The sequence below is a fragment of the Aquimarina sp. genome (genome assembly GCF_977115655.1).
Genome location: NZ_CDSBKO010000007.1, coordinates 57,672 through 115,342 on the forward strand (window position 1 = coordinate 57,672; position 57,671 = coordinate 115,342).

Consider the following 57,671-nt stretch of genomic DNA (forward strand, 5'->3'; position numbering starts at 1 on the left):
ATTTCCTGTAATAGCACAAGCAGAAGTGAAAACAATTTTGAAATCTTCAGGAGAGAAATACAAGAAACTTAGAGAAGCAGGGATAGATCATAGAGATGAGTTACCAAAAGTTAAGGCTAATGTTATTAACGAAACAGAGGGAGTAACTGAAGCCAAAACAGAAGTAAAACAAGAAGATATAAACAGCTTGTTAAGTAGTTTGGGCGCATTTGATACTTCTACACAAACTGCAGATGATCTTAAGCAAGTAAATGGTATCGGACCTGTAATGGAAAAGAAACTAAATGAACTTGGGATATTCACTTTTGATCAAGTAAGTAAAATGACCAAAACTGAGTACGATTTATTAGATAATATTACTGGATCTTTTCCTGGTAGAGCACAACGTGATGATTGGGCAGGACAGGCAGAAAAACTTAAAAATAACTAGAAGTATGGCATCAAAAGTTATACATGCATTATATATCGATGACGACATCCTGATGGATGCTGTTAAGAAAGTTCGTGCAGAGCATTATCATATCGAAGAGGTATACACTCCTTTTCCGGTTCATGGACTAGATAAAGCAATGGGATTACCTCATACAAGATTGGCAATTACAGCATTTATGTATGGATGTGTTGGTTTGACAGTAGCAATTACAATGATGAATTACATTATGATTGAAGACTGGCCACAAGACATAGGTGGTAAGCCAAGTTTTAGCTATTTAGAGAATATGCCAGCTTTTGTTCCGATTATGTTTGAACTTACTGTGTTTTTTGCAGCGCATTTAATGGTTATTACTTTTTATATGAGAAGTAAATTATGGCCGTTTAAAAAAGCTGAAAACCCGGATATAAGAACTACTGATGATCATTTTTTGATGGCAATTGATGCTGGTAACCACGATGTAGAACATCTTACTAACTTTTTGGGAGATACTGGTGCAGTAGAAATAAAAATAATAGATAAGGAAGAAGATAACCATTAGTAATAATGAAGAATACTATAAAAATATTAGCAGTGGCAGTAGTGATGATTTGCTTTGTTTCTTGTAAAAAAGATTCAAGACCTAATTATCAGTATATGCCTAATATGTATGAACCGGTAAGTTATGAAACTTATGGTGAATATGGTGTTTTTCCTGGAGGACAGGAAGCTATGTTGCCAGCCAAAGGTTCAATACCAAGAGGATGGATGCCTTATGATTATGAAAATTCAAATGTTGGTTATAAAAAGGCTAAAGATACTTTAAAAAACCCTGTTCGTTATACCAAAGAAAACGAAGAAAAAGGGAAAGAGTTGTATAATATTTATTGTGCAATCTGCCATGGAGAAAAAGGGGATGGAAAAGGAACTTTGGTTAAAAGAGAAAAAATTCTTGGAGTTCCAAGTTATGATGATGTTGGAAGAGCAATTACAGAAGGAAGCATCTACCATGTAATGTACTACGGTATTAACTCTATGGGATCCTATGCTTCTCAAACTAATGAGCAGGAACGTTGGCAAATCGTTCAATATGTAGAGAAGCTAAAAGCGGATCTGGAAGGGAAAACCCAACGAATAGATACAGATGTTGTTGTTACAGAAGTAAAAGAAGAAGTACATCACGAGCCAACCGAAGAACACAATAACGCACATTAGTGAATTAGTATAATAGTAAAGAATAACGATATTATATAAAGATATGTATACGCTATCAAATAGATTAAGATTATTTTCTGTCATCCTTATGGTTGTGGGTCTTGTAGGTCTTGTAATAGGATTTTCACAAAGACCGGGATCTATAGAGGAGGTAAAAGAAATGATGGCATCACACGACGCTCATGGAGGTGGTCATGGTGACTCACAAGCAAAAGAGAATCACGGTGGTGACCAGGGACATGGAGAAAACACCCACGGGCAAGATGCACATGGAGGCGATGCACATTATGAACATGTGCTACACCAATTACAAAATAAACCCTGGGCTTCATTATATGCCGCAGCGTTTTTCTTTTTTATGATAGCTTTGGGGGTTTTGGCATTCTATGCAATACAATTTGCTGCTCAGGCAGGATGGTCTCCGGTTCTTTTTAGGGTAATGGAAGCTATAACCGCATATTTGGTACCAGGAGGTTTAATACTTTTTGTAATATTAGCACTATCAGGATTTCATATAAATCATTTATTTGTATGGGCTGATCCAGAGGTTGTAGCCAATGATAAACTTCTTCAAGGTAAAGCAAGTTGGTTAAATGGCACCTGGTTTGTTATAAGAGCCGCATTCTTTTTAGGAGGATGGATCTTATATCGTCACTTTGCTGTAAAATATTCCAGATTACAAGATGAAGATACCACAGGAAATAAATGGTATAAGAAAAGCTTTAAAATATCAGCAGGATTTTTAGTATTCTTTATATACACAGAATCTATGATGTCCTGGGATTGGATTATGAGCTTTGATCCACACTGGTTTAGTACCTTGTTTGGATGGTATGTATTTGCCAGTCTGTTTGTTTCAGGGATAACGACAATAGCTTTGATAACCATTTATCTGAAATCTAAAGGATATTTAGAATTTGTAAATAATAGCCATATACATGACTTAGCTAAATTTATGTTTGGGATAAGTATATTTTGGACATACCTTTGGTTCTCTCAGTTTATGCTAATATGGTATTCTAATATCCCAGAAGAAGTAACTTATTTTATTACTCGTATAGAGGATTATAAACTTCCGTTTTTTGGAATGTTGGTGATGAATTTTATTTTCCCATTATTAGTTTTAATGAACAGTGATTTCAAACGGGTAAATTGGTTTGTTGTAATGGCAGGAATTGTAATTCTTTGTGGTCACTACATAGATGTATTTAATATGATAATGCCTGCAACCGTTGGTGAATCCTGGTTTATTGGTATTAGCGAAATAAGCGCAGTATTGTTGTTCTTAGGATTGTTCTTGTTTGTTGTATTCAGAGCACTTACTAAAGCACCGCTATTGGCAAAAGGAAATCCATATTTAGAAGAAAGTAAACACTTTCATTATTAACAGTTGAATCGTAAAAAAGAAGATAGATAAAAATGACTGTATTCTTAACCATAGTAGTTATAGCACTTTTTGGAATCACATTGTGGCAAATGTCAAAAATTTTGAAATTGTCCCAAAAAAGTGACACTAATACTCAAGTAGCTAATGACAAGGATAATAGCTTACAAGGTAAGTTAATGTTAGCATTTGTAATATTCTTATATTTATTAACCGCATATTGCTTTATTCAATATCATACTTTCTTTTTGCCAGAATCTGCTTCTGAGCATGGGGTAGATTACGATCAATTAATGTTGATCTCTATGGTGCTGATTTTTATTGTGCAGTTTATTACACAAGGACTATTGCATTTCTTTGCTTATAAGTATAGAGGAAAAAAAGAAAACAAAGCATTGTTCTTTGCAGATAATGATAAGCTAGAATTTATTTGGACCATTATTCCGGTAATTGTACTTGCAGGATTAATTATTTATGGATTATTTACCTGGACAGATATCATGGATATTGATGAAGAGGAAGGAGATCCGTTAATTATTGAATTATATGCTTATCAATTTGACTGGAGAGCAAGATATTCTGGAGAGGACAACGTATTAGGCAAAGCTAATGTTCGTTTTATAGAAGGAGTTAATACATTGGGACTTGATGTTTCTGACAGTTATGGAAAAGACGATAAAATAACCAACGAATTACATTTGCCTGTAAACCGAAAGGTTATCTTTAAAATGAGATCTCAGGACATATTGCATTCTGCTTATATGCCATTCTTTAGAGCCCAAATGAATGTAGTTCCCGGTATGATTACCGAGTTTGCTTATACGCCTACACTTACTTCTGAAGAAATGAAAAACAGCGAGTTTATGGTAGAAAAAGTAGCTACAATAAATAAGATAAGAAGAGAGAAAAGTAAAAAATTAGTAGCCTCAGGTGAAGAAGCTTTAGAAGAGTATACATTTGATTATTATCTTTTGTGTAATAAAATTTGTGGAGTTTCTCATTACAATATGCAAATGAAGATAATAGTAGAATCTGAAGAAGATTATGAAGCTTGGTTAAAAGGGCAAACTACTTTTGAAGAGCAATTATCTGCACAAGCAAGCAACTAAGAAGAAGAAAATTAATATACTATATTAAAAAAGAAATAGCGTTATGTCAGCAACTCAAGGAGATAACCACGATCACGATCACGACGATCACGGGCATCATAAAGAAACCTTTATTACCAAGTACATTTTTAGCCAGGATCATAAAATGATCTCTAAACAGTATTTGATTACTGGTTTGATAATGGGTATCATAGGTATTGCTATGTCATTATTGTTTAGGATGCAATTAGCATGGCCAGACCACCAATTTACTATCTATGAAATACTTTTGGGTAAATTTGGAGAAAACGGTGTAATGGATCCAAGTATATATTTAGCTTTGGTTACCATACACGGTACAATAATGGTGTTTTTTGTATTAACGGCAGGTTTAAGCGGAACTTTCAGTAACCTTCTTATTCCATTACAGATAGGAGCCCGTGATATGGCTTCAGGATTCTTAAACATGGTATCTTATTGGTTATTCTTTTTAAGTAGTATAATCATGGTGTTGTCTTTGTTTGCAGAGGCAGGACCAGCATCTGCGGGATGGACTATTTATCCGCCATTAAGCGCATTGCCACAAGCAATTGGTGGTTCTGGGACAGGAATGACTTTATGGTTGGTCTCTATGGCTATATTTATTGCATCTTCTTTGTTAGGGTCATTAAATTATGTGGTTACTGTAATAAATCTGCGTACCAAAGGAATGTCGATGACTCGTTTGCCATTAACAATCTGGGCGTTTTTTGTTACCGCAATTATTGGGATAGTATCATTTCCCGTATTGTTGTCAGCAGCTTTACTATTAATAATGGATAGAAGTTTTGGTACTTCATTTTATTTAAGTGATATATATATACAAGGAGAGGTCTTGCATAACCAAGGAGGTTCTCCAGTACTTTTTGAACACCTGTTCTGGTTCTTAGGGCATCCAGAGGTATATATTGTACTTCTGCCAGCATTAGGGATCACTTCAGAAATTATTGCAACAAATGCTCGTAAACCTATATTTGGATACAGAGCGATGGTAGCTTCTATTTTGGCAATAGCATTTTTATCGACAATAGTATGGGGACACCACATGTTTATATCAGGAATGAATCCGTTTTTGGGATCAGTATTTACATTTACAACACTATTGATCGCAATCCCATCTGCAGTAAAATCATTTAATTATATAACAACATTATGGAAAGGTAATTTGCAGCTTAACCCTGCAATGTTATTCTCTATAGGGTTAGTTTCTACTTTTATTACAGGAGGACTTACAGGAATTATTCTTGGGGACAGTACTTTGGATATCAACGTACATGATACCTATTTTGTAGTAGCACACTTTCACTTGGTAATGGGTATATCTGCATTATATGGTTTATTTGCAGGAGTATACCATTGGTTTCCTAAAATGTATGGTAAAATGATGAACAAAAATCTTGGGTATGTACATTTTTGGGTAACTGCAGTTGGAGCATACGGGGTATTTTTTCCAATGCATTTTATAGGTATGGCAGGATTACCACGTCGTTATTATACCAACTCTAATTTTCCGTATTTTGATGATTTAACAGATACTAACGTTTTGATTACTATTTTTGCACTTATTACAGCAGCAGCACAATTAGTGTTCTTATACAATTTTATAAGCTCTATTTTCTTCGGAAAGAAAGCTGTCCAAAACCCATGGAAATCCAATACATTAGAGTGGACTACACCAGTAGAACACATGCATGGTAACTGGCCGGGAGAAATTCCTAGTGTATATAGATGGCCTTATGACTACAGTAAGACTAATGAAAATGGAGAATACGTTATTGCAGGACAAGATTTTGCTCCTCAGATAATTCCTCTACAAGATGGTGAAGAAGAAATGCATCATTAAAGACACAGATACTTAAAACAACAAACAAAAGCCTTTTCATAATAACGAAAAGGCTTTTTCTTTTGCTATAAATACTGCTTATATCAAAGCATAGGCAGCTCTTTATTATTATATTTGTTTTACTCTTTGATTTTATATAGTATAAAGATCAAAGGGATCATTTTTTCTAAATACTATTACTAATGAACGAAAACCTTAATCCAACAAACGAAAATTTTTCTGGTGAAGATCTGGATATAGAAAGAGCATTAAGACCCCTCGCCTTTGAAGACTTTGCCGGGCAGGATCAGGTATTAGAAAACTTGAAAATTTTTGTTCAAGCGGCTAATTTAAGAGACGAAGCTTTGGATCATACCCTTTTTCATGGTCCTCCCGGATTGGGTAAAACCACATTAGCGCATATTTTGGCAAATGAACTAAAGGTAGGTATCAAAGTTACTTCTGGGCCTGTATTGGATAAACCGGGGGATTTGGCAGGCTTATTAACTAACCTAGACGATAGGGATGTTTTGTTTATAGACGAAATCCATCGATTAAGCCCTATAGTCGAAGAATATTTGTATTCTGCTATGGAAGATTATAAAATAGATATTATGATCGAGAGTGGCCCAAATGCCCGTACAGTACAGATTAATTTGAACCCATTTACTTTGGTAGGAGCAACTACCAGATCAGGATTATTAACAGCACCAATGAGAGCTCGTTTTGGAATCCAGTCCAGACTACAATATTATACTACAGAACTACTATCTACCATTGTACAGCGTAGTGCATATATACTTAATGTACCAATCTCTATGGAAGCTGCTATTGAGATAGCAGGCAGAAGCAGGGGAACACCAAGAATAGCCAATGCTCTATTGCGTAGAGTACGTGATTTTGCCCAAATTAAGGGTAACGGAAAGATAGATATCGAAATTTCTAAATTTGCATTAAAAGCATTAAATGTAGATGCACATGGTCTGGACGAGATGGATAATAAGATTTTATTAACCATGATAGATAAGTTTAAAGGAGGGCCAGTTGGATTAACAACAATAGCAACAGCCGTTAGCGAAAGCCCGGAGACTATAGAAGAGGTATATGAACCCTTTTTAATACAACAAGGATTCATTATGCGAACCCCAAGAGGGAGAGAGGTAACAGAAGCCGCATACAAACACTTAGGCAGAATAAAAGGAGGCATTCAAGGAGGTTTGTTTTAAAATAACTCTCCTTTCTATAAAAAACCTTATTTATGTACAATAACCTATCTACAGTTTCCTTTTTTAAAGTGCTTAAAAATGCAGGTCGTATACTTAAAAACCCACTCCCTTTTCATCATGAAAACTTTCAAAAATACGGGGATGTTTTTAAAGTGAAAATTGGACCGGGTAAATCGGTTATTTTTACTCGCGATGGTGGTTTTGCAAAACACATGTTACAAAAGCAGCATAAAAAATATGCAAAGTCTGATCTGCAAACAAAAGACCTGGCAAAATATATTGGCGAAGGTTTATTGACTTCTAACGGAGAAAAATGGTTACGACAAAGACGATTGATCCAACCAGCATTTCATAAAAAAAAGCTGGAATCGTTAATAGATATTATAAAAGAAGTGATTCAAGAAGAGTCTGATAAAATCACTGTGGATAAGGTAATAGATGTTTTTCCTTTAATGAGCGATCTTGCTTTTAATGTAGTAGCAAAATCGCTTTTTAGTTACACAGATACGGGTAATACCATTTCTAGATTGCAATATATTACAGAAACTGCCCAAAAATCTTTAATTAAAGAAATACGACAACCGTATAAAAGGTGGTGGTTTTATCTTAGCGGAAAAATCAAGAATACCCATAAATTAACCCAAGAAGCAAGAGATATTCTTAATACAATTATAGAAGAAAGAAAAAAATCGGATAAAGAGTATAACGATTTATTAGATATGTTGTTGGCTGCAAGGTATGACGATGGGAGTATGATGGATAACGAACAGCTAATAGATGAAATACTTATCCTTTTTGTAGCAGGGCACGAAACTACCTCTAATGCATTAACTTTTACACTAATGCTGCTGGCATTGCATCCGGAAATACAAGACAGAGTGTATGCAGAGGTTTTTGATGATAAAGACGGATTATCCCTAATAAACGAAATTGCTGAATACACATATACCAAACAATGTATAGAAGAGGCAATGCGATTATACCCTCCGGTTTATTTTTCGGATAGAGTGGTTATAGAAGACGATGTGTATAATAATCTTAAACTCAAAAAAGGAAATACCATTTTGATTTCTTTTTTTGAAATTCACAGGCACAAAGATTTTTGGAGCAATCCGGATCAATTTAACCCGGACAGATTTGGTATAGATGTAGATAAAAAACAATATTCAGACCATTATTTTCCGTTTGGTGCAGGTCCAAGAATGTGTATAGGAAACAATTTTGCAATGTATGAAATGGTTCTTACAATAAGTAATATGGTAAAAAAATATAAAGTCAATACTATTCACAAAACGGTAGAGATAAAACCGTTGATTACCTTAAAACCCCAAAAAGCAAACCTTATTTTATGCGTTAGATAATTATATTACTGCACGGGATCATAAGAGTACACCCATTCTGTATCGTTGCCAATTTTTAAGGTTTCAATCATTAAAAACCCGTTTTTTTCGTAAAATGATTTTAATCTTTCTTCTTCGATTGTTAGCCAATATTTTTGATCCGGATCAAGTTTTTTTAACCGGGATAGCCATTCAGAACCCAAATTTTGATTTCTCCGGTCTGGATTTACCCATAAATAACCAATATAAAGATGCCCTTTTTCAAACCAGTCTTCTGCTTTTTCTTTAAAATCTGTCATATCTGGCGGACAAATAGAAAAAACAATACCTCCTGCAATAATATGCTCTTCTTCTTCTTCTAAAACATAAATTTTTGCATACCCCTTATATTCTATCCAATAAGGTATAATAGATTCTTGCCACTCTATTGGCAGGATTTCAAAAAAACTTTGGGGAAAATTATTTTTGTGTTTGAATATCATTTTCAGTCAGGTTAATATGGTAAAAAATTAAAGAAGCCCCCAGGACCAAAGCTTATCAGAATCTTCGTGCCATCTGTCGCCAATATCTGTGCGGTAATAGCAATTATTTACAATAATGTTGCTAATTCTGTTATTCATCATACGTTGTGCATCCTTCATTGTTAACCCGGTACCGGTAATTAATAAAGCAGCACCGATGCTACCGGTTATTAACCATTCATCATTTATCATTTTTAAATGCATTGGATGGATTCCTTCTGTCATTTTTTTCTTAAAAACAATTACAGCATCTTTAGAAAAAAGTTGAAAAGTCTTTTTATCATCATAAGGAAAAGGAGGAACAACAATCAATGTGCCTACCTGAAACCCTTTTTTTACTTGCATTTTAAAATTTAGTCCGGTTGCAATTTTATATAATAATTCACCAATAGGCTCTATAATACCGGCTCTTTGAATGCATATTTGAGGATATCCAAAACGAGAAGTGAACTCTAGTGGATAAATTCCATTACCATTTACAATACAATTAATATCGATGTGACCGGTAAAATTGTTTTTAGCAAGGGTAGATTCAAACTTTTTTAAGGTAGCTTCAAATACAGGAGAATCTGTTGTCCAAAACATGCTAGTACCCATTTCTCCGGTAGATACGCCTAATTCTTTAGGAAATAGTTTTTTATGTTCAAAAGTGACATTTATTGGATATATAAATTGATTTCCATTAAAAAAAGCCGCAACAGAAATTTCTACTCCTTTTACTTTTTTCTGAAGCTGAAAATTTCCAAAATTGTTCCCCCATGATTTTTCATAAGCTTTTAAGATTCTAATAACATCTTCCCCTTTATCATCATTTCCTACAAACAGAAGCTGTTTTAGATCCTGTGTTTCTCCCGAAGGTTTAATAACATAGCTATCCGGGCGTGATTGTACAAAATGTATTGCGTCCTTAAAATTATTGAACTCATAATAGGGGAGGGTTTTTATTTTATGTTTTTTAAGCTGGTCTTGACCAAAATTTCTGTCCAGCTCTAGCATGTCGGTATATTCTGTGCCTCCTATAACTGGTTTTCCCAATGCTTTTAATTCAGAACAAATTTTTCCAAAACCGGTATAATCAAAAATAATAATATCTGCCCAATCTATATGTTTTTTCCAGTCGTTAACTTTTTTAACAAATCCAAAACCAATTTCTCTGGAAGATTTGTCTTCAATATACATTTTAACAGAATTATCCTCTAAAGAAGTAGTATAAGCGAGATCTAATGATTCTCCCCATTTTGAAACAAAGAGAAATTTTTTTTGAGTTTTTAAACTTTTTTTCAACAATAATAAATATTATACAAGTAAGAAAGATTGCAAAATAAAAGCAAACAATCTTTGTATTGAATTAAACAAAAATAAAATCGAAGGGGTGTGTCCTTTGAAGAAGTTAAACTAAAAACCCGGCTCCTAACTCTGTAGGATACTTCTGAAAGCAACTTCTGGTTTTTCAGATATCCGAATCCATTTAAAGGATGTGTTATATTTTATAAAGACATATCAAAAAAGATAATTGTACTACTACAAATGAAGCTATTTTTTCTAAATGTTTTTTATTTTTAAGATTTTTTTTTCAAAAAAGTAACTAGAAAATAAAACAATTAACAACTTTAATAATATTGCTGTTTTGCATTTACTATTTTTACAGGGATTATTACTCTTGTATGAAGAAAACCAACCGTATTATTGGGTTAAGTTTTATCTATAACTTGTATAGGTATTGTAAGATAAAGAAATAGATGTAATTGATTTTAAAAAGTAAATATACACAATCCATTAAGGAAGAAGCAAAACGACTTGGTTTTTTGTCATGCGGTATTTCCAAAGCAGAATTTTTGGAGAAAGAAGCCCCAAGGCTGGAAAAATGGCTCCATCAAAACAGGAATGGACAGATGGGCTATATGGAAAATCATTTTGATAAACGACTAGATCCAACAAAGCTAGTTGAAGGTTCTAAAAGTGTAGTATCCTTACTTCTCAATTATTATCCTCTAGAAAAACAAAAAGACCGGGATGCCCCAAAAATATCCAAATATGCTTATGGTACCGATTATCATTTTGTAATTAAAGATAAGTTGAAACAGTTGCTTGATTTTATAAACGAAGAAATCGGCGAAGTACATGGCAGGGCATTTGTAGATTCGGCACCGGTAATGGATAAAGCATGGGCAGCAAAAAGCGGGTTGGGATGGATTGGTAAAAACAGTAATCTGCTCACACAAAAGGTAGGCTCTTTTTATTTTATTGCAGAGTTAATTCTGGATTTAGACTTAGAATACGATACTCCTGTAACAGATCATTGTGGTACCTGTACCGCTTGTATTGATGCTTGCCCTACACAGGCTATTGTAGAGCCTCATGTAGTAGATGGTAGTAAATGTATCTCTTATTTTACTATAGAACTTAAAGAAGAGATTCCGGATAGTTATAAAGGACAGTTCGATAACTGGATGTTTGGTTGTGATGTCTGTCAGGATGTTTGTCCCTGGAACCGTTTTTCAAAATCTCATAACGAACCACTTTTTGATCCAAAACCAGATTTGCTGCAAATGACTAAAAAAGATTGGGAGGAGATTACCCAGGAAGTATTTTCTAAGGTTTTTCAAAAATCTGCGGTAAAAAGAACCAAGTTTTCCGGGTTAACCAGAAATATCCGGTTCTTAAAGGATTGATATAACAAAATCAAATTACTTTTTTAAGTCCAAACTACCTAAATATTTTCCCAAATAAAATAAAATCAAAAAAAACAGTAAGTTGTTAAAAAACAATATCTTATAGGTGTTCTGCACCCTGCTAGATATCGATGTTTTTACAAAGTTATCTCCTGCAACGTGCAGGAGATAACTAGATAGTAGTATTCAATAAATTGTGTCTTTCTGCAGACCTGGCTGGTATAAGATCTAAAACAGTATTTGGTAGTGCTTAATGATAATTGAGGTTAAAGCTATAGTGTAAAGTTTTTTACAAAAGTAGTTTGAATAATAGGTTTTGATTTGTAGGTATCTGTAGCAATTACATCCCACTGGTTCATGTAGCCTAGTTGTAGGTTGGTGCCAGAATTAAATTTATAGCCAACCCCAAGATAAAACCAATTTCTCGAAAAATTTTTTGGTATAAGATTATCTGTTTGCGGTAGCCAGATCTCATCAAAAGCCTGTAAGAATAACACTTTTTTATTTCCGAAAGTTTTTAATGGTAGTACCATGGTTAACCGATAACGAAAACGGTTTGCAAAATCCACACCATCTTTGTTAAAATTGTCGTTGTTATCTTTTGTAAATACATCAAACCAACGATGTTCTTGTCGAAACCGATGAAGAATATCCACGGTACTTATTTTATGTTTTAGCAGTACTTGCTCCCAAATATTGTTTTCGTATGTGGTGATCTTTAGATTAGTACCAGAGGGGGTTATGCGATTGCTCAAAAATGAATACCCAAGACTTATCTCAACATTATTGTTTAGATGATAATCTATAGATGGTCGTTCTATAAAAGTATTTTGCTCGGATAAAAAAGCCCCTAAACGTTCATGAATTTCATTGCTAAAACTCCATTTTTTATTAATGTTTACCCTGTTAGAAAGGGTAAACCAAGTACTGTTTGGATCGTGTTGAATGGTTTCTTGTGCTTGGATTGGCATTGCAATCCATAATAAAATCAATATGCTATACAGGTTTTTCATTTTTATAAATATTTTAAGCAACCGGTATTAGAAACAATCGAAGCCTAGATAAATCAGGGTCCATTTCTAAAAGGAAACAGTAAATTGTTAATCTGTGATTAATTTGTGGTGCACTTTGGTTTTATGGTACAATCACTTCTTTGTTTTTTCTGGATGCCAAAGGGTGTTTGGATAACGGAACATGTTTTTCAAGACCTATAATTTTAACTTCACCATTATTATTTTCATAGTCATGTTTAAAATGCTCCAGATTTTCCATTACAGAGTGATCTACTAATTTGGTGTTTTTTAAATCAATAGTAACGCTAAAACCATACGGGATTTCTTCTAGTTTACGTTTTATACCTAAATAATTAGTAAAAACAGCAGCTTTATTGATTTCAACTAAGTAGTTGTTTCCTTGAAAAGAGACTACTGTGGGAGCTTTAAAAAACGAAGAAACAGGAGTACCGTTAAAAATATGGATAATCATTTTTAGAACCATTCCTGCTGCAATGCCTATCAAAAGATCTTCAACGAGAGTAAAGAAAATAGTAACCAAAAATATGGCAAGTTGCTCTTTTCCGATTTTAAATGTATGTACAAATTCTTTAGGGTGTGCAAGTTTAATCCCTACAGTAATTAGCATAGCAGCAAGAGCAGCATTAGGAATCATCTCCAGAATAGGGGATGCCAACACTAAGAATAATAAAATAAAAAAACCATGAAAAAAGTTTGCCCAACGGGTTTTTGCGCCATTGTTAACATTAGAAGAACTTCTTGCAACTTCAGATATCATAGGGATTCCACCAAAAATAGCAACAAAAGCATTACCAAGTCCTACAGCAATCAGATCTTTGTTCATATCTGATTTTCTTTTAAAAGGATCCAGCATATCAATCGCTTTTACCGTTAATAAAGACTCCAGAGTTCCTACCAAAGCAAACATAATTACATATTTTATAAAAGTACCTGTTTGTGAAAGTCCCGAAAAACTAACATTTATATTTAGGTTTTCTATAAAGCCCCCTATTTTTACCAAAGCATAATCAGGTTCTGTTTCTTTAAAATGCATAAATAACTCGGCAGGAATGGCGAATAGTAAGACGACTAAAGGAGCAGGGATCATTTTAATGTTTTTGGACTTGATATATGGCCAGCCCATCATGATTATTAAACTAATTATACCAATCATTGCTGCCTTAGGGTCAAGATTCATGACAAATTTTGGGATATTTAGTAACAGTTTTATAGGTCCCATTCCTTTGGCTAACAATGGATCATCATTTAGTAAAACAGGAATTTGTTTTGCGATAATGATAATCCCGATAGCCGTCAACATACCATGAATGGCAGATAGGGGAAAGAAATCGGCTAATTTGCCTAATTTTAATATCCCAAAAAGGACTTGTACAATACCTGCAACAACCATGGCACCAAGAGCAAGTTTCCAACCAGAAACAATGTCTCCATGCCCAAATTCGGCAACTGCACCTGCAACAATAACGATCAAACCAGCAGCAGGTCCTTTTATAGTTAGTCTGGATCCCATAATAAAGCTAACCAAAACACCGCCTGCAATAGCAGTTAAAAGCCCCATTACCGGAGGAAAATCAGAAGCCTTAGCTATACCCAGACTTAATGGTAACGCTAATAAAAAGACAATAAATCCGGAAATAGCATCTGTTTTAAAATTTTCTCTGAATCCCTGCCATCCATCGGCAGGGATTTTAATATTTTGTTTTGTATTCATTTTGTTAAAATCTAGTTTGTTTTAATATTAAGTTATGAGGACCGTCTGGCAACGGTAATTTCAGGATCATTAACAGGTCCCATAAAAATCCGGGCATACATTCTCATTAAACTAATGCCGGTAAGTATAAAGTTGAAAGAGATTAAGGATGCGAGTAAAAGCTGTTCTTTTTCAATATGCATAAATAACAAGTCTTCTCCCAAAAAAGTAGTGGTAACAGGAAACCCCATTAATCCTAAGGAGCATAACAGATACCAAAAAGCAGTGTTTTTTCTTTTAAAAGCTAGTCCGTAAAAATCATTTAAATCAAATTTTTCCTTTTTAGATAGTTTGTAGAGTATATAAAAACCTATAACTCCGCAAAGTAGTATTCCGGATAAATAGAAAGTAGTATCCCAGGTATTAAAAGTATCGTTAAAAGATATCGCCAGTAAAACCCAAACATGGTTAAAAGACAACATTGTCCAGGCCAATAACGGGTTTTTACGTTCTGAAAATGTACGAATAACCATAAGCAGGGCTAACCCGGCAATGGTAACAGGTAAAATACGATGCAGGATACTTGTAAAACCAATTTGGTTTGTTACAAAAAAGAAAGGAATAGGCAATATTGCCAAACTTACATGTACTACTGTTTTTGGTTGAAAATAGGTTAATGGTTTACCTAAACGTTTTACAGGGCTCCAAAAAACTTTGTAAAGAAACTGATCTAATTTCCACTCATTTAGCCCTATTAGATATAAGGTGACCTCCTTTTTTATACGCCAGTTACTTTTTTGTTTTTCCTCATAAGGCACAAAATTGTAAAACTGTTCCCTAATGTAATATGTTACCATAGATGGGCTAATCAATAATTGATAGCTTCTTAAAAAAGCATTGCTTACTAAATGAATTAACGCAATGGTTTCTAAGCCCAGGGCAACTTCTATAAAAATGATTCCGATTTGGGCAACAGAGGAATATGCTATCTGGGCCTTGGCAGAATATTGTACTTGAGAAGAAATTGTAGCCACGATAGCGGTTATAATTCCCAGCACAACGACAATAACTTTTATAATAAAGATTTGTTGCCAAAAAGAAGCCGTACGCAGTAATAAAAATACCCCGATATGAGCTGCAATCGAGCCATAAAAAATAGCACTGGATGGTGTTGGACCTTCCATAGCCCTGGGCAGCCAGGATGAAAATGGAAATTGAGCAGATTTTACACTTGCTGCCAAAAGTATAGCAAGAGATATAATGATCCCTGTACGGGGATGTAAAGTTAAATGTTCTGCTACTAGTTGCGAGTTGTTTAACTGTTCAAAAGTAATGTTTTCATGCCATAAATGATGGCTTAACCACATGGTTATTAAAATACCCACATCTGCAATTCGATATATAGAAAACACTTTTAATCCATTGCGTACAGGTAAATAACGATGGCGATAGTATGTAATCAATAAAAAGGAGGATACACCCAGAATTTCCCAACCAATAAACAGAGTTTCAAAATTTCCTGCTAGAACTATAATTTGGATAGAAATAAAGAACAGTAAAAAGGTGGTAAAAAAACACTTGTATCCTGGTTCCTTGTGTAGATATACTCTGCTATAAAGTGCAATTAGATACGATAAGACCCCCGAAAACAGAAGGTAAACAGCAGATACTTTATCAAAATAAAAATCAATAAAGAAGTTATAATCGCCATAATTGTACAAGGATATCTCTTTAATGTTTAGAGAATCCACATCTTTCCATAGCCAAACTAAAACAAAGGCAGTGGTAAACAAGACATACGATCCCATTGCAATAAGAATAGTGGTACTAATCCATTTTTCTTTGGTTTCGGGAAAGAGAAGGCTAATTACTAATCCTGAAAATGGAATTAATAAAAATATAGGCAATAGGTTTTCCATTTTTAGTTTATATTAAGTTGATAAACAGGTAAATTGGAAGAATTATTCTCAAAAACAGATTCCAGATCAGTAATCGATTTGATCGGGTGAGCCATTTTTTCTAATTTTTTTAATTCCCCTTTAAACAGGTAATAAATTGTTTTTGTTTCTGGGTGTATTATAGCCAGTTTAACCCACTCTTTATAGTACCACCCGGATAGTTTTTTATCTTTTTCAATAATTTGTAAAACAATTTCCGGATAGTGTTCTACGATCATCATTAATCGCAAAGGAGCGTGTACATCTATCATTTGAGACGGTAACCCCGGGCGCAAATCTCCCTTTATTCCGTTGGCGACCCCAAAAAGACCTATAACATTATGGGGTAATTTTGACCCAGCACCTAATTTTTCATTATCTACTCTGGAGAAGTAATATTCTAAATTAATCCCTCCGCAAACAGGAGTTGCAGCTTGCAAAATTCCTTTAAGCTGAACCCCGTATACATCCTGCTCATAATCATAGGAGTTTAAAAAAGCACGTTGATCCAAAAAAATGTTTTTGGTCAAAGATCTGCGCCCTACAATACATAAAGTGTTATTAGAATGGTTTAGTTCTGGTCTGGGCTCAAAAAGTGCGGTAGATCTGTTTTTTACATCTTTGTGCACTTTGACAGCATCTCGTTTTATATTGGTAAGTAAAAACTGTCTGGCACGTTCCTTGGCATTATAGGATAAAGCTTTTTCAAATTTCGGGACATGTAATGCATGCGTTTCTTTATGCTTTTGCGAAAGAGACTCAACATCATAAAATTTTATTTCATCACGAGTAGTATCATGTAACCCGCCTATAAAACAGGTGGTTTCTGGTATCTGTATATTTTTACCCTTTAAAGCTGCTCTTACATCTTCTCGGTTTGCCATTTCTGCAACGGCACGACTATTAACAGAACCTGCCCTGCCAGAACAAGCACCACAATTATATCCTGCATAATAGGGATTGTTGGTACTACTGCCTCCATGACCAATCAAGTAGATCAACGAAGCAAAGTTGGTGGTCAAACCAGTGCTTTTTAATAAACCAGATACTATTTCTGCCATTTCTTCAACAGTGTACCCTATCTTATAACCATTTTCTGTGTCATTGTTTTTGTTTTCGATAATAAGTCTGGAAGCATGTTCCATGTGTTCAAAAGCAGATGAGTGCGCTGGCGAAACCTGAGGCTTAAAAAGATTGAAAAATAGTTTTACCGCAGACCAAAACCCAATAGTTTGAGATAATAACCATCCGGTAAAGAGCCTGTGCGATCCTTTGTGAAAGTGAATGTCTTTACCGTTTTTTGTAGTTCTTCCTTCTTCCTTAATTAAGTGTTTTGGGCTAAGGGAGCCAGGGCAAACCTGAGTGTAAAACTTACCAGAGTCGGGTTGATACATTGCTACCATACCAAAATGCCCCGGTGTGCCAAATGTTTCACAATCTGGCACAGCTTGTTCTAAATGTCGTCGTATAGACTCCTCTCTGTCGTCAATACAAAAAAATGCTTGAAAACTTGGGGTAATCGATTTTGTGTCTGTTTTGGATAGCACCAGTCCTTGCAGAACCTGGCTGTGATAGCTCCACTCCAGGGCTTCTTGCCATATAGTGACTACTTTCCAGTAGGGATCAACCTTTATATGCTTAAATAAGGATGTTGGATTATCTAATTTGATTTCGCCACTTAAAGGAAATTTGTCAAGCCCTATATTTTGATCCAAAGCTTCTATTTCCAAAAGTAATTCAAGAAAAATAAAATCATGAAGAGTCACTTTTCGTGGATCGAGTAACGTATGGGGTTGTACTTCAATAGTAGCTACCATTCCAGACCAACCGGGATGTGCAAATTGTTGATCAAACAAATACTGCTCATAAAAAGCCAAATCTCCCACAATATATGCCAATAAGCTTGTGATGGTAGTTTTAGGGTCGTTTAGAAAAGCAATAACTTTATCGGATCGAAAAACAGAAACCATACTATTTTGTTGTAAAGCACGAACAGCACCCAATAATGTCTTATCAGGGTATGGGAATCGTTTTTCTGAAACTCCCTGATCCAGATAGGCCCCTGTTAATTTGAATAATTTGGGATGTACCAACATATTCAAATCAATCTTAAAATGGTTTTTCCAGAAGGCTCGTAATTTTCCTATTTCAGGATGTACGGTATTATACAGGCTTTGATCAAAAACTAAAGATTCCCAATAAACAAATGTGTTTTCATCTTTATGTTTATGGATCATGTCTTTTAAAATCTCAGGATTAATAATGCCATCATTATACAGTTTGCGATATTCATGTAATGAAAGAGCTGTTTTATATCCAAAAGTTGCGTTTGCTTTTTGCAAAGCTTCAAAAAAGGAGAATTCTTGAAAAGCGTGCAAGGTGTTATGGTGCACAAAGTCTTTTAGTGGAGCTTGTGCGGGCAAATAATGCTTTAGACTATGAAGAACGAGCTGTTCATCAAAGTCAATGCTTTGTTGCTTCATTAATATTTTTTTTAAGTAAAATAAAAAGTAAATGTTGCCGGGGTAAACTTTGGCAAATAAGTAAAACTAGAGTGCGTTTTTAGGAAAGATGATCTTTTCGGGAACAATACAGGTCATAAAGAGGAACCCTGTGCGCTGTAGTAACAAAATTATACGTATTCTTTTGGGTAATCAGACTATTATAGGATAGCCAGGTATATAAAGAGGTAAAATTAAAATAAGAAGGAAAATGTATTTCCTCTTCTGTTTCTGTTTCTATCTCTGTTTCTGTTTCTATCTCTGTTTCTGAAAAAAATAACTGTTTTTCTAAAGAAAGAAGCCCGTGTACAGTAGTGAAATTTCCTGCACTTTCAATTTTTTTAAAATGTGTTGAAGAATTTAATACAGCATATCCCGGATCATCTTGTAATGAAAAGGAACTTCCTGTAATAAAAGGAAATAGGATAAGTAAAACTAAAAGGTGCTTAGAAAAGCAGTGTTTTAATCTTTTCACCTGATTAAAAATTGAATTACAAAATTATTCATTTTTGATTTATGATTGTTTAATTATTGTAATATTTTTTTGATTTAAGAAAATATTACAATAATTAAACAATCAATTAACGATAAGCTTTATAAATCAATAACAGAAGATGTAAGTCTAAAAAAATATATACCTAAAACATTATAATGTTTTAATTTACCACCATATATAAACATGGGGTAGAGAAAAAATAATTAAGAAGACTCTCTAAAAATAAGCTGAGTAGGAAGAATTACCTCTTTATGGATGCTAGGTTCGTTGTTTTTATTGAGTTCGATCTCATTTAATAAAATTTCGGTAGCTGCGACACCCATATCATGTGCTGGTTGGTTGACTGTGCTTAAGGTTGGAGAGACAACAGAAGACATAAACCAGTTACTAAAACCAAAAACGGCTACATCTTCGGGAATCTTGATTTTATTTTCATTAAAATATTTGATAGCACCAATAGCGACCAAATCGGTTATGGTAAAGATAGAATCTACCTCTGGGTTTTCTTGCATTAATTTTTTAGCATTATTATATCCATCTTCAAAATCTGTATTATTGTTACATATATACACCAATGATGGGTCGTATATGATTTCGTGATCTTCTAAAGCTTTTTTATAACCATTAAACCGGTCATTAGAAATTTTAGGGTTTAAATCTCCTCTAAAATGCGAAATTTTTTTATATCCTTTAGAAATAAGATAAGAAACAGCATCATAAGCAGCCTTCTCATCATCTATACGTACTTTAGAACATTGTATTGAAGGCTCTATTTTGTCAAAAAGCACTAAAGGAATATTTCTGCTTAATATCTTTTTTAAATGAACAAACTCATTTGTCTTGTTAGAAAGTGACATTAATATACCGTCTACTCGTTTGTCAATTAATAGATTTACTTGTAGCTTTTCAAGAAATAATTTTTCACTCGATTGGAGAATAATCACCAGATATCCTTTTTTTTCTGCCTCTTCAATGATGCCATCAATAACTTTAGAAAAAAAATGATGTACAGTAGTCGGGATTATTACTCCAATCGTTTTTGTTTGTTTAGTTCTTAAGTTAATTGCCAATTGGTTAGGAGAATAATTTAGTTTTCTGGCAGTCTGAATAATTTTTTCTTTGGTAGCTTTGTTTACATCTGGATAGTCTTTTAAAGCCTTGGATACCGTAGCAACAGAGATTCCTAATTCAATAGCGATATCTTTCAGAGTTGTAACTTTCATGTATATGTTATAGATATTAAATATACGATTTAAGGTATAAAATATAACTAATTTTAAAAAACAAAATTTTTATATTCATAATGATATACTAGATAGAAGCTAATAAGTTCTATTCCAAAACTCTTATAGATTTCTTAATAAAAAGGTGATTTGTAATAGTTTGACTTATAGTTAAATAAAACAGGTTGGTTGTTGGTTCGTTTTTAACATTTTTGCAATTAAATCTGTATTTTAATGTTAAGAAAACAATAAAAGTTGTAATAAAATGGAGTTTTGAGCCAAAAAAAATAATTCTTTCGAAAACGTTTTCGATTTAATCGAAAACGTTTTCGAAAGAATTAAGGCACAAAGAAATATTAAATTATTAATAAGGTTTTGTGAAATTGCACAGAACTAAATTATTATAATTATGAGAACAAAACTATGTATAATTCTTTTCTTGATTTTTGGAATAGGGGATTCTATTGCTCAAGGAAATAGAAGTGTATCGGGGACAATAAAGGATAGTAGAGGAGTACCAGTAATTGGAGTTAATATTTTACTAGAAGGAACCCATAGAGGTGCAACTTCAGATTTTGACGGGAACTATGTAATTAGTAATCTGGAAGCGAATGCGACATATACTTTGGTAATTTCTGCGGTTGGGTTTAAAACTGTAAGAGAAGAGGTTACTATGTCAGGAAATGTAGTAAAAGATGTAGTACTACAAGAAGATTTACTGTCGTTAGATGAGATTGTAGTTACAGGAGCTTCTAACCCCAGAAGCAAATTAGAATCTAGTGTAGCCATAACCACAATGGGCGTAAAAGAAATGGAGCAAAAAGCACCGCAAAGCACCGCAGATTTATTGCAATCTATACCAGGGTTTGTTGTTGAATCTTCTGGGGGTGAAGTAGGGAATAACCTTTTTGCAAGAGGAATACCCTCAGCAGGAGCTTATGAATTTGTTCAGATTCAGGAAGATGGATTACCTGTTTTTGAAGATGGAGCCTTACAATTTGGAAATGCAGATAATTGGTACCGATTAGATGAGACAGTAAACAGAATGGAAGCTATTAGAGGAGGATCAGCATCTGTTTTTGCTACTAATGCCCCAGGAGGGATCATAAATTTTATATCCAAAACAGGTCAGAATGAACTAAGAGGAAGAGCTAAAATGACTGTAGGGGATTATGGTCTTTTTAGAACAGATCTCAATATAGGTGGAGCAATGATCGAAGATAAATTATTTTTCAACATTGGTGGATTTTATAGAGTAGATCAAGGAATTAGGAATCCGGGATTCGAAGCTAATAAAGGAGGGCAAATGAAATTTAATCTTACTTATAAGTTTGACAAAGGATATGCCAGAATCAATTACAAAAAACTAAACGATAGAAACCTCTTCCTTCTTCCAATACCTCTGCGAGGAGACAGTAGTGGAAAACCAAAAGAGTTTGAAGGATTCGACGCTAATTATGGAACCTTAGCATCAAGGAATTTTAGTAGACTACGAGTGCCCCAAATTGGAGGAGGTTTTTTTGAAAGAGATCTTGAGGATGGTGTGAATCCAAATGTAGATGCAGTAGGAGGAGAATTTAAATACAACGTCTCTGATGTAGTTTCGGTAAAAAATACATTTAGAAATACAGTTATAGATTTGAATTATAATGCTATTTTTAGTACCGGCGGACCTAATACCCAAGCAGATTTTGCTACAGGAACAACACAGTTCCCTTTAACAGATGCTGCAAATGCAGAATATAGATATGTAGACAATGGGGAATTATTAAGCCCAAATGCTTTGGTAATGAGAGCAGATCATTGGTCGATCGATAAAAACATGTCTAACTTTGCAAACAACCTTGCTTTTTCATTTGATTTTAAAAATATAAATATAACTCTGGGATACTATTATTCTAACTGGAAATCAAACCAATATTGGAACTGGAGTAATTATATTGTAGATGTATCAGATAATCCTAGATTAGTAAACCTTGTAGATGCCAGTACAGGTGTTTCAAGAACATATAATGGAGTAGAGCGTATTACATGGTTAGAGAGAGATGCACAAACCAAAGGAAAATTAAATGCTCTCTATGTAGATACAGAAATTAATTTTTCTGAAAACTTAACAGCTAATTTTGGACTAAGATATGATGATGATGCTTATTCTGGATATCGCGATAATGCCAGATTTTTTTCAACAGATTTAGGCTTGTTAGATAATAATACAGCAGATGATGCTCTGACTGTTGTAGATGGTAATCCTTATACCTACTGGACGTATGATGTAAAAGAACTATCCTATACCACAGCGTTAAACTATAAGTTTAATGATAAAACAGCTATTTATGGAAGGTATAGTCATGGATTTAGATCGCCGATAGAAGAAGCCTACTATGACAATGCATCAAATCTAAACACTTTAGAAATTACTGAAGTTGATCAATCAGAATTAGGGTTTAAATACTCTACATCAAACATCGGTATTTTTGCCAACCTCTTTTATATGAGTATGGATAATATTGCTTTTGCAGATATTTTGGCAGATGGTACTTCAGAAAACAAATTTGCAGATGTAAATAATGTAGGCCTTGAGCTTGAAGCTAATGCTAAATACGGAGCTTTTTCAATTGACACGAATATTACTGTTCAAAAACCAGAATATGATGGGTTTGCAGGGACAAATGCCGATGGAAGCACCTTTGATTTTGATGGAAATAGTGCAAGAAGAATTCCTAAAATATATTTTACGATAAGACCACAGATAGAAGTTATTAAAAACTTAGGGCTATATACGCAGTTATCATATTTCGGGAAGAAGTATCAAGATGAAGCTAATACTACAGAACTTCCGGCTTTTAATGTTTTTAATGCAGGAGCATATTACAAAGTAGATAATCTGAGGTTTGGATTAGATGCCTCTAACCTTTTTAATGAAATAGGGTTGACCGAAGGAAACCCAAGAGGAACTACTAATGCAAATGATGATGTCTTTTTAGCCAGACCAATTTTAGGAAGAGCTTATAGATTGTCAGTAGCATTAGATTTTTAAGTGTTTATTTGGATAGAGCTTAGTAAACTGCTCGTACTATTCGGGCAGTTTTACATTAGGAAATTCCTTAAATAAATTTTAGACTAATGAAAAGTTTACTCATAAAAACATCTTTATTTCTTAACTATTTCATTTTTGCAATCTTGCTTAATAGTGTAGGAATTGTAATTTTAAAATCTTTAGAGAACTATAATATAGATGAAATACAGGCAAGTACTTTAGAATGGTTTAAAGATTTGCCAATTGCAATTGTGTCATTTCTAATAGCATCTTTTCTTCCCAGAATAGGATATAAAAAAGCAATATTAACAGGGCTGTTGATATCTGTTGTAGCCTGTATAGTTATGTATTACGGGAACTCTTTTTGGGCTGCTAAATTTTTATTTGCGGCAATTGGGGCTTCTTTTGCATTAATTAAAGTATCAGTGTACTCGGTTATAGGATTGGTTACAAGTACATCAGAAGAGCATAATAGCTTGATGAGTAGTATAGAAGGGGTTTTTATGATAGGGATTGCTTTGGCATATTTTATATTCCCTGCATTTAATAGTGCTGGTGATCCCAATGCATGGTTACAGGTCTATTGGTTGCTTTCCGGGTTAGGTGTAACCTCTTTTATATTTCTGTATTTTACAGATTTTGATGAAAAAACAGAAATACCGGGGGCAAACCTTAAAGATGATGTTAAACAAATGATTATGCTTTGTGCAAAAATGTCTGTTATCGTATTTATATGCAGCGCATTTTTGTTTGTTATGATTGAGCAAGGAATAATGACATGGTTACCTACTTTTTATAAACGAGTATTAAAATTACCTCCTAATGTTAGTATCATGATGGCAAGTATTTTTGCCTTATCTCTGGCAGTAGGAAGAATAGTAGCAGGAATACTGTCGAAATATTTTTCATGGTTTTATATTTTAATCACCTGTATTGCTATTGCCATGCTAATGGTAGTTTTTGTTTTGCCCAATACTATAGATACAGAAATAGGTGCGATAGAAAACATATCAGATATCCCCTTATTAGGCTATGCTTTTCCAATAATAGGAATGTTTATTGCTCCAATATATCCTTTGCTTAACTCTACAGTTTTAAGTGCATTGCCAAAAAAAATGCATAGCCCTATGACTGGTCTGATTGTTATTTTTTCGGCATTGGGAGGTACACTAGGTTCCACAATGACAGGATGGTTGTTTAAAAATCTGGGAGCGCAAAAAGCTTTTTACTACACACTAGTGCCAATGGTACTATTATCCATATCGTTATGGGTATTAAACAGGATCACTAAAAAAAATGCAAATTAAAATATATAAAGAATCTGTTTTAAAAGATCTTCTTCAGCAAGAAGATACAGATCAGGACAAGAAAATTACAGTAGAAGATCGAGGTCCAAAAAAATTTAAAATACATACGGTTAATGACGAAATTCATGTCATCGAGGGGACATATCATTTGTCTAATTTGCTTCAGGAACTAAAACTGGCAAAAGAAGACCATAAAGGAGTCGTAGAAATATCAATAGCAAATGTTACAGAACAACCTGGTATTAGGATCTCTAAAATGATAAAAAAGTTTTATTGGGATAGATTAACTAGGAGGTTGGATAAGAGCGGTATTGAGAAAATTCTATTAGATGATAAAATCAATACAAAAGAAAAACGACTATATATACCTTATGGGGATCAAGAATCTTATAAGTATTATAAAGAGATCACCAAAGAAATTGATGGAATAATATTAGAAATCCTTCCAGAAAAAATAACCCCAGAATATGTAAGGTCTATTAATAACAGACCAGGGATTTTGGGGTTAGGATTAACCAATGATGGCCATCAAAAGAGTGCTGTGCCGTTTTTGGTTCCGGGAGGAAGATTTAATGAAATGTATGGGTGGGATAGCTACTTTATTAATATAGGGTTATTGATAGATGATAAAAAAGAGCTAGCCAAAGGAATGATAGATAACTTTACATATCAAATTAGAAATTATGGTAAAATTTTAAACGCTAACAGAAGCTATTATTTAACCAGAACTCAACCACCTTTTTACACTTCTATGGTTATAGAGTATTATAAAAAATATAAAAATGAAATACCTGTAGACTGGTTAAAAGAATGTGTAAAAGCCGCTGTTTATGAATATGAAACCGTTTGGATGCAACCAGGAAAAAGACTTGTGTCAAACGGATTGAATAGATTTTATGCAGAAGGTATCGGGATTCCCCCCGAAGCAGAAGAGGGACATTATGATTATATTTTAAAAAAATACAAAAAAAATGACTCTCAATCTATCAAAGAGTTTAAACAAAAATACTTGCAAAGAGAAATAGAGAATCAAGAATTAGATAAGTATTTTTTACACGACAGAAGCGTTAGAGAAAGCGGTCATGATACAACCTATAGGTTAGAAGAGATATGTGCAGACCTAGCCACAGTAGACCTGAACGCATTGTTGTATAAGTATGAAAAAGATCTGGCAGATATTATTAAAGAGTTTTTTGAAGATCAATTTATCTATAAAGCAAAAAAATTAACCTCTAAGTACTGGAATGATAAGGCTGCTCATAGAACGAAATTGATGAATAAATATTTATGGAACGCAAAAACAGGTAGTTATGCCGATTATAACCTGAAAAAGAAAAACATAACTAGTTTTGAATCTGCAACAGGTTTTTATCCTCTGTGGGCAAATTTATGCACAGCAGATCAGGCAAAAAGGATTATAAACCATTTATTACCTAAGTTAAAATGTAAGTTCGGTATTGCAGGAAGTTCCAGTTCCTCGCTTAATGATGTTCCAGAAGATGCTCCAAAACGCCAATGGGATTACCCATTTGGTTGGGCTCCACATCAAATAATGATCTGGAGAGGATTACTCAATTATGGATATCAGGATTTGGCAGAGGAACTTGTATATAGATGGTTATGGATGATAATTATAAACGCTATAGAGTATAACGGTGTAATTCCAGAAAAGTTTGATGTCGTTCGGGGAACCTATAAAATAGATGTAGAATATGGTAATGTAGGATCTGATTTTAAATATGTGCCAGATGGAGGATTTGGTTGGATGAATGCTTCTTATCAATTGGGGTTAAGCTTTTTGCCTCAAAACCTGAAGGATAAATTAAATAAATTGGTTCATCCCGACGAGATATTTTTTGAAAATGAATGATACAGGTGAAAAGCATAACAATATTTTTTTAATCCCTCATTGAGGAGCTAATTTTACATAGTTTGCCTCGAAAACAAAATATATTTATGGAAAGCATATCCTCATGAACATATTTCAGACTATTGATTTCTGTTTTTTCAGAAGATTCTTTCACATTAATTTCTGCATCTCGTATAGACTTGTACCTTTGTATATGCTAAATGTGCATTTTACGTTTATTTTGCATTCACAAATTTATCTTGATAAAGTATGAGTATCGAAAGTAAAAGAAGAGAGGCCTTAGTATATCATGCCAAGCCTACCCCGGGTAAAATTAAAGTAGTTCCTACTAAGAAATATGCGACCCAAAGAGATTTGTCTTTGGCATATTCTCCAGGTGTAGCAGAGCCTTGTTTAGAAATTGAGAAGAAAAAATCGGATGTTTATAAATATACAGCAAAAGGAAATCTGGTAGCTGTAATATCTAACGGGACAGCTGTTTTGGGACTAGGAGATATTGGTCCGGAAGCTTCAAAACCAGTAATGGAGGGTAAAGGATTACTCTTTAAGATTTTTGCAGACATAGATGTTTTTGACATAGAAGTAGACACTAAAGATATAGATGCTTTTATTGAAACTGTTAAAAATATAGCGCCAACCTTTGGAGGAATCAATCTCGAAGATATAAAAGCCCCTGAAGCTTTTGAAATCGAAAGGAGATTAAAAGAAGAACTGGATATACCAGTAATGCATGATGACCAACACGGGACAGCCATAATTTCTGCCGCAGCTTTATTAAATGCATTAGAAATTACAGGAAAAAAGATCGAAGAAGTTCGTATAGTGATTAGTGGAGCAGGAGCTGCCGCAGTTTCATGTACCAGACTATACAAAGCTTTTGGGGCAAATCCTGAAAACATTGTAATGACCGATAGCAAAGGAGTGATACGAAAAGACCGGGACAACCTTACCTCTGAAAAAGCAGAATTTGCAACAGATCGGGATCTGAACACATTAGAAGAAGCAATGAAAAATGCAGATGTGTTTGTTGGTTTATCTATGGCTAATTTAGTAACTCCGGATATGTTGGTGTCTATGGCAAACGATCCTATTGTTTTTGCAATGGCAAATCCAGACCCGGAAATCGAATATGACCTGGCAATAAAGACCCGTAAAGATATTATAATGGCCACTGGTAGAAGTGACCATCCTAATCAGGTAAATAATGTACTGGGATTTCCTTTTATTTTTAGGGGAGCTCTGGATGTAAGAGCTACAGTAATTAACGAAGAGATGAAGATGGCAGCCGTAAAAGCACTAGCTGAATTAGCTAAAGAACCTGTTCCGGAACAAGTAAATATAGCATACGGCGAAACACGACTTAATTTTGGTAAAGAATATATAATTCCAAAACCATTTGATCCCAGATTGATAGCAAAAGTGCCTCCTGCCGTAGCAAAAGCAGCTATAGAAAGCGGTGTGGCAACAGCACCAATTACAGACTGGGAAAAATATGAAGATGAATTGCTGGAGCGAATGGGCAATGATAATAAACTGGTAAGATTATTATTGGATAGAGCCAAAACAAACCCTAAAAAAGTGGTTTTTGCAGAAGCGGATCATCTGGATGTGTTAAAAGCTGCACAAACCGTAAAAGAAGAAGGTATCGCTTTTCCGATTTTATTAGGACGTAAAGATATCATATTAGAATTAATGCATGAAATTGATTTTGATCCGGAAGGAGTAGATATAATTGATCCTAAGGCAGATGAAGAATGTGGTCGTAAAAATAAGTATGCAAAAAAATATTGGGAAACCCATAGGCGCAAAGGAGTCACTCTTTATGATGCAGAAAAGTTGATGAGAGAACGCAACTATTTTGCAGCGATGATGGTTAATGAAGGAGATGCAGATGCTTTGCTTTCCGGATACTCCAGAAGCTATCCTACCGTGGTCAAGCCAATGCTCGAACTTATAGGATTGGCAAAAGGAGCTACCCGTATAGCAGCTATGAACGTAATGATGACAGATAAAGGACCTCTGTTTATAAGCGATACTTCTATCAATATAGATCCGTCGGCTAAAGAATTGGCAAAAATAGCGCAAATGACCGCCAGAACAGTAGAAATGTTTGGGGTTAAGCCTGTGATAGCAATGGTTTCTTATGCCAATTTTGGATCCTCAAAACATCCAACAGCTTTAAAAGTACAAGAAGCAGTAGCGTATTTACACAGATACTATCCCAATCTAATGGTAGATGGGGGATTGCAAATGAATTTTGCGTTGAACAGGAAAATGCGAAAGAGCAAGTTTCCGTTTTCAAAATTAAATGGGCAAAAAGTAAACACATTAGTGTTTCCTAATCTGGACTCGGCAAACAGTAATTATAAATTATTAAGCGAAATTAATAATGCAGAATCCATAGGGCCAATTATGATGGGAATGCGAAAACCAGTGCATATACTTCAATTAGGAGCAAGCGTAGAAGAAATGATAAATATGGCAGCAGTAGCAGTCATTGATGCACAAGAAAAAGAAAAAAGACAGTTGCAATTATCGTTGGTATCCAAAGATATTTAAAAGGATAAGAGATAATTAATCATATTCAAAAAATATAATGAATCTGGCCCGTTTTAAATACTATGTTTTTAAAGCGGGCTTTTTTTATCCTTTATATATAGTATAATTTTATTACATTTGATTGCTTAACATCAACTTAACAAATGATCACACATATCAAGGGGAGGCTTGTTGAAAAAAATCCAACTGATGTTGTAATAGATTGTGGAGGAGTAGGGTATTTATTACATATTTCACTGCATACTTTTTCTTTGATTCCCGAAGGAGAAATGTTACAGCTATACACACACCTTCAGGTAAAAGAAGATTCTCATACCTTATTTGGTTTTGCCGAAAAATCTGAAAGAGAGATTTTTAGACTTTTGATTTCTGTTTCAGGAATAGGGGCAAGTACTGCCAGAACCATGTTGTCATCATTACACCCCGATCAGGTTAAAGAAGCAATAGCATCTAATGACGTTGCTACAATTCAATCCATCAAAGGGATTGGTGTTAAAACAGCACAACGTGTTATTATAGATTTAAAAGATAAAATTCTTAAAGTTTATAATATCGATGAAGTTTCAGTGTCTCAAAGCAATACTAATAAAAATGAAGCGTTATCTGCATTAGAAACTTTAGGATTTAATCGAAAACTTGCAGAAAAAGTCGTCGATAAAGTTCTGAAACAAACCCCCAAAGAAACAGTTGAAAATATTATTAAACAGGCACTAAAAAACTTATAATAACATTGGGTTCATCAAATCATTTAGGCTTTAATTTTTTTAAGATATTAGTATGTTTAGCAACACTTTATAGTGGAGTGTTATTTGCGCAGGATAACGAAACTGTTCGGGATTCTACAAGCACTACATATTCTTTAGGAGAACTTTCTTTACCAGATCCTAATAGTATTATAACCAAATACGAATATGATCCTATAACCAACAGATATATTTACAGAGAAATGCTCGGGGATTTTAATGTAAGATATCCACTTTTTTTAACTCCTTCAGAATTTGAAAAATTAGTAGCAGAAGAGCAAAGAAGATCTTATTTTAAAGAAAAAATAGAAGCTTTTAGTGGTAAAAAAGATGGTAGCGAAGAAAAACGTAAAAATTTACTTCCTATTTTTTATGTTAATTCTAATTTTTTCGAATCTATTTTTGGAGGGACAGAAATAGAAATCATTCCACAGGGATCTGTAGAAATGGATCTGGGGCTGTTGTATACAAAACAGGATAACCCCGCTTTTTCACCTCGTAACCGAAGTAACTTTACTTTTGATTTTGACCAAAGAATTAGTTTAAGCCTGTTGGGTAAGATAGGTACAAGATTAAAAGTAACCGCTAATTATGATACAGAGTCTACTTTTGACTTTCAAAATCAATTAAAATTAGAATATACACCTACCGAAGATGATATAATTCAAAGCATCGAAGTAGGAAACGTGAGTATGCCTTTAAATAGTTCATTGATTCAAGGAGCGCAAAGTCTTTTTGGAGTCAAAATGGGACTGCAATTTGGCAGAACAACAATTACAGGGGTGTTTTCTGAGCAAAGATCCGAAACAAAGTCTGTTAATGTAGAAGGAGGAGGAACAGTTGAAGATTTTGAGCTTTTTGCTTTAGATTATGACGAAAACCGACATTTTTTCTTATCTCATTATTTTAGGGACACTTATGATAAGTCCCTGGCTAGCTATCCATTTATTAATAATAACGTTCAGGTTACCAGAGTTGAAGTATGGGTTACCAACAGAGCAACTAACGCACAAACACTTACCAATGCCCGAAACATTGTAGCGCTTCAGGATATAGGTGAATCCCCTGTTGATGGTAATTTTAATATACCACCTTCTTTGTTTAATACAGGGGGAGAAGCTTTTCCTGATAATAAAAACAATGACCTGAACCCAACGGCGATTGGTTCTGGAGGTGCTATGTCGCAAGCAGTTAGGCAAGTATCTACTGTGCAACAAGGATTTATTGGTGCAATCTCCGGTTTTAATGAAGGACTCGATTACGCTATTTTAGAAAACGCAAGAAAATTGAGCGCTAGTGAGTATACTTTAAATGCACAATTAGGGTATATCTCATTAAATCAACGTTTAAATAATGATGAAGTCTTAGCCATTGCATACCAGTATACGGTAGGAGGAAGAATTTTTCAGGTAGGAGAATTTGCAAATGATGGAGTAGATGCTACTGTAGGGAATAATACTACAAATACCAATAACACAAATGCAGGTTCAAGCCAGAGTTTGATAGTAAAAATGCTTAAAAGTCCTATCGTAAATGTAACACGACCAATATGGGATTTGATGATGAAAAACATTTATAGTACAGGCGCATTTAGGCTGGAACAAAATGATTTCAGATTAAATATTTTGTACTCAAACCCTTCTCCGGTAAATTATATTACTGCAGCAGCAGGTTCTTCGGTGCCCTTGCCAGACGATGTAGAGCAAACTACCTTACTTAAGGTTTTTAATTTGGATCGCCTTAACCCGAACGGTGATCCGGTTCAAGGAGGAGATGGTTTTTTTGATTATGTTTCCGGAGTTACCATCGATTCACAAAACGGGCGTATTATATTTACCACAGTAGAGCCATTTGGAGAGCATCTTTTCAAAAAATTAAATAATGGACCCGTTGGTGCAAATTATACTGTTCCTACTTCTTATAACCCAAATCAGGAAAAATATGTATTTCGGGATCTGTATACACAAACTAAAGTTCTTGCAGAACAAAAATCAGCGAACAAAAATTATTTCCAGCTTAAAGGAAGATATAAGTCATCCGGACAAGATGGGATTCCATTAGGAGCATTTAATGTGCCTCAGGGATCAGTAACCGTTACAGCAGGAGGAAGAACATTGCAGGAAGGAGTAGATTACACCGTTAACTACCAATTAGGAAGAGTAAATATTTTGGATGAAGCACTATTATCTTCTAATACCCCAATTCAGGTTTCTACAGAAAACAATGCTGTTTTTGGGCAGCAAACAAAACGTTTTACAGGATTAAATATCGAACATAAGTTTAGCGATGATTTTATTATTGGTGGTACCTATTTAAACTTAAATGAACGACCGATTACTCAAAAATCAAACTATGATTTTGAACCTATTAATAACACTATATTAGGGTTTAATGCAGCATATTCAACAGAGGTTCCGTTTTTGACAAGAATGGTCAATAAACTACCAAACATTGATACCGATGTCCCTTCCAATGTATCTGTGAGAGCAGAAGGGGCTTACCTTATAGCCGGAGCACCAAAAGGAGCAAATTTTGATGGAAAAGTAACTACCTATATAGATGATTTTGAAGGGGCACAAACCAGAATCGATGTAAGTTCTCCTTTGTCTTGGGAGCTATCTAGTGTACCGGTAGGATTTGGTAACCCAGATGATCCTAATAGTGAAGATATTGTTAAAGGTATAAAATCAGGATACAAGAGGGCAAAAATGTCTTGGTACTCTATCGACCCAATTTTTTATAGTAATGGCAGACCAAGTGGGATATCAGATCAGGATCTTGCCTCCAATGCAACAAGAAGAGTTTTTATAGATGAAATTTTTCCGGATACAGATATTGTACAAGGACAGTCATTGGCTCTGTTTACACTAGACTTGAATTATGATCCAACAACTAGGGGAGCCTATAATTTTAACCCTGCGTATGCGCCAAATAGTAACCCGTCGTCAAGACCTGACCCTAAAAAAAACTTTGCAGGAATCACAAGGCAGTTAACCTCTACAAATTTTGAGCAATCTAATGTAGAGTTTATAGAATTTTGGTTAATGGATCCTTTTGCGTATGATGATGTAGATAATCCGGGAGGTAAAATAGTATTTAATCTTGGTAATATAAGTGAAGATGTACTTAATGACGGTAGAAAACAATATGAAAATGGTTTGCCAACTACCACTCAAAGCAATAGTACAGTAGATACAGATTATGGTAGAGTGCCAGTAAATCAGTCTTTAATATATGCATTCGACTCTCAGGGGCAGGATCGAATAGATCAGGATACAGGATTTGACGGTTTAGGAGATCAAGACGAAAAACAAAAATTCCCCGATTTTCGATCCTTAGAAGATCCATCGGCAGATAATTATAGATATTTCCTTCAAGGTAGCGGGACTATTCAAGAAAGGTATAGTAACTATAACGGTACACAAGGAAATTCACCAACCAGTTTGTCTAATAATGACCGAGGTAATAGTACTTTCCCTACAGCAGAAGATGTGAATAGGGATAATACCATGAATACCATTAATAGTTATTTTGAATATGAAATTCCTGTTTTTAAAGGAATGGGTGTAGGTAATGACAACAATACAGGATATATATCAGATATCAGGGATATTCCGGTTGTTGTGTCTGGACAAGAAATAAGAACTCGTTGGGTGCGATTTAAAGTTCCTGTTTATGAGCCAACTAAATCTATAAATATTAGCGATTATAGATCCATTCGATTTATGAGAATGTATCTTACAGATTTTTCGCAGCCAGTTTTACTACGTTTTGGTAATATGGATTTAGTACGTGGGGACTATAGAAGATATACACAAACAGGTAATACAAACAATGATCCTACAAGTGGTCTTAATGTTTTTGGAAACAGTGAAGCAATTGTAACCTCTGTAAGTAAAGAAGAAACACCTAACTATACTACTCCGCCAGGAGTTGTTCGGGAACAATTAAATAACAACAACAACATTATAAGAGAGGACGAAAGATCTCTGGCTTTAACGGTGTATAACTTAGAATCTAGAGTTGTGGCTGGTGAAACACAAGCAGACTCAAGAGGGGTGTATAAAAACTTTAATGTGGATATGCGACAGTATGAAAATCTGGAAATGTTTTTGCATGCACAATCAGTTCCCAACCAACCACCAATTACAGATGGGCAATTAACTGCATTTATAAGAATGGGTAATGATTTTACAAATAATTTTTATCAAATTGAATTACCATTAAAAGTATCTGATATAGGAGATAGTAGTCAGGATGGAGTATGGCCTGTTGCAAACAGATTGAATCTGGATTTAAGCCTGTTGCAAAAAATTAAATCTGCTGTTTTAGGAGGAGCAGCAGGCGTTGATCTTAATAAAGTTGTATATTTTGATGCTAATGGAGAGAATCCAAATACAAACCCGCCTGCTAATCTAACTACCGGAGAGTTAAGGCTTGGTATAAAAGGAAATCCTAATTTTGGGGATATACGGGTAATGATGATTGGAGTTAAAAACCAAAGTGGTAGTAATCGTTCAGGAACAGTTTGGTATAACGAAATGCGCCTTAGTGATTTAAAGAACAGAGGAGGATGGGCAGCTGTAGGTAGTTTGGATGCTAATATTGCAGATTTTGCAAATGTTAGTGCGTCTGGAAAAATTAGCACTATTGGTTTTGGAAGTATAGAACAAGGGCCTAATGAACGAAGTAGAGAAGATCATAAGCAATATGATGTAACCACTAATGTTAATTTAGGGCAATTATTACCAAAAAAATGGGGGGTTCGGGTACCGTTTAATTATAGCAGGGGAGAGGAACTGATTACTCCGCAATTTGATCCCGAATTTCAGGATATAGAGCTTCAGGATCGGTTAGATGGTATTACAGATCCTGAAAAAAAGGAACAAATAGAAAGGCAATCTACAGATTATACAAAAAGGCAAAGTTTTAATGTTATTGGTTTGCGAAAAGAAAGAACAGGCGATAGTAAACCCATGCCTTATGATGTAGAAAACTTTACATTTTCCGGAACATATAATCAAACAAATCACCGTGATTTTGAAATAGAAAGCTCATTAGATCAAGGAGTTCGATTAGGAGGGACTTATGATTTCAGCTTTCAGCCAAAAGAAATAGAGCCTTTAAAGAAAATTAAATTTTTGGGAAGAAGTAAATACTTTGATTTATTAAAAGATTTTAATTTTAATCTGCTGCCAACCAGCATTTCGGTAAGCTCTAATATTAACAGGCAATATAATGAGCAGGTTTTTAGAGATATCACGTTAGGGCCAAATAATATTGGATTACCTACATTGTACCAACGTAACTTTCTTTATGATTGGCAATATGGGATCAATCATAACCTAACAAAATCATTAAATTTTAGCTTTACATCAGCAAATAATCGAATTGTTAAAAACTTTATAGATGAAAATAACAATGTAGATAACACCATAGATGTTTGGAGTGGATTTTTTGATATAGGAGACCCTAATAGACATAGTCAACAACTTCAGGTTAATTACGAAGTGCCTTTTAATAAAATACCAGTGTTAAAATTTATCCGTGCCACATATTCTTATAGTGCAGATTTTCAATGGGTAAAAGGTAGTGAAGTTTTAAAAACCTTAGAAAATATTCCTGATTTAGGAAACACGATTCAAAACGCTAATGTGCATACTATTAATGGGTCATTAGATATGAATTCACTATATAAGTATGTAGGGTTGACCAAAAAGAAACCAGGAAGAAATAGAGAGAAAACAAAAAATAAAGATTCAAAACAAGGAAAAGATGAGGTAACAATACCGCCTACAGAAAATGAATCGAAAAAGAAAACAAAAAGAGGAAAAAGTAAACTAAGTGTAGGCGATAAAGCATACAATACACTTATAGGCTTGGTTACAGCTATTAATAAGGTAAATGTAAACTACCAACAGGATAATGGTATTTTTCTGCCAGGATATACCAGAGAACCAGGTTTTGTAGGAACTTTAAAACCAACAGTAGGGTTTACTTTTGGTAGCCAGTCTGAGATTAGAGATATTGCAGCACGTAATGGATGGCTTACATTGTATCAGGAGTTTAATCAGCAATATCAAGAAGTAGAAGGGAGACAGTTTAATATACAAACATCAGTAGATTTAATAAAAGATCTTAAAATTGATATTAGTGCAAATAGAAATTATTCAGAAACATTTAATGAAAACTATAAAGTAAATCTTAATGCAGATCAAAGTATTGATCAAGAAGACCCATATAGTTCTCTTACCCCAAATACATTTGGTAATTTTACAATCTCGACTTTGCTTATAAAAACAGCATTTCAAAAAAGTGATGAGTTCTCTTCAGAAGCATTTGATAAATTTAGAGAAAACAGATTGATTATAGCCAGACGTTTGGCAATAGATAATGGTAACGATCCCAATAATACCGATGCAGATGGTTTTCCTAAAGGATACGGTAGAACAAATCAGGCAGTATTGTTGCCGGCCTTTTTATCTGCCTATGCAGGCTCTGATGCAGGCAAAGTTCAAAAAGGTGCTTTTAGGGATGTCCCATTACCTAATTGGGATGTAAAATATACAGGGTTGATGAACTTAAAATGGTTTAAAAAACGTTTTAAGCGGTTTTCTGTAGCACATGGATATCGGGCTAATTATACAATTAATCAATTTCAATCTAATTTAGAGTTCCAAAATGGAAGTGCCATAGATGAAGCAGGTAACCTTAGAAATCCTTTTCTATACTCTAATGTCAATTTAACCGAGCAATTTAGCCCATTAGCCAGATTGGATATGGAAATGAAAAACTCTGTTAAAATTATACTGGAATGGAAAAAAGACAGAGCATTGTCGCTAAGTTTTGACAATAATCTTCTTACGGAAATACAAGGTAATGAGTATACCATAGGATTGGGGTACAGGCTTAAAGACCTTACTTTTGCTACCAGAATAGCAGGTAGAAAACAAGTCCTCAAAAGTGATCTTAATTTACGGGCAGATTTGTCCCTGCGCCAAAATGAAACCTTGATTAGGTATTTGGATTTAGAAAACACTCAGATTACCGCAGGACAAGATATTTATGGAATAAAATTTACCGCAGATTATTCATTAAGCAAAAATTTGACAGCATTGTTTTTCTATGACCATACATTCTCTGAGTATTCTATATCCACAGCATTTCCCCAGACTACAATCAGAGGAGGATTTACATTAAGGTATAATTTCGGGAACTAGAATTTCTGTTATTGGTTTTTATGCATAAATGCCAATAACAGTTTTTTGATAATTTTTCTTCAGGTTTTTACAAAATTTGATAAAATAGATTTATTTTCGTCATCATATTATAAATAAAAACTCATAAATATTTTTCAGAATGAATATTCCTGTAGATTTAAAATATACAAAAGATCACGAGTGGATCAAAATTGATGGAGATATTGCTACTATTGGTATAACAGATTTTGCACAAAGCGAGCTTGGTGATATCGTTTATGTAGAAGTAGAAACCGTTGGAGAAGAATTAAACAAAGAAGAAGTTTTTGGTACTGTAGAAGCTGTAAAAACGGTTTCAGACTTGTTTCTGCCATTAACAGGAGAAATCCTGGAATTTAATGAAGCATTAGAAGCAGACCCAGAACTGGTAAATAGTGATCCTTATGGAGCAGGTTGGATGGTTAAAGTAAAAATATCAGACAATTCTCAAATAAGTGATTTGTTATCTGCAGATGGATATAAAGAAGTTATTGAAGGGTAAAACCCTTTTTGCTTTAACTATTTTATATACAATCTTGTTGTTGTGGTTGTCATTGGCCAGATTTTCAAGCTCGATTGTTAAAGTAAAAGGAGGAGATAAAATAGGTCATTTTTTTGCCTATTTTGTTCTAACGATACTCTGGGGGTTGTTTTTGTTTTTTTCTAAAAAACAGAATAGAAGCCTAAAACAAAGCTTGAGTATCACTACAATATTATGTATCCTTTTTGGTGTTATAATGGAATTATTTCAGGGATTGCTAACAACATATCGCGATTCTGATGGGTATGATATCATAGCAAACACAAGTGGTACAATTTTTGCAATATTTATTTTTATACTAATTAAAGATAAACTTATAAGTTTTAAACAAAACAATCAGATAACCAGTTAGATATAAGGGTTTATTTGTTTAGAAATACGTAAGATAAAAGTTAAAAAAATTATTTTTTGTTTTACATTTTCATCTTTAGTTGGAAATTACAAAAGAATTTAGCTATTTTAGCAATCCTATAACGATTATAAATATGGAACCAAAGAAAAATCCAAAAGCAGATTTAACTAGAAGAAGTACCTTATTCCTTCAATTAGGACTTGTTTTAGTTCTTTTTATAACATGGCAAGGAATAGAATGGAAAACTTATGATAGAAGTAATATTGACATAGGTCAGGTTAACTTAGATGAGTTAGAAGAAGAAGATGTGCCAATTACTCAGAATCTGAATACTCCACCACCACCACCTCCTCCTCCTCCTGCACCAGAAATTATTGATGTAGTAGAAGACGAAGAAGAGGTAGAAGAAACTATTATCGAATCTACAGAAACAAATCAGGAAGAAGAGATTGTTGAAGTAGAAGAAGTAGAAGATGTGGATGAAGATGAGGAAATTGCAGATGTACCATTTGCAGTTATTGAAAATGTACCGGTTTTTCCTGGTTGTGAAAACGAAGTAAGTAATGCAGCCAAAAAAGCATGTATGAGTGATAAGGTTAAGCAATTTGTTAACCGTAAATTTAATACAGAACTTGGAGGTGAATTAGGGTTGTCTGGAGTTAATAGAATCTATGTGAGATTTAAAATTGACAGAAATGGTAATATCGTTGGAGTTCAAGCAAGAGGACCACACCCAAGATTAGAAAAAGAAGCACAAAGAGTTGTTGGGTTATTGCCCAAAATGACTCCCGGTAAACAAAGAGGAAAAGCAGTAGGAGTACTGTATTCTTTACCGATAGTTTTTCAAGTACAAGAATAAACAAAATATAAAACAAAAAAACTCTCATTATTTTATAATGAGAGTTTTTTTGTTTTATAAAGGTCATGCATGGCTAAATAATACCAATTATATTTTGAATTTACCGTAAAAGAAAATAATGATTTTTTTCTTTTTATAAATTAGAAAATTAAAGCATAGCCTTAGTTACGATTTATGATGAAATAGAAAGAAAAAAAGGGTATTTTATTGCGGTAAATTCAAAGTGTAATTGGTATAAACAACACAAAAAAAATAATATATAACCTCAGAATCCCGCACATATATGTAGCGGGATTCTTTTTGGTATGCTTGTTGATTTAGATTAATTGTAACGTTAAAACTAAATATTATGAGTAACAAGCACGATGCTAATGTACGAAAAAGTACATTGGTAAACTTTCAGATCGGACTTATAGCAAGTCTATTATTTACCTATGTAATGTTTGAGGTATATACCGCAAAATCAATAATAAATATTACATCTCCTAATTATGAAATTACCGAGGATTTTGCCTTTAATGTACCCGATTTTATTATTGAAAAAGAGCCTAAAAAAGAATTAGCAGTTAAGGTAGAACCGAAAAAAATTATAGATCTTTCAGATCCTAATATCGTAGATGATGATACGGTATTAAAAGAGATTGAGAATGAATTTAAAAATACAGAACCGGTAGAGTCTGCTCCATTCGACCCGAATGCTATAGACAACATTAAAAAAGAGGAAGAACCGGTTTTTGTTGATTTTAAAGTAGTCGAAGATGTTCCTGTTTTTCCTGGATGTGAAAAATTATCTACAAACAAAGAAAAAGCTTCTTGTTTTTCTGAAAAAATAAGAAGAATTGTTTCTAAAAAATTTAATACAGGATTGGGAGAAGAGTATGGATTAAAAGGAGTACAACGAATTTATACACAATTTGATGTAGATGCAGATGGTATGATTAATAATATTCAGATTAGAGCCGCACATCCAAGATTAAAGAAAGAAGCAGAAAGAGTGATTAATTTATTTCCGCAAATGACCCCTGGTAAGCAAAGAGGAAAGCCCGTAACGGTAAAATATCAGTTACCGATAGTTTTCAAAATACAAGAATAAAAGTAATAATGTAATGAGATTTAAATAATTTTTTGGTTTCGTTTTTCTAAAAAAAAACAGAAGGAGGTTAGCTTTTATTAGCCTCTTTCTTTTTTTACTCGTTTTTAAGACTGGTATAGATTGTTTTTCGAATGCTTTCTGAGTTTATAAAACCATCTCCGTATCCTTTTACATCATAAGTTGCTGTAAGATTAGAGTTTTTTGCAACATCATTTTTAGATTTACCAGCGTCGATTTCTTTTTGAATGTTATTAGTAATGTCTTTTAGCATTTTTAAAAAAGTTTCCAAATCTTTTTTTGTTGCTAATTTTCCATGACCAGGAATAATTTTAGTATCGTCATTAGCAATAAGAATCCCTTTTTGCACGGCTTTTATATAGCCATTAATACTTCCTCCGGATTTTAAATCAATGTAAGGATATCTATTATTAAAAAAAGTGTCGCCCATGTGTAAAACATTTCCATTTGTAAAATAAATAAGCGCATCTCCATCGGTATGTGCATTGTGAACATGAAATGCTTTTATGGATTCTTTGTCAAAATATAGTTGTAGTCCTTCATCAAATGTAATAACAGGTAAAGAAGAGGGACTTATATTACCTTTCTCTTTTGAATTATTTTTCATTCTGGATCTTACATTTTTTTGAGCAAAAATGGTAGCGCCAGTAGTAGCAAAGTTTTCATTTCCGCCAGTATGATCCCCATGAAAATGAGTGTTGATAATCATGGTGACAGCCTGATCACTAATAGTTTTTAGATTTGAGATAATTTTGTTGGATAATCTGGCAAATTGATCATCTATAATAAAAATTCCTTTTTCGTTATCAAAAACTCCAATATTTCCACCTTGTCCGGTCAGCATATAAATGTTTTTGGATAATGAGTCTATAGTGATGGTTACTTCTTTGTCTTGAGCATTAATACTAAAGAAAGATAGAAGCGTGATAATAATTAATATTTTTTTCATTTTAGTATGACTTGCTTCGTTAGAGATTCTTTTAGTCGTAAGAAAAATACAAAAATAACCAGCAGTTATTAGTGTGACTATCAAAATGTTCTGTGTAAAGTTTTTGGTGCAGTGTTTTTTATTATTATTAAATAATTCGTAGTAGTCTGTTAAAAGGTGAATAATAAGTAGTTATAAGTTGTCTAAAAAGCTTTTAAGATATATCTTTGCACCACTTTTAAAAAAAGCTATTTTGAAAAGAGCCATAAAACAATATTTGGAGTATTGCAAATATGTTTATTGGTAAATTCTATCGGGCTTTTTAGTAAAAATAGAAATAAACGGATGAAAACGTGCAAGATTTGAGCGTGACCCCAATTAATACTGAAAGAATTTCTGTTGTTCAGGATTTTAAGGAAATTACAAAAATGCGCCTAGCATTAAGTGTGGTTTTTTCTTCTATGGCGGGATATTTGCTTGGTGTAGATGTAATTTCATGGAGCACATTGTTATTGCTTGCAATAGGTGGGTATTTTATGGTTGGTGCATCCAATGCTTTTAATCAAATTATAGAAAAAGATTTGGATAAATTGATGGATCGTACCAAAAACAGACCAATTCCTTCAGGAAGAATGTCTGTAAACAGTGCGTTTTTGATAGCAACACTTTTTACAATTGCAGGAATATCTGTTTTATATAGTATCAACCCTAAGACAGCAATGTTTGGAGCGATTTCTATTTTTATATATGTAAGCCTGTACACTCCTTTAAAAACAAAAACACCTTTATCTGTTTTTGTAGGAGCTATCCCGGGAGCCATTCCTTTTATGTTAGGGTGGGTAGCAGCAACAAATGAATTTGGGATAGAGCCGGGGACTTTGTTTATGATTCAGTTTTTTTGGCAGTTCCCGCATTTTTGGGCTATTGGCTGGTTTTTATTTGAAGATTATAAAAAAGGCGGCTTTTTTATGTTACCTACAGGAAAAAGAGATCAGGGTACAGCTATACAAGTGATTGTTTATACAATATGGACTATTGTAACATCGTTGGTTCCTGTGTTTGGAGTAACAGGAAAACTATATTTAACCCCCGTTTCTGGGGTTATTATTCTGTTTTTGGGGTTAATTTTATTAAAATCTGCAATTCGCTTATATAAAGTACGAGATGCCAAAGCAGCAAAACAATTAATGTTAATGAGTGTTTTGTATATAACAATATTACAGGTTATTTATGTAGCAGATAAATTTATTAGACTATGGATTTAACACAAGGAACAACACAAGAAAAAGTAGATAGATCCAAAAAAACCATGATGTGGTTTGCTATGGTTAGTATGGCTATGGTATTTGCAGGGCTTACCAGTGCTTATGTGGTTAGTAAAACCAGAAAAGACTGGGCAACAGATCTTGTTTTTCCAAACGCATTTGTATATAGTATTTTTGTAATAGTAGCTAGTAGCATTACATTTTATTTTGTAAAAAAAGCAATAGAAAATAATAACAGAAACTTAGCTTCGGCACTATTACTTTCTACATTAGCACTAGGAATCTTGTTTGTGTTTCTGCAATTTGAAGGTTTTAGCGATATTATTAACCAAGGATATCATTTTACAGGACCCACATCCAATATAATTTCTACATTTATGTTTATAATTGTAGTAACACATTTGGCACACATAGCAGGAGGTCTTGTTGTGCTTTTAGTTGTAATTTATAATCATTTTAAACAAAAATATAAAACAGGTAAAACTTTAGGATTAGAATTAGGTGCTATGTACTGGCACTTTGTTGATTTTCTGTGGGTTTATCTCTTTTTATTTTTATATTTTGTAAAATAATCTGTAAACATTGATATAACAACACAAAAGCGATTGTTTTAAAGAAAAACGTCTGCGGCAATTAAAAAATAAATTTGAGCAGGTGAAATGATAAAATTGATTATTTTTGTGGAAAATTTAACAATACCAAATTCTTTATATGGAAACAGCTGTTACTAAAACAGGTACTGAAGATAAAATCTGGGGGGGTGGTAATAAGCCACTCAAGGTAAGTTATGGTAAAATGATGATGTGGTTTTTTATCCTTTCGGATGCGCTAACATTCTCTGGTTTTCTTGCCGCGTATGGTTTTTCAAGATTTAAATTTATAGATTCATGGCCAATAGCCGATCAAGTGTTTAATCACTTTCCGTTTTTACATGGGGTAGATGCCCCTATGTACTATGTGGCTTTGATGACTTTTATATTAATTTTCTCGTCTGTAACAATGGTTTTGGCAGTAGATGCCGGGCATCACATGAAACAGAAAAAAGTAATTTTTTATATGTTCCTTACTATTATTGGTGGAGCAATATTCGTAGGTTCACAAGCCTGGGAATGGAAAAACTTTATTAAAGGAGAATATGGAGCGGTAGAAACCAAAGGCGGGCAAATTTTGCAATTTGTAGATACCCAAGGGCATAGAGTTGGACTAAAAGACATTGCAATTATCGATACCCATAAGGAAAGAGAGCAACATGAACGTAAAAATGGGTTATGGTATTCAAAAGAAGGTACACTTCCAACATATACCGTTTCTGAAATAGCAAATGGTTTTACAAAAAACACAAATTTGCTAATCAGAACCCAGGAATTAGTTCCCGATATAGAAAAACTAAAAGCATCAGAAAAAGCTAGCGATATTGCTTATGCAACCAAGCTAGAAAAAGAACTGGTAAATCCGGAAGCCAAAGGAGAAAAAGCTATTTATAAAAGAGAATATTCTTTAAAAAGAATGGGGTCTGTTATAGGAACGGTAGAAGGAGCAAACCTTACACACAATGAGTATGGAACACCATTGTTTGCAAATTTCTTTTTCTTTATTACAGGTTTTCACGGTTTTCACGTGTTTTCCGGAGTAATTATTAATATTATCATCTTTATTAATGTAATTCTTGGTACTTATGAAAGAAGAAAGAATTATGAGATGGTAGAAAAGGTTGGTTTATACTGGCACTTTGTAGATTTGGTATGGGTATTTGTATTTACATTCTTTTACCTGGTTTAATAAAAATATAGTATTATAATAGTATGGCACACGATACAACACATCACGAATCGAATACAGCAAGAATATGGAAAGTATTTATTCTATTATCTGTTGTTACAATAGTAGAAGTAATATTGGGAATTATAAAACCAGCATTTTTGGTAGACACTACTTTAATTAGTATGAAATTGCTAAACTGGATTTTTATCATTCTAACCATTTATAAAGCATATTATATTACCTGGGCATTTATGCACATGGAAGGAGAAACTAAAGGATTAAGAAGATCTGTGGTTTGGACAGCAGTTTTTCTAATCTGTTACTTGATCTTTATACTTCTTACAGAAGGAGATTATGTGTATGAAGTTTTTAAAGGAGGATATAAAAGCTGGGACTTCTAAGTCTGGTATTTATAAGTTAAAAGCATTGTAAAAAGACGGTTATTTAAGCCGTCTTTTTTATTTTTGCACAACTGTTTTAAACTCCCTTATCTATACTTGAATATAAGTATAAATGGGTTTTATAAAAACATATAATATCGATCAGGGTTTTGATGGATATATTGTTAAACTTCTAATTGTTACAAAAAAAATAAAGCTACTTGCAAATGAAAAAAATTCTTGTTTTAGGTGTCTTGTTTGTGTTGCCTTTGGTAGCCTATTTATTTTTTGCTTCCGGAGTGCATAATTTTGCCAAACTCCCTGTACTTACAAAATCTGTTGGAAGTCTTGAAAACTTTGAGCCACTAACAAAAGAAACCGTTAGTTTTGAAGATAAAATTACTGTGCTGGGATTTTTAGGAAAAGATATTTACCATAAACAAGGAAATGCATTTAACCTTAACCAAAAGATCTATAAAAAAAATCATGGCTTTCAGGACTTTCAATTTGTTATGGTGCTGCCATACGGAAGTGAAAAAGCAGCAAAACAGCTATTGGATGAGTTGGATAATATAACCGATGTTTCTGAGTGGAAATTTATTTTTGGTACGCCAGAAACAATAAAAACATTATTTAACAGCCTTGAAACACCATATCAACTAGATCAAAATCTGGCCACACAATATGTTTATATCATAGATAAAAACAGAGGGTTAAGAGGTAGAGACGGTACTTTAAAAGATAACGAAGTAAAAGTTTATGGGTATGATGCAAGTTCTGTTGCAGATCTTACAAATGTAATGGATGACGATGTAAAAGTAATTCTGGCAGAATATCGTTTGGCGTTAAAAAAATATAAGGCAGATCGTAAAGAAAATTGATTATGAAAAAATATTCATACGTAGGTATATCCTTTATAATTTTAATTTTTGGTATAATTTTTATTCCAAGAATTGTAAATAGAATAAAAAATAGTTCTGTTGTTAAAAATGATAGAATGAGTGCAAATAATCCTGTGGCTAACAAAAAACTTAGCTATATAAAGCTTAACGGAGCTTTGAAAAAAGTTCCTGAATTTGCATTTTTAAATCAGGATAGTATACTAATAACCAATCATGACTATAAAGGCAAAGTATATGTAGCAGAGTTTTTCTTTACCAGTTGCCCCACTATATGCCCAAAAATGAGTGAAAATTTGGTGTATTTACAAAATGAACTACATAAGGATTACCCAAACTTTGGAGTAGCTTCATTTACAATCAATCCTAAATTTGACACCCCAACAAGACTTAAAAAATATGCCGAAAATTATAAAGTAACAGATCCTGATTGGCATTTTTTAACAGGAGACAGAGAGGATATATACCAACTTGCCAATGCCGGATTTAATATTTATGCCGCAGAAAACCCCGAAGTTGCCGGAGGATTTGAGCATAATGGATATTTTGCTTTGATCGATCAAGAAGGATATATAAGATCCAGATACGACGCTTCAGGAAACCCAATTATTTATTACAGAGGAACAATTGGAGTAGAAGAAAAAGTAGATGAAAATGGAGAAGAAGAACAAATAACCATATTGTTAGAAGATATAAAAAAATTATTGGACAAAAATGAGTAGTAGTCAATCAGAAGTAGAAAAAAAATATAATAAGTGGATACTAATTTTGTCTGTATTTATTCCACTTGTGGTAGCAGCGTTATTTGGGGTTAATTTAAGAAAATTAGGTTTTGACGTAAAACCACTTACTTTTTTACCGCCAATCTACGCTACTATAAATGGATTAACAGCAGTGATTTTATTAGCCGCCTTATGGGCAATTAAAAATAAAAAAGTTGGGCTGCATGAAAAACTGATGAAAACAGCCATAGTATGTTCAGTGTTATTTTTAGTAATGTATATAGCCTATCATACAACAAGTGATTCTACCAGGTTTGGAGGAAAAGGAGCAATACAATACATATACTATTTTATTTTAATTACCCATATCGTTCTCTCCATAGCCGTTATTCCTTTTGTTTTGGTTACCTATGTTAAAGCTTTGTCAAAAAGATTTGATAAACATAAAAAAATAGCCAGAATAACATTTCCTGTTTGGCTGTACGTTGCCATAACAGGAGTAATTGTTTACCTTATGATATCTCCGTATTATGTGTAAGATGCAAGATATAATCTTATAAGTGTGTTTATGAAAACCAAATTTTTATACGCCGTAATCCTATTATTGTTTTTTTCTACCTCTGTAGATGCCCAATGTGCCATGTGTAGAGCTGTTTTAGAAAGCGAAGAAGGGCAAGAAACTGCAAAGGGAATCAATAATGGCATCGTGTATCTAATGATTGTTCCTTATGTTTTAATAGGAACCGTTGGATACTTTGTTTACCGTAATAAAAAAAAATCAAAATCATCTGAAGAACAATAGTTTTGCGGATAATGATTTTTTAACATTTTCCTAACAAGAAAAAATGTAACAAAAATGCAGGTTAGAAAGTCTTATGTAACAAGACTACACTAACCAATTCACAAGTCTTCAAGGTAAGAAACCAGAAGACTGCTCCAGTAATGTTAAGTATTGTTAGTTTGTCTAAATTTTATAGGAGTATAATTTTTATACTCATACATCTTAATCTGGTATTATGATTGAAATAAAGGGCTTACATAAATCTTATAAAATGGGGAGCAATTCGCTTCATGTACTCAAAGGAATTGATTTTAGCGTAAAAGAAGGAGAATTAGTAGCGATTATGGGGTCTTCCGGATCCGGAAAATCTACATTGCTAAATATTTTAGGAATGTTGGATGAAGCAGATAGTGGAACTTATTTTTTAGACAATGTGCCCATTAAAGGGCTAAACGAAACAAAAGCAGCAAAGTATCGTAATAAATTTTTAGGGTTTGTTTTTCAATCTTTTAATCTTATAAATTATAAGACTGCCATGGAAAACGTAGCCCTGCCGTTGTATTACCAACGTAAAAACCGTAAAGAACGAACTGAAAAAGCAATGGATTATCTTGGTAAAGTTGGCCTTACAGATTGGGCAACCCATTTACCAAGTGAACTTTCTGGCGGACAAAAACAACGTGTTGCAATTGCTAGGGCACTGGCAGCAGATCCTAAAGTATTATTGGCAGACGAACCTACAGGCGCTTTGGATAGTAAGACCTCCTATGAGGTAATGGATATTATTCAAAACATTAATGACGAAGGCAAAACAATACTGGTAGTAACTCATGAGCCCGATATAGCAGACATGTGTAAACGCATTGTACATCTTAAAGATGGAGTTATTGTAGAAGACAAACCGGTAAAACAAGTAAGAGCATCTCAATATGTTTGATAGAGATAGGTGGAGAGAAATATTTGAAGCCATAGGTAAAAATAAGCTGCGTACCTTTCTTTCCGGATTTACAGTAGCTTTGGGGATACTAATATTTACAATTCTTTTGGGGCTGGGCAATGGATTGCTTAATAGCTTTTTAAGCAGCTTTGTAGACGATGCCCAAAATATTATATTTATTCGTGGCGGGAATACCTCAAAGGCATATAAAGGCTTTCAGGAAAACAGAAAAATTCAATTTAAAAACGAAGACTTTGAGTTTATAAAAGACAATTATAAAGGCAAAGTTGAATTTGCTACTCCAAGAATTTACAGAGATGGATTAGCAAAATATAAAAAAGAATCAGGAAATTACAGTATTAGGGCAGTACATCCCGATCATCAATATCTGGAAAAAACAATAATGATGAAAGGGAGGTATGTTAATGAAGAAGATATAAAAAAACAAACCAAAAATATTGTAATAGGCAGATTGGTCGAGAAAGACCTGTTTAAAAGCGAAGACGCTTTGGGTAAAATGCTAATTGTAGATGGGATACCATATAAAATAATAGGGGTTTTTCAGGATAGTGGGGGAGATAATGAAGAACGTATAATTTATATGTCATATACCACAGTACAACTACTTTTTGGTAATAATGATTATCTGGACCAGATAAACATATCCTATAATATGGCAATGAGCACAGAACAAGCTATTGCATTTTCCAAACAAATAGAAGAAGATTTAAAAGAAAAATTTAAAGTAGCCCCAGACGATCAAAGCGCTATTAGAGTACGTAGTTTTGCCGAGGATATCAAAGAAACTATGAGTATTCTTCGGGGGATATATCTAATCATATTTGTGATAGGGATAGGAACGCTAATATCCGGGGTAATAGGCATTGGTAATATAATGACATTTAGTGTTAAAGAAAGAACCAAAGAATTAGGTATTAGAAAAGCATTAGGAGCATCACCAAGGTCAATCATAGCAATGGTACTTCAAGAATCCGTACTTATAACCTCTATTGCAGGATATGTAGGATTGCTAATAGGTATTTTAACACTTAAGATTATTGGTAATAGCCTAAAGGATTTTTTTATTTTAAACCCCAAAGTAGATACCAATGTTATTATAATAGCAACAATGATATTAATATTTTTTGGTCTTTTGGCAGGATATATTCCCGCTAGAAGAGCAGCAAAAATAAAGCCCATAATAGCATTACGGGATGAATAATTAATACCTGAAATATAAACAAAATGAAATTTATATTTGAAAGAGATACCTGGCAAGAAATTTATGGAGCTATCCGTAAAAATAAAATCAGGACTGTAATAACAGTTATAGGAGTAACATGGGGAGTCTTTTTATTTGTTTTTCTTTTAGGAATGGCAAAAGGATTGGACAATAGTTTCAGAAGCCAGTTTAATGACTTTGCAACCAATACTATGTTTCTTTGGGGACAACAAACCAGTATCCCCAATGAAGGTTTTAAAAGAGGAAGAACAATGCAACTTACCTTAGATGATGTTAAAGAACTGGAGTCCAAAATAAAAGATATAGAGTATATAGCACCACGCAATGTTACCGGACAATGGGGTACACCACCGGGACAGTTTGTAAAAGGATCAAAATCAGGAGCGTTTAGGGTATTTGGGGATTATCCCACAATTGATAAAGTATCCAAGAAAAAAATATTTGATGGAGGCAGGTTTATCAATGAAGAAGATATTAAATATGAACGTAAAGTGTGTGTTATAGGAGAAGATATATACAAACAATTTTATGATAAAGATGAAAAGGCGGTAGGTAGTTATGTAAGGATAAATGGAATTTATTTTAAAGTAATAGGAGTATACAAGCCAACTCAAACTGGATTTGAAGGCGATGATTCTATTTTTTTACCATTTACAACATTTCAAACCATATTTAATCAGGGAAAAAATATTTCATGGATGGTCATTACCGCCAAAGCAGATAAAGACATAGTAAATACCGAAACTATTATAAAAAACACTCTAAAAAAGATACACAATGTACACCCGGAGGATACGCAGGCTTTTGGAAGTTTTAATTTGGGTCAAGAAGTAGCAAAAGTAAACGGGTTTTTATCAGGAATGCGATTGATAACATACATAGTGGGTATAGCTACACTCATAGCAGGGGTAATAGCAATAGGTAATGTACTTTTAATAACAGTGAAGGAACGTACAAGAGAGATTGGAGTAAGACGGGCCTTAGGAGCAACACCCGCAGAAGTAAGAGGGCAAATCATGTTGGAATCTATTTTACTGACCTTTGTAGCAGGATTATTAGGGTTTATTTTTGGTACCATGCTGCTTTGGGGTATCCATACTATGGTGGGAGATAATAATGATATCCCTATTTTAAATCCAACAGTCGATTTCTTTGCCGCAGGAGGAGCATTATTGGCAATAGTCCTGTTAGGTACCTTAATAGGGCTTATACCAGCACAAAAAGCAGTAAGTGTTCGACCTATAGAAGCTTTAAGAGAAGAATAAAATAACAATAGAATAATCAAATCAATCAGAAATCAAATGAAAAAGTTTTTTAAGATCCTACTAATAGTACTTTTAATAGCTGGACTCGGTTTTTCAGGAAAATATTTAATAGATTCAAATAGCAAGTCCCCTATTGTATATACTACAGAAAAGGCATTTAAAACTTCTATTGAAGAAAAAACTGTAGCTACAGGAAAAGTAATTCCTGAAGATGAAGTCAAAATCAAACCTCAGATCTCGGGAATTATCGAAAAAATCTATGTTAAAGAAGGAATTGCAATAAAATCCGGGGATTTGATAGCAAAAGTAAAAGTAGTGCCAAATGAGCAATCCTTGAATAGCGCCAGAGGACGTGTGAAAAATTCACAAATCCTGCTTAATAACTCCAAAGTAGAATACGAAAGAAATAAAGCTCTTTTTGATAAAGGAGTAATATCCAGTAAAGATTTTAATGCTATAGAATTGCAATATAACCAAGCCAAACAAGACCTTTCTAATTCTCAAAGTGATCTTCAGATTATACGGGTAGGTTCTGCAGGGGGATCTTCAATCGCCAATACTAATATAAGGGCAACAGTATCGGGAACCATTCTGGAAATCCCCGTAAAAGAAGGAGATCAGGTGATTGAAAGTAATAACTTTAATGAAGGGACCACCATTGCAACTATTGCAGATTTAAGTAAAATGATTTTTGAAGGAAAAGTAGATGAAGCCGAAGTAAATAAATTAAAAATAGATATGCCTCTTAAAGTAAGTTTAGGGGCAATAAGAGATAAAGAATTTGATGCAAAATTAAAGTTTATAGCACCCAAAGGAAACGAAGAACAGGGAGCAGTACAATTTAAAATAGAAGGAGACGTGTTTTTGGATAAGTCTTTTTTTATAAGAGCAGGATATAGTGCAAATGCTTCTATTGTTTTGGATACAAAAAATGATGTTCTGGCTATAAAAGAATCGCTTTTGCAATTTGATAAAGAAACACAAAGGCCTTATGTAGAAATACAGACAGGAGATCAAAAATTTGAGAAAAAAGAAATAGAAATAGGAATCTCAGATGGTATTAATGTAGAGGTTATTTCAGGAATAACCCAAGCAGATAATATTAAAGTTTGGAATAAAACAGAGCCCATAAAGAAAAAAAGTGAAGAAGCACAAGACTAAAGTTTAAAAAAAAACTGTAACAACAGTAATTAAATATATACATATACGTAGTAATGAAATAAGTCGTAACGATTAGGGTTATGAAATACAGATTTGACTACAGAAAATAATAAACTAAAAACAGATGAAATTAATAGTAAAAGATGTAAGCAAATTTTCGTCACAATCGGATGCTTTAAATTTTTTTGGGATAAAAATTAAAATCATAGCCTTATGGATAGCATTTTTTGGAGTGTTAGATGCAAAATCACAAACACAAGAAAAAAAATGGACACTACGAGAATGTGTAGAATATGCTTTAGAAAATAACATTTCTATAAAACAATCTGCATTAGATATGGAGTCTGCCAGTATTGATCAAGTAGATGCTTTAGGGAGGTTTTTGCCATCTGTAAATGCATCTGCATCCAATTCCTGGAATTCTGGTCTAAGACCCGACCCACAAACAGGAATTAATAAAAATCAAACAGTAAGAAGTTCTTCCTATGGAGTAAATTTGGGACTAACATTGTTTGATGGATTAAGAAATTTTAGGCAACTGGAAAGAGCAAAATTGAATAGTTTATTAAGCAAATACAGTTTAGGAAAGTCTAAAGACGATATAGCTTTATTTGTAGCCAATAGCTACCTAAAAGTATTGCTAAACAAAGAATCCTTAAAAGTTATAGTAAAGCAACACGAAATTACTTTAGAACAATTAAAAAGAACCCGGGATCTGGTAGAAGCAGGAGTATTGCCCCAAGGAGATCTTTTAGAAATTGAAGCGACCTCTGCAGATGAGCTGACCAGAATTGTACAAGGAGAAAACCTAGTGCAAATAGCATTGATTAGTTTGGCACAAACCCTACTTATTAAAGACTATGAGAGTTTTGATATAGCAGAACAAGAATATATAGTTCCGGATGCCGAAATAATGGAAAAACCAATAGATCAGGTTATAGCACAAGCAAGGGAATCGAGATACGAAGTGCAAATCGCCGAACAAAATAGATTGATTGCAGAAAAAGAATTAAGCATTGCCAGAGGAGCTTATTACCCTACATTAAATGCATCTTTTGGCGTAAGTACTTTTGAGACAGGAGCAGACAGAATTATAGGTGTCAATAGTTCTAATGAAACCATATTGGGAAAACCAGTTCCATTTTTTGACCAGCTATCAGATAATTATGGGCTTAACTATGGATTTAGTTTGACAATCCCCATTTTTAATGGTTTTTCAACCAGAAATGCTGTAAAAAGAAGTAAAATTAATATAAAACGCACAGAGTTTCAGTTAGAAAAAACACAATTGGATTTGGATAGTAATGTATATCAGGCATATCTTGATGCAAAAGGAGCGGCAGAGGCATACGAGGCAGCTCAGGTTTCTGTAAAAGCAAGAGAAAGAGCTTATGAATATGCAAAAGACAGATATGACGTAGGGTTGACCAATGCATTTGATTTTAGCCAGTCAAAGTTTAAATTAGAAGAAGCTCAAAGCCAGGTGGTACAAAACAAATTTGACTATATTTTTAAATTAAAAGTACTGGAACTTTATTTTGGAATAAAGATAGCAGATATCAAATTATAAGATAATTGGGTTTTGTTTTAACCTATATGCAAATTATTTTTTCATCATTATAAATAACGATAAACAATATCATGAATAAAAAGAAATTACTCATTGTTTTAAGTATAATTGTTGTTTTGATCGTGCTACTTGTTTACGGAAAAAAAGCAGGATGGTTTGGTAAAACCGGAAATTTTAAAGAAGTATCGGTTACTAAAATTGAAAAAATCGATATTATAGAAAAAGTTTCTGCTACAGGTAAAATCCAACCAGAAGTAGAAGTCAAACTTTCTTCAGAAGTATCCGGAGAAATTATTGATCTACCTGTTAAAGAAGGGCAACAAGTTCAAAAAGGAGCTCTTTTAGTACGTATTAACCCGGATATTATTCAATCCGGATTAACCAGGTCTCAGGCAACTTTAGAAAACGTAAGAGCAGGACTCAGACAAGCAGAAGCAACCCTGAAAGAGTCTAAATTGAATTATGAACGCAACAAAGGATTATTTGACAAAGGTGTAATCTCTAAGGCAGAATGGGATAAAGCAATCTCTGCTTATGAAGGTGCAGAAGCAGCCAAACAATCTGCATATTATAATGTTAGAAGTGCCCAGGCAACCGTAAATGAAGCTAAAGATAATTTAAACAGAACCTCTATTTATGCTCCTATGACAGGCACTATTTCTAAACTGTCTGTAGAATTAGGAGAAAGAGTAGTAGGTACCCAGCAAATGGCAGGAACTGAAATTATAAGAGTAGCAAACCTTAATAATATGGAAGTGGTGGTAGATGTAAATGAAAATGATATTGTTAAAATTTCTATTGCCGATTCAACTATTGTAGAAGTAGATGCATATTTAAAAAAGAAATTTAAAGGAATAGTTACAGAAATAGCAAACTCTGCAGAAAGCACTACAAGCGCAGACCAAGTGACTAATTTTAAAGTTAAAGTTAGGATTTTGGAAGAATCTTATGCAGATTTAACAGAAGACAAGCCAGATAATTATTCTCCATTTCGACCAGGAATGACAGCTACGGTAGATATTATAACAGATAAAAGGCAAAATGTTATAGGTGTTCCCATAAGCTCCATTGTTGTTAAAAATGATACTTCTAATGTTAAAGAGCAGTTATCTAAAGATCCAATAATAAAAGATACAGATAAAAAGTTTGAATGTGTATTTGTTAAAGATGGGGAAACAGCAAAATTAAGAGTGATAAAAACCGCAATCCAGGATGATAGTAATATTGAGGTAACAAGTGGTTTGCAAGTAGGAGATGAGGTAATAACCGGACCATATAATGTAGTTACCAAAATACTAAAAAATGGAGATAAAGTAATTTCTGAAACAGAGGCGAAATCTAAAAAATAGACATAATTAGATTATCTTTGCCAAAATTTTAATAATGGCATATATTCTCTGTATAGAAACTTCAACAACCAATTGCTCTGTAGCTTTAGTAAAAGACGCAAAAGTAATCAGGCTAAAAGAGGATTATGATAGCAATTATTCACATGCAGAACGATTACATACATTTATTAATGATGTAGTTAAAGATGAGGGATTATCTTTAAAAGACCTTTCGGCTGTTTCCATTAGCAAGGGACCCGGATCCTATACAGGATTAAGAATTGGGGTTTCTGCGGCAAAAGGCTTATGTTTTGCATTAGACATTCCATTGATATCAGTGCCAACTCTGCAATCCCTGGCACTACAAGTACCTAAGGTAAAAGACAGCTATATTGTTTCTATGATTGATGCAAGGAGAATGGAAGTTTATTCTGCTGTTTTTTCCGATTCTTACAAAGAAATACGAGAAACAAAAGCAGAAATCCTTACAGATTCCTCATTTAAGGAATATTTGAATAAAGGTAAAGTATATTTTATTGGTAATGGGGTAGAAAAATTTTTGGGGATTTGCCCCGAAAAAAATGCAGTTTTTATACAAGGTAAATTACCATCAGCAAACGAAATGGCAGAATTAAGTTGTTCTAAATTTTTAAAAAAGGACTTCGAAGATGTTAGTTACTTTGAGCCTTATTATTTAAAAGATTTTGTAGCAGGTTAAGGTAGTTAAGTATAATTGATATAATACTATTTCAAAGTTAAAATGGTATAAAACATTTAAGAACTTTAAAAAAAAACTGCCATCTGTAAAAGATAGCAGTTTTTGAATATAAGTAATTATTCCAAATCTTAATTTCTGTCAACTCTATTAGTTAATAGGCTTTGAGAAGAAGGTGAACCAGAGCTTTTTAATGCATTATACCGGGCTACTAACCGAATTAAATCCTCTTCTTTTCGTAAACGAATCTTTTCCTTTTTTATATATTCTTTTAGCTCATTTTCTTTATCATTAAACGTGGCAAGCATATCGTTTTTGTTCATAGGTAACTCCATAATTACCCCAGCTTCTTCCAAGTAATAAGTTGTAATCATTCTAACTGCTCCCGGCTCGGTAGGAGCACCCACACCTACACCACTTCTGGGCTCTTTTATTTTTAATGATAATTTTTTATATATACTATAAGTGTCTGTCAATTCTACCAAAATATAATAACCACTTCGATCTACTCCTCTTTGACCTTCAAAGTCGCAATAATAAAAATAATCTCCATCGATTCTGGCATGGATAGTTGGTTTTTTAACAAGTTCGTATAATTGAGAACCAGAATCATATTCTAAAGCATCTGCATGGATGTTATATCTAAGTTTTGCATCAAATGTAGTGGATTTTTCGTGTATAACATTGGCATCTTTGTAGCTACTGGTCATATATATACTACCATCATAATCTTCAAAGGTGTAATCCTTTTGGGTAGTATTTAATAAATCTCTGGGTAGTTGTGCAAAAATTGTTGACGATAATGCTAAGCATAAAAAAAGTAGTATTTTTCTCATAGTATTCAGATTTAGGTATTCTGAATTTAAGGAATTATCTCAGACCAGGCAATTTTCATATCTTTTTAAATATATTTTTACGAATTATTAACTAATTTAAACAATTTGATAAATTTTTATTAACAAAAAGTTAATTTTAATAAATAAACCATATAGTATATTTATGGAAAAACCGTAATATTCTGTAGGATTTAGATTACTATCGTTATGGTTTTAATAATATTAAACAGCAAATAATCAATATAGTATAAGTATTTTTACTAGTAATTATTAATTATCTAATAATTGAATGATTTCACTGGCATATTCAACAGGATATTTACAGGCATTATTTATACACAGGTATATTAAAGTTTTACCTTCTACAAACCTATTTTTTAATAATGCACTTTCAGATTCTGTAATGTCTCCTGCAACCAGTTTATTGGGTATATAAGTTTTATTGATATCTTTGAGTTTTATTTTAGCATCTTCCCCGGTAATTGCCAATTCATAATAATCAAAAGAAAAATTAAGCATAAGATCTAACCAGTTAGAGTATCCAGAGGCATAAGAGTTGATTTGTGGTTGGATATTATGTAACATTTTTTCACTGATCTCCTTATAATTGGACTTATCGAAATAATGAGATAGTAAAAACAAGTTTTTAGCCATAATTGAATTTGATGCGGGAATCACATTATCACTATATTCTATTGTTCTTGTAATAAGTTCCGGATCCTGGTCTGAGGTAAAGTAAAATATATTTTTGTCGACATTAAAAAAATGTGCCAGTGTATATTCTGTAAGTTGCTTGGATATCTCTAACCATTCCGGATCAAAAGTATTTTGGTATAATGTTATAAATGCTTCAGTAACAATAGCATAATCTTCCAGATATCCATTAATGGTACTTTTGCCATTTTTATAATTATGAAATAACGAAAAGTCCTTTTTTAGTTGAGTATTTTTAATAAAGTTTGCATTTTTTAAGGCAGCGTCCAAAAATTTTTGCTCTCCAAATACTCTATACGCATCCAAATAACCTTTTAGCATTAACGCATTCCAGGAAGTCAGGGTTTTATCATCTAATCCGGGTCTGGGGCGGTTCTCTCTTTCTTTATGTAAAATACCTTTCCAGAGGTCTGTTTTTTGATGTAATTTTTTTGGATCTATCTTATGTTTTTCGGCAAACTTTTGGTCGCTCTCTTTTTTAATTAGGACATAGTTGTCTTTTTCCCAAAACCCATAGGGGTTTATGTTATAATATTCAGAGAAAAGAGTATAATCTTCATTCAGTAATTTTTTTAACTCTTCTTTTTTCCAGACATAAAAGGCACCTTCTTCTAATTCTCCTGTTATATTTTTACTATCGGCATCCAGAGATGAATAAAAAACACCTTCGGGATTGGTAAGCTCCCTGGATACAAACTCTAGTGTTTCATAAACCACATCCTTAAACCAAGGGTCTTTGGTAAGTAAAAAAGCATCAGAATACAAACTTACCAGTTGTGCATTGTCGTACAACATTTTTTCAAAGTGGGGGACATGCCATTTTTCGTCTGTTGAATATCTCGAAAAACCTCCTCCTGCATGGTCATATACCCCTCCGTAAGATATTTTGGTTAAAGTGTTTTTTACAAATTGTAATATTTCTTCATTTTTTGTCTGATAACCATAGCGA

The 57,671-nt window shown here is 33.5% G+C and carries 45 protein-coding genes (2 of these 45 cut by a window edge); 34 read left to right on the forward strand and 11 right to left on the reverse strand.

Translation table 11 applies throughout. The features are described 5' to 3' along the window. The 8 genes from nrfD to ACZIYX_RS04425 form a co-directional block, all read left to right on the forward strand. Nucleotides 1-430, forward strand: the 3' end of a protein-coding gene (nrfD, locus tag ACZIYX_RS04390; protein ID WP_462681039.1) for an NrfD/PsrC family molybdoenzyme membrane anchor subunit. The gene continues 1,301 nt to the left of window position 1, outside the view; the window shows 430 of its 1,731 coding nt (coding positions 1,302-1,731); its start codon lies beyond the left edge, outside the window; it ends in the stop codon at nt 428-430. Nucleotides 431-434: 4 nt separating this feature from the next. Then, on the forward strand, nt 435-974 hold the full coding sequence (locus ACZIYX_RS04395) for a DUF3341 domain-containing protein (protein WP_462680982.1): 540 nt from the start codon (nt 435-437) through the stop codon (nt 972-974). 5 nt (nt 975-979) lie between these two features. After that, nucleotides 980-1,627: a c-type cytochrome gene (locus tag ACZIYX_RS04400; RefSeq protein WP_462680983.1), complete on the forward strand. Its 648-nt coding sequence runs from the start codon at nt 980-982 to the stop codon at nt 1,625-1,627. Nucleotides 1,628-1,670: 43 nt separating this feature from the next. Then, nucleotides 1,671-3,014 carry a quinol:cytochrome C oxidoreductase gene (locus ACZIYX_RS04405; protein ID WP_462680984.1) on the forward strand — a complete coding sequence of 448 codons (1,344 nt, stop codon included), beginning with the start codon at nt 1,671-1,673 and terminating at the stop codon, nt 3,012-3,014. A 32-nt stretch (nt 3,015-3,046) separates the two neighbouring features. Beyond that, nucleotides 3,047-4,120 carry a cytochrome c oxidase subunit II gene (locus ACZIYX_RS04410; RefSeq protein ID WP_462680985.1) on the forward strand — a complete coding sequence of 358 codons (1,074 nt, stop codon included), beginning with the start codon at nt 3,047-3,049 and terminating at the stop codon, nt 4,118-4,120. 43 nt (nt 4,121-4,163) lie between these two features. Continuing rightward, nucleotides 4,164-5,981, forward strand: coding sequence for a cytochrome c oxidase subunit I (locus tag ACZIYX_RS04415; protein ID WP_462680986.1), 1,818 nt, complete (start codon nt 4,164-4,166; stop codon nt 5,979-5,981). 182 nt (nt 5,982-6,163) lie between these two features. Beyond that, nucleotides 6,164-7,186: a Holliday junction branch migration DNA helicase RuvB gene (gene ruvB / locus ACZIYX_RS04420; protein ID WP_462680987.1), complete on the forward strand. Its 1,023-nt coding sequence runs from the start codon at nt 6,164-6,166 to the stop codon at nt 7,184-7,186. Between the two features lie 32 nt (nt 7,187-7,218). Next, entirely contained in the window at nt 7,219-8,547 is a 1,329-nt protein-coding gene (locus ACZIYX_RS04425; RefSeq protein WP_462680988.1) for a cytochrome P450, read from the forward strand. Between the two features lie 5 nt (nt 8,548-8,552). Here ACZIYX_RS04425 and ACZIYX_RS04430 read toward each other — a convergent pair whose 3' ends face one another. Both ACZIYX_RS04430 and ACZIYX_RS04435 read right to left on the reverse strand, forming a co-directional pair. Further along, on the reverse strand, nt 8,553-9,008 hold the full coding sequence (locus ACZIYX_RS04430) for a GNAT family N-acetyltransferase (protein ID WP_462680989.1): 456 nt from the start codon (nt 9,006-9,008) through the stop codon (nt 8,553-8,555). A 27-nt stretch (nt 9,009-9,035) separates the two neighbouring features. Next, nucleotides 9,036-10,331: a phosphoribosylamine--glycine ligase gene (locus ACZIYX_RS04435; RefSeq protein ID WP_462680990.1), complete on the reverse strand. Its 1,296-nt coding sequence runs from the start codon at nt 10,329-10,331 to the stop codon at nt 9,036-9,038. A gap of 461 nt (nt 10,332-10,792) precedes the next feature. On the opposite strand from ACZIYX_RS04435, the gene queG reads away from it, so the two are divergent. Next, complete coding sequence (gene queG / locus ACZIYX_RS04440; RefSeq protein ID WP_462680991.1) at nt 10,793-11,719, forward strand: tRNA epoxyqueuosine(34) reductase QueG; 927 nt, start codon at nt 10,793-10,795, stop codon at nt 11,717-11,719. 272 nt (nt 11,720-11,991) lie between these two features. Here queG and ACZIYX_RS04445 read toward each other — a convergent pair whose 3' ends face one another. The 6 genes from ACZIYX_RS04445 to ACZIYX_RS04470 form a co-directional block, all read right to left on the reverse strand. Further along, complete coding sequence (locus tag ACZIYX_RS04445; RefSeq protein ID WP_462680992.1) at nt 11,992-12,732, reverse strand: DUF2490 domain-containing protein; 741 nt, start codon at nt 12,730-12,732, stop codon at nt 11,992-11,994. 121 nt (nt 12,733-12,853) lie between these two features. Further along, the gene (locus tag ACZIYX_RS04450) at nt 12,854-14,464 is read right to left on the reverse strand and encodes a SulP family inorganic anion transporter (protein WP_462680993.1); all 1,611 of its coding nucleotides are present in this window, start codon (nt 14,462-14,464) and stop codon (nt 12,854-12,856) included. Between the two features lie 32 nt (nt 14,465-14,496). Further along, a complete protein-coding gene (locus ACZIYX_RS04455; RefSeq protein ID WP_462680994.1) occupies nt 14,497-16,362 on the reverse strand; it encodes a proton-conducting transporter transmembrane domain-containing protein in 1,866 nt (621 codons plus the stop codon). A gap of 2 nt (nt 16,363-16,364) precedes the next feature. After that, the gene (locus tag ACZIYX_RS04460) at nt 16,365-18,863 is read right to left on the reverse strand and encodes a YbcC family protein (protein WP_462680995.1); all 2,499 of its coding nucleotides are present in this window, start codon (nt 18,861-18,863) and stop codon (nt 16,365-16,367) included. 79 nt (nt 18,864-18,942) lie between these two features. Beyond that, nucleotides 18,943-19,356 carry a hypothetical protein gene (locus ACZIYX_RS04465; protein WP_462680996.1) on the reverse strand — a complete coding sequence of 138 codons (414 nt, stop codon included), beginning with the start codon at nt 19,354-19,356 and terminating at the stop codon, nt 18,943-18,945. Between the two features lie 224 nt (nt 19,357-19,580). Further along, a complete protein-coding gene (locus ACZIYX_RS04470; protein ID WP_462680997.1) occupies nt 19,581-20,600 on the reverse strand; it encodes a LacI family DNA-binding transcriptional regulator in 1,020 nt (339 codons plus the stop codon). Between the two features lie 409 nt (nt 20,601-21,009). Between ACZIYX_RS04470 and ACZIYX_RS04475 the strand changes: the two genes are divergently transcribed. The 10 genes from ACZIYX_RS04475 (at nt 21,010) to ACZIYX_RS04520 (ending at nt 40,199) form a co-directional block, all read left to right on the forward strand. After that, nucleotides 21,010-23,637 carry a TonB-dependent receptor gene (locus tag ACZIYX_RS04475; protein WP_462680998.1) on the forward strand — a complete coding sequence of 876 codons (2,628 nt, stop codon included), beginning with the start codon at nt 21,010-21,012 and terminating at the stop codon, nt 23,635-23,637. Between the two features lie 86 nt (nt 23,638-23,723). Continuing rightward, entirely contained in the window at nt 23,724-24,944 is a 1,221-nt protein-coding gene (locus ACZIYX_RS04480; RefSeq protein WP_462680999.1) for an MFS transporter, read from the forward strand. After that, nucleotides 24,934-26,814, forward strand: a complete 1,881-nt coding sequence (locus ACZIYX_RS04485) for a trehalase family glycosidase (protein WP_462681000.1) — start codon at nt 24,934-24,936, stop codon at nt 26,812-26,814. The genes ACZIYX_RS04480 and ACZIYX_RS04485 overlap by 11 nt, the downstream gene beginning before the upstream one ends. Nucleotides 26,815-27,063: 249 nt before the next feature. After that, nucleotides 27,064-29,373: an NADP-dependent malic enzyme gene (locus tag ACZIYX_RS04490; RefSeq protein ID WP_462681001.1), complete on the forward strand. Its 2,310-nt coding sequence runs from the start codon at nt 27,064-27,066 to the stop codon at nt 29,371-29,373. 143 nt (nt 29,374-29,516) lie between these two features. Next, on the forward strand, nt 29,517-30,098 hold the full coding sequence (ruvA, locus tag ACZIYX_RS04495; RefSeq protein WP_462681002.1) for a Holliday junction branch migration protein RuvA: 582 nt from the start codon (nt 29,517-29,519) through the stop codon (nt 30,096-30,098). A 5-nt stretch (nt 30,099-30,103) separates the two neighbouring features. Continuing rightward, nucleotides 30,104-37,336, forward strand: coding sequence for a T9SS outer membrane translocon Sov/SprA (sov, locus tag ACZIYX_RS04500; protein ID WP_462681003.1), 7,233 nt, complete (start codon nt 30,104-30,106; stop codon nt 37,334-37,336). Between the two features lie 139 nt (nt 37,337-37,475). After that, the gene (gcvH, locus tag ACZIYX_RS04505; protein ID WP_462681004.1) at nt 37,476-37,856 is read left to right on the forward strand and encodes a glycine cleavage system protein GcvH; all 381 of its coding nucleotides are present in this window, start codon (nt 37,476-37,478) and stop codon (nt 37,854-37,856) included. Continuing rightward, nucleotides 37,846-38,247, forward strand: coding sequence for a VanZ family protein (locus tag ACZIYX_RS04510; protein WP_462681005.1), 402 nt, complete (start codon nt 37,846-37,848; stop codon nt 38,245-38,247). The genes gcvH and ACZIYX_RS04510 overlap by 11 nt, the downstream gene beginning before the upstream one ends. A gap of 133 nt (nt 38,248-38,380) precedes the next feature. Beyond that, nucleotides 38,381-39,106, forward strand: a complete 726-nt coding sequence (locus ACZIYX_RS04515) for an energy transducer TonB (protein ID WP_462681006.1) — start codon at nt 38,381-38,383, stop codon at nt 39,104-39,106. A gap of 349 nt (nt 39,107-39,455) precedes the next feature. Next, nucleotides 39,456-40,199 carry an energy transducer TonB gene (locus tag ACZIYX_RS04520; RefSeq protein WP_462681007.1) on the forward strand — a complete coding sequence of 248 codons (744 nt, stop codon included), beginning with the start codon at nt 39,456-39,458 and terminating at the stop codon, nt 40,197-40,199. 94 nt (nt 40,200-40,293) lie between these two features. Here ACZIYX_RS04520 and ACZIYX_RS04525 read toward each other — a convergent pair whose 3' ends face one another. Continuing rightward, nucleotides 40,294-41,166: an MBL fold metallo-hydrolase gene (locus ACZIYX_RS04525; protein ID WP_462681008.1), complete on the reverse strand. Its 873-nt coding sequence runs from the start codon at nt 41,164-41,166 to the stop codon at nt 40,294-40,296. Nucleotides 41,167-41,507: 341 nt separating this feature from the next. On the opposite strand from ACZIYX_RS04525, the gene cyoE reads away from it, so the two are divergent. The 15 genes from cyoE (at nt 41,508) to tsaB (ending at nt 55,175) form a co-directional block, all read left to right on the forward strand. Further along, complete coding sequence (gene cyoE / locus ACZIYX_RS04530) at nt 41,508-42,410, forward strand: heme o synthase (RefSeq protein ID WP_462681009.1); 903 nt, start codon at nt 41,508-41,510, stop codon at nt 42,408-42,410. Then, complete coding sequence (locus tag ACZIYX_RS04535; RefSeq protein ID WP_462681010.1) at nt 42,401-42,982, forward strand: cytochrome c oxidase subunit 3; 582 nt, start codon at nt 42,401-42,403, stop codon at nt 42,980-42,982. The genes cyoE and ACZIYX_RS04535 overlap by 10 nt, the downstream gene beginning before the upstream one ends. A gap of 139 nt (nt 42,983-43,121) precedes the next feature. Continuing rightward, nucleotides 43,122-44,189, forward strand: a complete 1,068-nt coding sequence (locus tag ACZIYX_RS04540; protein WP_462681011.1) for a cytochrome c oxidase subunit 3 — start codon at nt 43,122-43,124, stop codon at nt 44,187-44,189. A gap of 23 nt (nt 44,190-44,212) precedes the next feature. Further along, the gene (locus ACZIYX_RS04545) at nt 44,213-44,572 is read left to right on the forward strand and encodes a cytochrome C oxidase subunit IV family protein (protein WP_462681012.1); all 360 of its coding nucleotides are present in this window, start codon (nt 44,213-44,215) and stop codon (nt 44,570-44,572) included. A 206-nt stretch (nt 44,573-44,778) separates the two neighbouring features. Then, nucleotides 44,779-45,432 carry a hypothetical protein gene (locus ACZIYX_RS04550; protein ID WP_462681013.1) on the forward strand — a complete coding sequence of 218 codons (654 nt, stop codon included), beginning with the start codon at nt 44,779-44,781 and terminating at the stop codon, nt 45,430-45,432. A 2-nt stretch (nt 45,433-45,434) separates the two neighbouring features. Then, nucleotides 45,435-46,172, forward strand: coding sequence for an SCO family protein (locus ACZIYX_RS04555; protein ID WP_462681014.1), 738 nt, complete (start codon nt 45,435-45,437; stop codon nt 46,170-46,172). Further along, the gene (locus tag ACZIYX_RS04560; RefSeq protein WP_462681015.1) at nt 46,165-46,710 is read left to right on the forward strand and encodes a DUF420 domain-containing protein; all 546 of its coding nucleotides are present in this window, start codon (nt 46,165-46,167) and stop codon (nt 46,708-46,710) included. Before ACZIYX_RS04555 ends, ACZIYX_RS04560 begins: the two co-directional genes overlap by 8 nt. A 30-nt stretch (nt 46,711-46,740) precedes the next feature. Beyond that, nucleotides 46,741-46,974 carry a hypothetical protein gene (locus ACZIYX_RS04565; protein ID WP_462681016.1) on the forward strand — a complete coding sequence of 78 codons (234 nt, stop codon included), beginning with the start codon at nt 46,741-46,743 and terminating at the stop codon, nt 46,972-46,974. A gap of 214 nt (nt 46,975-47,188) precedes the next feature. Continuing rightward, nucleotides 47,189-47,890: an ABC transporter ATP-binding protein gene (locus ACZIYX_RS04570; RefSeq protein WP_462681017.1), complete on the forward strand. Its 702-nt coding sequence runs from the start codon at nt 47,189-47,191 to the stop codon at nt 47,888-47,890. Next, the gene (locus ACZIYX_RS04575) at nt 47,883-49,112 is read left to right on the forward strand and encodes an ABC transporter permease (protein ID WP_462681018.1); all 1,230 of its coding nucleotides are present in this window, start codon (nt 47,883-47,885) and stop codon (nt 49,110-49,112) included. Before ACZIYX_RS04570 ends, ACZIYX_RS04575 begins: the two co-directional genes overlap by 8 nt. Before the next feature lie 23 nt (nt 49,113-49,135). Then, nucleotides 49,136-50,398: an ABC transporter permease gene (locus tag ACZIYX_RS04580; protein WP_462681019.1), complete on the forward strand. Its 1,263-nt coding sequence runs from the start codon at nt 49,136-49,138 to the stop codon at nt 50,396-50,398. A 36-nt stretch (nt 50,399-50,434) separates the two neighbouring features. Further along, nucleotides 50,435-51,559 carry an efflux RND transporter periplasmic adaptor subunit gene (locus ACZIYX_RS04585; protein ID WP_462681020.1) on the forward strand — a complete coding sequence of 375 codons (1,125 nt, stop codon included), beginning with the start codon at nt 50,435-50,437 and terminating at the stop codon, nt 51,557-51,559. 124 nt (nt 51,560-51,683) lie between these two features. Continuing rightward, nucleotides 51,684-53,129: a TolC family protein gene (locus ACZIYX_RS04590; RefSeq protein ID WP_462681021.1), complete on the forward strand. Its 1,446-nt coding sequence runs from the start codon at nt 51,684-51,686 to the stop codon at nt 53,127-53,129. Between the two features lie 71 nt (nt 53,130-53,200). Beyond that, nucleotides 53,201-54,478: an efflux RND transporter periplasmic adaptor subunit gene (locus ACZIYX_RS04595; RefSeq protein ID WP_462681022.1), complete on the forward strand. Its 1,278-nt coding sequence runs from the start codon at nt 53,201-53,203 to the stop codon at nt 54,476-54,478. 34 nt (nt 54,479-54,512) lie between these two features. Further along, a complete protein-coding gene (tsaB, locus tag ACZIYX_RS04600) occupies nt 54,513-55,175 on the forward strand; it encodes a tRNA (adenosine(37)-N6)-threonylcarbamoyltransferase complex dimerization subunit type 1 TsaB (protein WP_462681023.1) in 663 nt (220 codons plus the stop codon). A 128-nt stretch (nt 55,176-55,303) separates the two neighbouring features. Here the strand turns inward: tsaB and ACZIYX_RS04605 are convergent, their stop codons facing one another. Continuing rightward, nucleotides 55,304-56,008: a hypothetical protein gene (locus ACZIYX_RS04605; protein ID WP_462681024.1), complete on the reverse strand. Its 705-nt coding sequence runs from the start codon at nt 56,006-56,008 to the stop codon at nt 55,304-55,306. A gap of 270 nt (nt 56,009-56,278) precedes the next feature. Continuing rightward, nucleotides 56,279-57,671: the 3' portion of a thioredoxin domain-containing protein gene (locus ACZIYX_RS04610; protein ID WP_462681040.1), read on the reverse strand. The gene runs 647 nt beyond the window's last position; the window shows 1,393 of its 2,040 coding nt (coding positions 648-2,040); the start codon falls outside the window, past its right edge — the gene reads right to left on this strand; it ends in the stop codon at nt 56,279-56,281.

What these genes read in the sequence shown, in the direction of transcription:
- ACZIYX_RS04450 (WP_462680993.1), bottom strand. Translation starts at nt 14,464, where the DNA reads ATGAATACAAAACAAAATATTAAAATCCCTGCCGATGGATGGCAGGGA.
- ACZIYX_RS04535 (WP_462681010.1), top strand. Translation starts at nt 42,401, where the DNA reads ATGGATTTAACACAAGGAACAACACAAGAAAAAGTAGATAGATCCAAA.
- gcvH (WP_462681004.1), top strand. Translation starts at nt 37,476, where the DNA reads ATGAATATTCCTGTAGATTTAAAATATACAAAAGATCACGAGTGGATC.
- ACZIYX_RS04430 (WP_462680989.1), bottom strand. Translation starts at nt 9,008, where the DNA reads ATGATATTCAAACACAAAAATAATTTTCCCCAAAGTTTTTTTGAAATC.
- ACZIYX_RS04400 (WP_462680983.1), top strand. Translation starts at nt 980, where the DNA reads ATGAAGAATACTATAAAAATATTAGCAGTGGCAGTAGTGATGATTTGC.
- ACZIYX_RS04475 (WP_462680998.1), top strand. Translation starts at nt 21,010, where the DNA reads ATGAGAACAAAACTATGTATAATTCTTTTCTTGATTTTTGGAATAGGG.
- ACZIYX_RS04560 (WP_462681015.1), top strand. Translation starts at nt 46,165, where the DNA reads ATGAGTAGTAGTCAATCAGAAGTAGAAAAAAAATATAATAAGTGGATA.
- ACZIYX_RS04540 (WP_462681011.1), top strand. Translation starts at nt 43,122, where the DNA reads ATGGAAACAGCTGTTACTAAAACAGGTACTGAAGATAAAATCTGGGGG.
- ACZIYX_RS04565 (WP_462681016.1), top strand. Translation starts at nt 46,741, where the DNA reads ATGAAAACCAAATTTTTATACGCCGTAATCCTATTATTGTTTTTTTCT.
- ACZIYX_RS04555 (WP_462681014.1), top strand. Translation starts at nt 45,435, where the DNA reads ATGAAAAAATATTCATACGTAGGTATATCCTTTATAATTTTAATTTTT.
- ACZIYX_RS04405 (WP_462680984.1), top strand. Translation starts at nt 1,671, where the DNA reads ATGTATACGCTATCAAATAGATTAAGATTATTTTCTGTCATCCTTATG.
- ACZIYX_RS04585 (WP_462681020.1), top strand. Translation starts at nt 50,435, where the DNA reads ATGAAAAAGTTTTTTAAGATCCTACTAATAGTACTTTTAATAGCTGGA.
- ACZIYX_RS04455 (WP_462680994.1), bottom strand. Translation starts at nt 16,362, where the DNA reads ATGGAAAACCTATTGCCTATATTTTTATTAATTCCATTTTCAGGATTA.
- ACZIYX_RS04520 (WP_462681007.1), top strand. Translation starts at nt 39,456, where the DNA reads ATGAGTAACAAGCACGATGCTAATGTACGAAAAAGTACATTGGTAAAC.
- tsaB (WP_462681023.1), top strand. Translation starts at nt 54,513, where the DNA reads ATGGCATATATTCTCTGTATAGAAACTTCAACAACCAATTGCTCTGTA.
- ACZIYX_RS04470 (WP_462680997.1), bottom strand. Translation starts at nt 20,600, where the DNA reads ATGAAAGTTACAACTCTGAAAGATATCGCTATTGAATTAGGAATCTCT.
- ACZIYX_RS04485 (WP_462681000.1), top strand. Translation starts at nt 24,934, where the DNA reads ATGCAAATTAAAATATATAAAGAATCTGTTTTAAAAGATCTTCTTCAG.
- ACZIYX_RS04595 (WP_462681022.1), top strand. Translation starts at nt 53,201, where the DNA reads ATGAATAAAAAGAAATTACTCATTGTTTTAAGTATAATTGTTGTTTTG.
- ACZIYX_RS04580 (WP_462681019.1), top strand. Translation starts at nt 49,136, where the DNA reads ATGAAATTTATATTTGAAAGAGATACCTGGCAAGAAATTTATGGAGCT.
- ACZIYX_RS04570 (WP_462681017.1), top strand. Translation starts at nt 47,189, where the DNA reads ATGATTGAAATAAAGGGCTTACATAAATCTTATAAAATGGGGAGCAAT.
- ACZIYX_RS04425 (WP_462680988.1), top strand. Translation starts at nt 7,219, where the DNA reads ATGTACAATAACCTATCTACAGTTTCCTTTTTTAAAGTGCTTAAAAAT.
- ACZIYX_RS04490 (WP_462681001.1), top strand. Translation starts at nt 27,064, where the DNA reads ATGAGTATCGAAAGTAAAAGAAGAGAGGCCTTAGTATATCATGCCAAG.
- ACZIYX_RS04515 (WP_462681006.1), top strand. Translation starts at nt 38,381, where the DNA reads ATGGAACCAAAGAAAAATCCAAAAGCAGATTTAACTAGAAGAAGTACC.
- ACZIYX_RS04445 (WP_462680992.1), bottom strand. Translation starts at nt 12,732, where the DNA reads ATGAAAAACCTGTATAGCATATTGATTTTATTATGGATTGCAATGCCA.
- ACZIYX_RS04590 (WP_462681021.1), top strand. Translation starts at nt 51,684, where the DNA reads ATGAAATTAATAGTAAAAGATGTAAGCAAATTTTCGTCACAATCGGAT.
- ACZIYX_RS04395 (WP_462680982.1), top strand. Translation starts at nt 435, where the DNA reads ATGGCATCAAAAGTTATACATGCATTATATATCGATGACGACATCCTG.
- ACZIYX_RS04525 (WP_462681008.1), bottom strand. Translation starts at nt 41,166, where the DNA reads ATGAAAAAAATATTAATTATTATCACGCTTCTATCTTTCTTTAGTATT.
- ACZIYX_RS04545 (WP_462681012.1), top strand. Translation starts at nt 44,213, where the DNA reads ATGGCACACGATACAACACATCACGAATCGAATACAGCAAGAATATGG.
- ACZIYX_RS04460 (WP_462680995.1), bottom strand. Translation starts at nt 18,863, where the DNA reads ATGAAGCAACAAAGCATTGACTTTGATGAACAGCTCGTTCTTCATAGT.
- ruvA (WP_462681002.1), top strand. Translation starts at nt 29,517, where the DNA reads ATGATCACACATATCAAGGGGAGGCTTGTTGAAAAAAATCCAACTGAT.
- ACZIYX_RS04605 (WP_462681024.1), bottom strand. Translation starts at nt 56,008, where the DNA reads ATGAGAAAAATACTACTTTTTTTATGCTTAGCATTATCGTCAACAATT.
- ACZIYX_RS04550 (WP_462681013.1), top strand. Translation starts at nt 44,779, where the DNA reads ATGAAAAAAATTCTTGTTTTAGGTGTCTTGTTTGTGTTGCCTTTGGTA.
- ACZIYX_RS04410 (WP_462680985.1), top strand. Translation starts at nt 3,047, where the DNA reads ATGACTGTATTCTTAACCATAGTAGTTATAGCACTTTTTGGAATCACA.
- ACZIYX_RS04480 (WP_462680999.1), top strand. Translation starts at nt 23,724, where the DNA reads ATGAAAAGTTTACTCATAAAAACATCTTTATTTCTTAACTATTTCATT.
- ACZIYX_RS04415 (WP_462680986.1), top strand. Translation starts at nt 4,164, where the DNA reads ATGTCAGCAACTCAAGGAGATAACCACGATCACGATCACGACGATCAC.
- ruvB (WP_462680987.1), top strand. Translation starts at nt 6,164, where the DNA reads ATGAACGAAAACCTTAATCCAACAAACGAAAATTTTTCTGGTGAAGAT.
- ACZIYX_RS04575 (WP_462681018.1), top strand. Translation starts at nt 47,883, where the DNA reads ATGTTTGATAGAGATAGGTGGAGAGAAATATTTGAAGCCATAGGTAAA.